The sequence below is a fragment of the Bradyrhizobium sp. BLXBL-01 genome, from assembly GCF_051853025.1.
Taxonomy (GTDB): domain Bacteria; phylum Pseudomonadota; class Alphaproteobacteria; order Rhizobiales; family Xanthobacteraceae; genus Bradyrhizobium.
In genome coordinates this window covers 6441199-6497096 of record NZ_CP182471.1, presented here as the reverse complement: position 1 = coordinate 6497096, position 55898 = coordinate 6441199, and the positions used below count along the sequence as shown (strand labels likewise).

At 65.3% G+C, this 55898-nt stretch carries 57 protein-coding genes (2 of these 57 only partly in view); 43 read left to right on the top strand and 14 right to left on the bottom strand.

Annotated elements, in window-relative coordinates; translation table 11 throughout:
• The 3 genes in view from ACNJYA_RS30225 to ACNJYA_RS30215 are tightly spaced (at most 37 nt apart) and all read right to left on the bottom strand, a layout consistent with a single transcriptional unit that may run on beyond the window.
• Positions 1 to 1184, bottom strand: partial view of a branched-chain amino acid ABC transporter ATP-binding protein/permease gene (locus tag ACNJYA_RS30225; RefSeq protein WP_212254392.1) — the 5' portion only. The gene continues 586 nt to the left of window position 1, outside the view; 1184 of the gene's 1770 nt are visible here — the first part of the coding sequence; it begins with the start codon at positions 1182 to 1184; its stop codon lies off the left edge, out of view.
• A complete protein-coding gene (locus tag ACNJYA_RS30220) occupies positions 1181 to 2224 on the bottom strand; it encodes a branched-chain amino acid ABC transporter permease (RefSeq protein WP_212254393.1) in 1044 nt (347 codons plus the stop codon). The genes ACNJYA_RS30225 and ACNJYA_RS30220 overlap by 4 nt, the downstream gene beginning before the upstream one ends.
• 37 nt (positions 2225 to 2261) lie before the next feature.
• Complete coding sequence (locus ACNJYA_RS30215) at positions 2262 to 3410, bottom strand: ABC transporter substrate-binding protein (RefSeq protein WP_212254394.1); 1149 nt, start codon at positions 3408 to 3410, stop codon at positions 2262 to 2264.
• A gap of 535 nt (positions 3411 to 3945) precedes the next feature.
• Here ACNJYA_RS30215 and ACNJYA_RS30210 point away from each other — a divergent pair.
• The 7 genes from ACNJYA_RS30210 to ACNJYA_RS30180 are packed head-to-tail and all read left to right on the top strand — an operon-like array spanning position 3946 to position 11325.
• On the top strand, positions 3946 to 4728 hold the full coding sequence (locus ACNJYA_RS30210) for an aspartate/glutamate racemase family protein (RefSeq protein ID WP_212254395.1): 783 nt from the start codon (positions 3946 to 3948) through the stop codon (positions 4726 to 4728).
• 30 nt (positions 4729 to 4758) lie between these two features.
• A complete protein-coding gene (locus ACNJYA_RS30205; RefSeq protein WP_349628375.1) occupies positions 4759 to 5187 on the top strand; it encodes an organic hydroperoxide resistance protein in 429 nt (142 codons plus the stop codon).
• A gap of 25 nt (positions 5188 to 5212) precedes the next feature.
• Positions 5213 to 6391 carry a thiolase family protein gene (locus ACNJYA_RS30200; protein ID WP_212254396.1) on the top strand — a complete coding sequence of 393 codons (1179 nt, stop codon included), beginning with the start codon at positions 5213 to 5215 and terminating at the stop codon, positions 6389 to 6391.
• Positions 6388 to 7629 (top strand): SDR family NAD(P)-dependent oxidoreductase, encoded by a 1242-nt coding sequence (locus ACNJYA_RS30195; RefSeq protein WP_212254397.1) that lies wholly within the window; start codon positions 6388 to 6390, stop codon positions 7627 to 7629. Before ACNJYA_RS30200 ends, ACNJYA_RS30195 begins: the two co-directional genes overlap by 4 nt.
• A 35-nt stretch (positions 7630 to 7664) precedes the next feature.
• Positions 7665 to 8447 carry a cyclase family protein gene (locus ACNJYA_RS30190; protein WP_212254398.1) on the top strand — a complete coding sequence of 261 codons (783 nt, stop codon included), beginning with the start codon at positions 7665 to 7667 and terminating at the stop codon, positions 8445 to 8447.
• A 55-nt stretch (positions 8448 to 8502) separates the two neighbouring features.
• The gene (locus ACNJYA_RS30185; protein ID WP_212254399.1) at positions 8503 to 9660 is read left to right on the top strand and encodes an ABC transporter substrate-binding protein; all 1158 of its coding nucleotides are present in this window, start codon (positions 8503 to 8505) and stop codon (positions 9658 to 9660) included.
• 39 nt (positions 9661 to 9699) lie between these two features.
• Positions 9700 to 11325, top strand: a complete 1626-nt coding sequence (locus tag ACNJYA_RS30180; protein WP_246570593.1) for an ATP-dependent acyl-CoA ligase — start codon at positions 9700 to 9702, stop codon at positions 11323 to 11325.
• Positions 11326 to 11328: 3 nt separating this feature from the next.
• On the opposite strand, the gene ACNJYA_RS30175 is transcribed toward ACNJYA_RS30180, so the two are convergent.
• Positions 11329 to 11844 (bottom strand): MarR family winged helix-turn-helix transcriptional regulator, encoded by a 516-nt coding sequence (locus ACNJYA_RS30175; protein WP_212254401.1) that lies wholly within the window; start codon positions 11842 to 11844, stop codon positions 11329 to 11331.
• 320 nt (positions 11845 to 12164) lie between these two features.
• Between ACNJYA_RS30175 and ACNJYA_RS30170 the strand changes: the two genes are divergently transcribed.
• The gene (locus tag ACNJYA_RS30170) at positions 12165 to 13343 is read left to right on the top strand and encodes an acyl-CoA dehydrogenase family protein (protein WP_212254402.1); all 1179 of its coding nucleotides are present in this window, start codon (positions 12165 to 12167) and stop codon (positions 13341 to 13343) included.
• 39 nt (positions 13344 to 13382) lie between these two features.
• On the opposite strand, the gene ACNJYA_RS30165 is transcribed toward ACNJYA_RS30170, so the two are convergent.
• From ACNJYA_RS30165 to ACNJYA_RS30155, 3 genes are all read right to left on the bottom strand, one after another.
• Entirely contained in the window at positions 13383 to 15053 is a 1671-nt protein-coding gene (locus ACNJYA_RS30165) for a CocE/NonD family hydrolase (RefSeq protein WP_439401178.1), read from the bottom strand.
• Between the two features lie 67 nt (positions 15054 to 15120).
• Positions 15121 to 15942 carry a creatininase family protein gene (locus tag ACNJYA_RS30160; protein WP_212254404.1) on the bottom strand — a complete coding sequence of 274 codons (822 nt, stop codon included), beginning with the start codon at positions 15940 to 15942 and terminating at the stop codon, positions 15121 to 15123.
• Between the two features lie 199 nt (positions 15943 to 16141).
• Positions 16142 to 17044 carry a LysR family transcriptional regulator gene (locus ACNJYA_RS30155; RefSeq protein WP_439401177.1) on the bottom strand — a complete coding sequence of 301 codons (903 nt, stop codon included), beginning with the start codon at positions 17042 to 17044 and terminating at the stop codon, positions 16142 to 16144.
• A gap of 148 nt (positions 17045 to 17192) precedes the next feature.
• On the opposite strand from ACNJYA_RS30155, the gene ACNJYA_RS30150 reads away from it, so the two are divergent.
• From ACNJYA_RS30150 to ACNJYA_RS30095, 12 genes are all read left to right on the top strand, one after another.
• Positions 17193 to 17612: a cupin domain-containing protein gene (locus ACNJYA_RS30150; protein WP_212254406.1), complete on the top strand. Its 420-nt coding sequence runs from the start codon at positions 17193 to 17195 to the stop codon at positions 17610 to 17612.
• A 12-nt stretch (positions 17613 to 17624) separates the two neighbouring features.
• On the top strand, positions 17625 to 18443 hold the full coding sequence (locus ACNJYA_RS30145) for a cysteine hydrolase family protein (RefSeq protein WP_246570594.1): 819 nt from the start codon (positions 17625 to 17627) through the stop codon (positions 18441 to 18443).
• Positions 18433 to 19791, top strand: a complete 1359-nt coding sequence (locus tag ACNJYA_RS30140) for an FAD-binding oxidoreductase (protein WP_212254408.1) — start codon at positions 18433 to 18435, stop codon at positions 19789 to 19791. The genes ACNJYA_RS30145 and ACNJYA_RS30140 overlap by 11 nt, the downstream gene beginning before the upstream one ends.
• A 9-nt stretch (positions 19792 to 19800) precedes the next feature.
• Positions 19801 to 20379, top strand: coding sequence for an NAD(P)H-dependent oxidoreductase (locus ACNJYA_RS30135; RefSeq protein ID WP_433996046.1), 579 nt, complete (start codon positions 19801 to 19803; stop codon positions 20377 to 20379).
• 378 nt (positions 20380 to 20757) lie between these two features.
• Entirely contained in the window at positions 20758 to 21753 is a 996-nt protein-coding gene (locus tag ACNJYA_RS30130) for an ABC transporter substrate-binding protein (RefSeq protein ID WP_212254410.1), read from the top strand.
• A gap of 9 nt (positions 21754 to 21762) precedes the next feature.
• Entirely contained in the window at positions 21763 to 22617 is an 855-nt protein-coding gene (locus ACNJYA_RS30125) for an ABC transporter ATP-binding protein (RefSeq protein ID WP_439364157.1), read from the top strand.
• Positions 22614 to 23414, top strand: coding sequence for an ABC transporter permease (locus tag ACNJYA_RS30120; RefSeq protein ID WP_212254411.1), 801 nt, complete (start codon positions 22614 to 22616; stop codon positions 23412 to 23414). Before ACNJYA_RS30125 ends, ACNJYA_RS30120 begins: the two co-directional genes overlap by 4 nt.
• Entirely contained in the window at positions 23411 to 24772 is a 1362-nt protein-coding gene (locus ACNJYA_RS30115) for an amidohydrolase family protein (protein ID WP_439364156.1), read from the top strand. The genes ACNJYA_RS30120 and ACNJYA_RS30115 overlap by 4 nt, the downstream gene beginning before the upstream one ends.
• A 16-nt stretch (positions 24773 to 24788) precedes the next feature.
• Positions 24789 to 25802 carry an aromatic ring-hydroxylating dioxygenase subunit alpha gene (locus tag ACNJYA_RS30110; protein WP_212254413.1) on the top strand — a complete coding sequence of 338 codons (1014 nt, stop codon included), beginning with the start codon at positions 24789 to 24791 and terminating at the stop codon, positions 25800 to 25802.
• Positions 25803 to 25996: 194 nt separating this feature from the next.
• Complete coding sequence (locus tag ACNJYA_RS30105; RefSeq protein ID WP_081493716.1) at positions 25997 to 26158, top strand: DUF2934 domain-containing protein; 162 nt, start codon at positions 25997 to 25999, stop codon at positions 26156 to 26158.
• Positions 26155 to 26340, top strand: coding sequence for a hypothetical protein (locus tag ACNJYA_RS30100; RefSeq protein WP_212254414.1), 186 nt, complete (start codon positions 26155 to 26157; stop codon positions 26338 to 26340). Before ACNJYA_RS30105 ends, ACNJYA_RS30100 begins: the two co-directional genes overlap by 4 nt.
• A 26-nt stretch (positions 26341 to 26366) precedes the next feature.
• Positions 26367 to 26762 (top strand): DUF2934 domain-containing protein, encoded by a 396-nt coding sequence (locus ACNJYA_RS30095; protein WP_439364155.1) that lies wholly within the window; start codon positions 26367 to 26369, stop codon positions 26760 to 26762.
• Positions 26763 to 27348: 586 nt separating this feature from the next.
• Here ACNJYA_RS30095 and ACNJYA_RS30090 read toward each other — a convergent pair.
• Positions 27349 to 29136, bottom strand: coding sequence for a peptide ABC transporter substrate-binding protein (locus tag ACNJYA_RS30090; RefSeq protein WP_439401176.1), 1788 nt, complete (start codon positions 29134 to 29136; stop codon positions 27349 to 27351).
• Positions 29137 to 29443: 307 nt separating this feature from the next.
• On the opposite strand from ACNJYA_RS30090, the gene ACNJYA_RS30085 reads away from it, so the two are divergent.
• The 8 genes from ACNJYA_RS30085 (at position 29444) to ACNJYA_RS30050 (ending at position 37368) form a co-directional block, all read left to right on the top strand.
• The gene (locus tag ACNJYA_RS30085) at positions 29444 to 30238 is read left to right on the top strand and encodes a MetQ/NlpA family ABC transporter substrate-binding protein (RefSeq protein ID WP_439401175.1); all 795 of its coding nucleotides are present in this window, start codon (positions 29444 to 29446) and stop codon (positions 30236 to 30238) included.
• Between the two features lie 174 nt (positions 30239 to 30412).
• Positions 30413 to 31450: a putative FMN-dependent luciferase-like monooxygenase gene (locus ACNJYA_RS30080; RefSeq protein WP_439401174.1), complete on the top strand. Its 1038-nt coding sequence runs from the start codon at positions 30413 to 30415 to the stop codon at positions 31448 to 31450.
• 37 nt (positions 31451 to 31487) lie between these two features.
• Positions 31488 to 32087 carry a CMD domain protein gene (locus ACNJYA_RS30075; RefSeq protein ID WP_439403488.1) on the top strand — a complete coding sequence of 200 codons (600 nt, stop codon included), beginning with the start codon at positions 31488 to 31490 and terminating at the stop codon, positions 32085 to 32087.
• Between the two features lie 12 nt (positions 32088 to 32099).
• Positions 32100 to 32675 (top strand): alkylhydroperoxidase domain protein, encoded by a 576-nt coding sequence (locus ACNJYA_RS30070; protein ID WP_439401173.1) that lies wholly within the window; start codon positions 32100 to 32102, stop codon positions 32673 to 32675.
• Between the two features lie 71 nt (positions 32676 to 32746).
• Positions 32747 to 33904 (top strand): ABC transporter substrate-binding protein, encoded by a 1158-nt coding sequence (locus ACNJYA_RS30065; RefSeq protein WP_439401172.1) that lies wholly within the window; start codon positions 32747 to 32749, stop codon positions 33902 to 33904.
• Positions 33905 to 33959: 55 nt separating this feature from the next.
• Positions 33960 to 35783, top strand: coding sequence for an ABC transporter permease (locus ACNJYA_RS30060; RefSeq protein ID WP_172786979.1), 1824 nt, complete (start codon positions 33960 to 33962; stop codon positions 35781 to 35783).
• Positions 35783 to 36631, top strand: coding sequence for an ABC transporter ATP-binding protein (locus ACNJYA_RS30055; RefSeq protein WP_439401171.1), 849 nt, complete (start codon positions 35783 to 35785; stop codon positions 36629 to 36631). The genes ACNJYA_RS30060 and ACNJYA_RS30055 overlap by 1 nt, the downstream gene beginning before the upstream one ends.
• The gene (locus ACNJYA_RS30050; protein ID WP_172786977.1) at positions 36628 to 37368 is read left to right on the top strand and encodes an ABC transporter ATP-binding protein; all 741 of its coding nucleotides are present in this window, start codon (positions 36628 to 36630) and stop codon (positions 37366 to 37368) included. Before ACNJYA_RS30055 ends, ACNJYA_RS30050 begins: the two co-directional genes overlap by 4 nt.
• A gap of 150 nt (positions 37369 to 37518) precedes the next feature.
• On the opposite strand, the gene ACNJYA_RS30045 is transcribed toward ACNJYA_RS30050, so the two are convergent.
• On the bottom strand, positions 37519 to 39033 hold the full coding sequence (locus ACNJYA_RS30045) for a helicase HerA domain-containing protein (protein WP_439401170.1): 1515 nt from the start codon (positions 39031 to 39033) through the stop codon (positions 37519 to 37521).
• A 244-nt stretch (positions 39034 to 39277) separates the two neighbouring features.
• Here ACNJYA_RS30045 and ACNJYA_RS30040 point away from each other — a divergent pair, with 244 nt between their 5' ends.
• On the top strand, positions 39278 to 39862 hold the full coding sequence (locus ACNJYA_RS30040) for a LysE family translocator (RefSeq protein WP_172786975.1): 585 nt from the start codon (positions 39278 to 39280) through the stop codon (positions 39860 to 39862).
• A gap of 24 nt (positions 39863 to 39886) precedes the next feature.
• Here the strand turns inward: ACNJYA_RS30040 and ACNJYA_RS30035 are convergent, their stop codons facing one another.
• The 5 genes from ACNJYA_RS30035 to ACNJYA_RS30015 form a co-directional block, all read right to left on the bottom strand.
• A complete protein-coding gene (locus ACNJYA_RS30035; RefSeq protein WP_439401169.1) occupies positions 39887 to 40951 on the bottom strand; it encodes a ketopantoate reductase family protein in 1065 nt (354 codons plus the stop codon).
• 1025 nt (positions 40952 to 41976) lie between these two features.
• Entirely contained in the window at positions 41977 to 42612 is a 636-nt protein-coding gene (locus ACNJYA_RS30030; RefSeq protein ID WP_172786973.1) for a MarR family winged helix-turn-helix transcriptional regulator, read from the bottom strand.
• Positions 42613 to 43426: 814 nt separating this feature from the next.
• Positions 43427 to 44752, bottom strand: a complete 1326-nt coding sequence (fliI, locus tag ACNJYA_RS30025) for a flagellar protein export ATPase FliI (RefSeq protein WP_439401168.1) — start codon at positions 44750 to 44752, stop codon at positions 43427 to 43429.
• Between the two features lie 36 nt (positions 44753 to 44788).
• The gene (gene flgF, locus ACNJYA_RS30020) at positions 44789 to 45517 is read right to left on the bottom strand and encodes a flagellar basal-body rod protein FlgF (RefSeq protein WP_172786971.1); all 729 of its coding nucleotides are present in this window, start codon (positions 45515 to 45517) and stop codon (positions 44789 to 44791) included.
• Positions 45518 to 45520: 3 nt separating this feature from the next.
• Positions 45521 to 46309: a DUF1217 domain-containing protein gene (locus ACNJYA_RS30015; RefSeq protein WP_260382458.1), complete on the bottom strand. Its 789-nt coding sequence runs from the start codon at positions 46307 to 46309 to the stop codon at positions 45521 to 45523.
• Positions 46310 to 46451: 142 nt separating this feature from the next.
• On the opposite strand from ACNJYA_RS30015, the gene motA reads away from it, so the two are divergent.
• From motA to flgH, 14 genes are all read left to right on the top strand, one after another.
• The gene (gene motA, locus ACNJYA_RS30010) at positions 46452 to 47348 is read left to right on the top strand and encodes a flagellar motor stator protein MotA (protein WP_172786969.1); all 897 of its coding nucleotides are present in this window, start codon (positions 46452 to 46454) and stop codon (positions 47346 to 47348) included.
• A complete protein-coding gene (locus ACNJYA_RS30005; RefSeq protein ID WP_172786968.1) occupies positions 47345 to 48286 on the top strand; it encodes a flagellar motor switch protein FliM in 942 nt (313 codons plus the stop codon). The genes motA and ACNJYA_RS30005 overlap by 4 nt, the downstream gene beginning before the upstream one ends.
• Positions 48267 to 48581, top strand: a complete 315-nt coding sequence (locus ACNJYA_RS30000; RefSeq protein WP_172786967.1) for a hypothetical protein — start codon at positions 48267 to 48269, stop codon at positions 48579 to 48581. The genes ACNJYA_RS30005 and ACNJYA_RS30000 overlap by 20 nt, the downstream gene beginning before the upstream one ends.
• 76 nt (positions 48582 to 48657) lie before the next feature.
• On the top strand, positions 48658 to 49032 hold the full coding sequence (gene fliN / locus ACNJYA_RS29995) for a flagellar motor switch protein FliN (protein WP_172786966.1): 375 nt from the start codon (positions 48658 to 48660) through the stop codon (positions 49030 to 49032).
• A 2-nt stretch (positions 49033 to 49034) separates the two neighbouring features.
• A complete protein-coding gene (locus ACNJYA_RS29990; RefSeq protein ID WP_172786965.1) occupies positions 49035 to 50075 on the top strand; it encodes a flagellar motor switch protein FliG in 1041 nt (346 codons plus the stop codon).
• 13 nt (positions 50076 to 50088) lie between these two features.
• Positions 50089 to 51174: a flagellar biosynthesis protein FlhB gene (gene flhB, locus ACNJYA_RS29985; protein ID WP_439364148.1), complete on the top strand. Its 1086-nt coding sequence runs from the start codon at positions 50089 to 50091 to the stop codon at positions 51172 to 51174.
• A gap of 64 nt (positions 51175 to 51238) precedes the next feature.
• Entirely contained in the window at positions 51239 to 51640 is a 402-nt protein-coding gene (gene flgB / locus ACNJYA_RS29980; RefSeq protein WP_172786963.1) for a flagellar basal body rod protein FlgB, read from the top strand.
• Positions 51641 to 51651: 11 nt separating this feature from the next.
• Positions 51652 to 52068, top strand: coding sequence for a flagellar basal body rod protein FlgC (gene flgC, locus ACNJYA_RS29975; RefSeq protein WP_172786962.1), 417 nt, complete (start codon positions 51652 to 51654; stop codon positions 52066 to 52068).
• Between the two features lie 2 nt (positions 52069 to 52070).
• A complete protein-coding gene (locus ACNJYA_RS29970; protein ID WP_212254429.1) occupies positions 52071 to 52400 on the top strand; it encodes a flagellar hook-basal body complex protein FliE in 330 nt (109 codons plus the stop codon).
• Between the two features lie 16 nt (positions 52401 to 52416).
• Entirely contained in the window at positions 52417 to 53205 is a 789-nt protein-coding gene (gene flgG, locus ACNJYA_RS29965; protein WP_172786960.1) for a flagellar basal-body rod protein FlgG, read from the top strand.
• Between the two features lie 13 nt (positions 53206 to 53218).
• Positions 53219 to 53695: a flagellar basal body P-ring formation chaperone FlgA gene (flgA, locus tag ACNJYA_RS29960; RefSeq protein ID WP_439401167.1), complete on the top strand. Its 477-nt coding sequence runs from the start codon at positions 53219 to 53221 to the stop codon at positions 53693 to 53695.
• Positions 53692 to 54822, top strand: coding sequence for a flagellar basal body P-ring protein FlgI (gene flgI, locus ACNJYA_RS29955; protein WP_128263899.1), 1131 nt, complete (start codon positions 53692 to 53694; stop codon positions 54820 to 54822). The genes flgA and flgI overlap by 4 nt, the downstream gene beginning before the upstream one ends.
• Before the next feature lie 67 nt (positions 54823 to 54889).
• Complete coding sequence (locus ACNJYA_RS29950; RefSeq protein ID WP_439401166.1) at positions 54890 to 55654, top strand: MotE family protein; 765 nt, start codon at positions 54890 to 54892, stop codon at positions 55652 to 55654.
• Positions 55655 to 55898, top strand: partial view of a flagellar basal body L-ring protein FlgH gene (gene flgH / locus ACNJYA_RS29945; RefSeq protein ID WP_439401165.1) — the 5' end (the start) only. The gene runs 458 nt beyond the window's last position; the window shows 244 of its 702 coding nt (coding positions 1-244); the start codon lies at positions 55655 to 55657; its stop codon lies beyond the right edge, outside the window.

The window sequence follows — 55898 nt, the reverse complement described above, 5'->3', positions numbered from 1 at the left end:
TTGTTGACCCTGAGCGCACCGGTGAGGCAGTTGAACATCGTGCTCTTGCCGGCACCGTTCGGGCCGATCACGGCGAGGATCTCACCCGCGCGGACCTCGAAGCTGACGTTGTTGACGGCGACCAGGCCTCCGAACCGGCGCTCGGCTCCGTCGACCTTCAGGAGAAGCTCGCCCGGCTTGGGTTGGGAACGGCGGGGCAGGGGCGGTGCCGGCGCCGGCCGCTCGCGCTTCAATTTCGGCAGGTAGCGTGCAAGATAGGGCACGATACCTTGGCGCGCCCATTGCAGGAACAGGATGAACAGCGCCGAGAACGCGACGATCTCGAGCTGCCCGGACGCACCCTTGGCGATCAAGGGCAGATAGTCCTGCACGCTGTTCTTCAGCAGGGTGACGATGGCGGCGCCGACGACGCCGCCGAGAAGGCTGCCGGCACCTCCGACCATCGACATCATCAGATATTCGATGCCCATGCCGGCATCGAATGGTCCCGGGCTGATGAACCGGCTCATATGGGCGTACAGCCATCCCGAGAGCGAGGCCAGGAACGCTGCGGTCACGAACGTCACCAGCTTGATGCGAAAGGCGTTGATGCCGAGGCTTTCGACCAGCGTATTGCCGCCGCGCAACGCGCGCATGGCGCGGCCGAGCCGCGAGTCCAGGAGATTGTAGCCGAGGAAGAGCACAACGGCGACGATCCCCCAGATCAGGAAGTAGATCTGCGCGCTGGAAACCAGGGCGAGCGATCCGAAGCTGATCGGCGGGATCGACGAGATGCCGTTGAAGCGGCCGAGCCCGTCCAAATTGCCGAACAGGAAGCCGATCGCCAGACCCCAGGCAACGGTGCTGAGCGAGAGGAAGTGCCCTTGCAGGCGGAGGGTGACGAGGCCGAGAACGGTCGCGACGCCGCATGTGAGCGCCACGCCGAACAACAGGCCGAGCCAGGGCGAATGGCCGTTCAACGCGGAGACCCAGGCGGTCGCGTAGGCCGCGACGCCGACGAAAGCGGCCTGTCCGAACGAGACGATGCCGCCAACCCCGGTCAGCAGCGCGAGCCCGATGGCGACCAGCGAATAGATCCCGATGTAGTTCATCAAGGTGATGCTGAACGGGCTGAGGACGAAGGGAGCCGCAGCGAGGCCCAACACGGCCGCGATGGCGGCGATCCGAACGTGAAGGCGCGTCATTCCTCGATCTCCTCCTCGGAATGCAGCGATGCGAGCGATCGCCAGATCAGGATCGGGATCAGCAGCGAGAACACGATGACATCCTTCAGCGCGCTGCTCTCGAAGGATGCGAAGCTTTCCAGGATGCCGACGCCGACGGCGCCGATCGCGGCCCCTGGATAGCTGGTCATGCCGCCGACGATCGCGCCGACGAACGCCTTGAGACCGATCAGGAAGCCGGAATCGTAGAAGACCGTGTTGACGGGTGCGATCAGGATGCCCGATACGCCGGCCATCAGCGAGCCGAGCAGGTAGGCGATCGTGCCCGCGCGCGCCGGGCGGATTCCCATCAGCCGCGAGCCGGTCCGGTTCACGGCGGTGGCGCGAAGCGATTTGCCGACCAGCGTGAAGTCGAAGAAGAGATAGAGCAGGCCGCTGAAGACCAGTGCCGCAATCACGATCAGCATGGTCTGGCCCGAGATCAGGACGCCGGCGAATTCCATCGAGAGCGAGGTCAGCGGCTCGGTTCGGACGCCTTCGGGACCGAAGAACAGCAGACCCAGCCCGACGAGCGCAAAATGCAGCGCCACCGACACCGTCAGCAGCAGCAGCACCGTGCCGTCCGCGATCGGGCGGAAAACGATGCGGTCGAGCAGCGGAGAGATCGGCGTGATCAGCATCAGTGCGAGCACGAGCCTGACGGCGAGGGGCGGGTCCATGCGCGTGGCCAGCCAGGCACAACCGACCACCGCAAGGGGGAGCACCAGATAGAAGAGAAGCGCGCGCGGGAGGAGGCGGAGTTCGCCCGAGCGCGCCAGCGAAGCTATCTCGATCAGGGTCGCAAGGCAGGCCAGCACCACCACCAGCGCGCCCGTTCCGGGGAAGCGCTTTGCGTCGAGGGCCGCGAGCGTCAGCGCAGTGAAGGCCGCAATGTCGCCGAAGGGGATGAACACGACCCGCGTCACCGTGAATATGAGGACGGTGCCGATCGCCACCAGCGCATAGATGGCGCCGGTGGCGATGCCGTCGATCGCAAGTATGGCTGCGATATCGCTCGTCATTGAGCCGCTGTTCCCCCGTTGATGGCCGATCGCTTTGTTACGGCACGTACTTCCAGGCGCCGCCGGTCAGCCGGACGACGACGAGGGAGCGCTCGTCGACGCCCGTCGCAGCGCCTTGCTTGAAATTGTAGACGGCATGCACCCCCGGCAGCTCCTTGGTGCTGAGGATGGCATCCCGGAGTGCGGCGCGGAATTCTATCGTCCCCGGCTTTGCCGACTTGAGCGCGCGCTCGGCCGCGTTGGCGAAGATCAGCCAGGCGTCGAAGGAGTAGGCCGAGAAGCCGTCGGTGGTCGGAATGTTGTGGGTCTTCTGGTACACGCTGCGGAAATCTAGCGCGATCTTCTTGGCAAAATGCTCGTCGGGTAGCTGTTCGGCGACGATCACGGGCCCCGCCGAGACTTGAATCCCCTCGGCCGCCTTGCCGCCCACGTTGACGAAATCCGGATTGACCAGCGCCACCGTGCCGTAGGTGTTTCCTTTGAAGCCGCGCTCGGCAAGGCTGAGCAGAGGAAGTGCGCCCTGCGTGCCGGAGCCGCCGTCGAGCACGGCGTCGGGCCGAGCGGCCATGACCTTGAGGATCTGCGCGGTGACGGAGGTGTCGGTGCGGGCATAGCGTTCGTTGGTCTGGATCTTGATGCCGTCGGCCGATTCCGCCGCCTTGGCGCCGTTGTAGACGAGGTCGCCCCACGCATCCGAGAAGCCGATATAGCCGATGTTCTTCATGCCATCGCGCTTCATGCGATCGGCGATGATCTTGACGAGCAGTGAAGCTGGCTGCGGCACCGAGACCACCCATTGCTCCGGCGTGTCGGGCAGCTTGACGATCGGTGAGACCGCGATCATCGGCACCTTCAGTTCGCTCGCGACGGCCGCCATCGCGATCGTCGAGGGCGCCGTTGCGGTGCCGATCAGCAGGTCGACCTTCTCCTCCTCCACGAGCTTGCGCGCGTTGCGCGTCGCCGCCGAGGGATCGGACCCGTCGTCGAGCTGGATCAGGCGGACGGTCTCGCCATTGACCGATTTCTTGTACTCGTAGGCGGCGTTGATGCCGCGCCCATAGGGGATGCCGATCGAGGAGCCGTTGCCGCTCAACGAGGTGACGAAGCCGATGGTGATGTCGGCCCGCGCCGCCGACGCGACGGTGATTCCAACTGCAACTGCCACTAAGGCCAGGGTCTTGCGCATTGCCTTCTCCTGCTTTGATACGCGTGCGAATGACGGGAAGCCGCCGGACCTCAATCGGGACTGACGGCAATCGGAAGCGCTATTGCGGCGCCGGAGGTCGGCGCGAATATGAAGACTTCGCCTGGTTGGCGGCGGCCTCATGCCACTGCCTGTGGACGGAGGAGCACGCCGCTGCGCAGCCCTGCACAGGACATCGCTGCCCATCGTTCAGCTCGGAAGACTGCCCACACGATCGAGTCGCTCAAGAGCGGTGTCCTGCAACATCATCGTTACGCCGCCAGAGCGGCAGGAATTAGTTAAAGCCTAAAGTATATCCGGCGAGCCCGTCAACAGCGCCTGGCGGCTCTCTGCAAAAAAATGCTGATGCATACAATTCCGGCAGTTGGCGGCGGATTCTTGGGCGCCGCGAGTGACAAAACCGGCAGCGACGGCCGCGGCGTGCCAGCTCGCCTCCTTGGGTGCGCCGCACACATTTGACGTGCAAATTAGTTTGTGATTGAAATATTGGGACCGGCGGCCCGGTGAGGAAGAGACGATGCGCATCTTCTGGCAAAGCTTCGTTGATGCGAGCGTGAACGCGCCTTACATGGCGCGGCTGTCGGAGTACCTCAACAGCATCGCGGCATCGGGTACGACGGTGCATGTCGAAGGCATATCCCCGCCCGATCGCGAATTTGGCCGGCTCGCCGAATTGCGCTGCGCCGTTCAGGCCATCGACAACGGCATCGCAGCGGAAGAGCAGGGCTTCGATGCATTCGTCATGGGCCACTTCCAGGATCCCGGTCTGTACGAGCTGCGTGCAACGCTCGATATTCCCGTGATCGGGGCCGGCGAGGCGACGCTGCTTGCTGCCTCGCAGCTTGGTCGGCGGCTCGGCCTCGTCACGCTCGATCCCGTTTTCGAGGTCTGGCACTATGAGCAGGCCGAACGCTACGGCCTCGACGGTCGCGTCGTTCACGTCACGGGCCTCGGCTGCAAGCCCGAGGATTTCGCGGATGCCTTCGCCGGCGATCAAGCCGCGCACGCCCGCATGGTCGACGATTTCGTCGCCTGTGCGTTGCCGCTCGTCGAGCGCGGTGCCGACGTCGTGATACCTGCTGGCGTGCTGCCGGGTCTGTTGATCGGGCGGGAGCACGGTCTCAAGGTCGGGCACGCCCCGGTGGTCAACTGCGCGGCGGTGGCGCTGAAGAGCGCCGAAATGTGGGTGCAGCTCAGGCGTCTCAACGGAACCGAGCCGAGCCGGGGTCCGAGCTTCAGGCGCGCCAGCGCGCTTGCCCGCGACGATTTCCGCGCGCTGCTCTCGCGTAACCGACGTTAGAGCCAGCTAGCGCGTTTGGAGAAGACCAACATGATGACGCCCGAGAAGATCCTGTACGACACCGAAGTCACCGCGACCGGCGGCCGCGACGGCAAGGCCGCGAGCGCGGATGGCCTGCTGTCGGTGTCGCTGTCGGTGCCGAAATCGCTCGGCGGCCCCGGCGGCGAGGGTACCAATCCGGAGCAGCTTTTTGCGGCGGGTTATGCCGCCTGTTTCCTCGGTGCGGTCAAACTTGTGGCGCGCACCAGGAAGGTGGTGCCGTCTGCGGAGCCCTCGGTCACGGCAAAGGTGGCGATGGGACCGGTGCCCGTCGGATACGCGCTGGCCGTCGAATTGAAGGTCGATCTGCCCGGCGTGGAGCGATCGGTGGCGGAGGCCGTCGTTGCCGGCGCGCACGAACGCTGCCCCTATTCGAACGCAACACGCGGCAATATCGACGTGAAGCTGACGGTGATCTGAGGCGAATGGACAAGGCGGACGATCGTTGACGCTCTCGCTTCGCACACCCTACGACGGCATCGTGATGGCGGCCCCCGTCACGATACCCTATGTGCGCTATTCGATCGACAGCGCTCAATGGTGGATCGGCCGTGCCTTGAGCGCACTCGTTGCGCAAGCGGGCATCAGGGCTTCGGAGATCGACGGATTGTGCGTCTCCAGCTTCACCTTGGGGACGGACAGCGGGGTCGGCCTGACGCAGCATTTCGGACTGTGCGTGCGATGGCTCGATACGATTCCGCTCGGCGGCGCCAGCGCCATCGCGGCGGTGCGAAAGGCGGCCCGCGCAGTTCAGGCGCGCGATGCCGACATCGTGGCGTGCGTCGCCGGCGACACCAACCACGTCGATTCCTTCCGCTTGACGCTCGAGAATTTCTCTCGCTTCAATCAGGATGCGGTCTATCCCTACGGCGCGGGCGGCGCAAATTCGAGCTTCGCTCTCATCGCCCGCAACTACATGCGGACCTTCGGCGTGAGCCGTGAGGACGTCGGCAGGATCGCGGTTGCCCAGCGCACGAACGCCTTGCGCAATCCGCACGCGCTGATGAAGTCGGCGCTGTCGATCGAGCAATATCTCGCCGCGCGCCCCATCTCCGATCCGATTCATCTGTTCGATTGCGTGATGCCTTGCGCCGGCGCCGAGGCATTCCTCGTGATGCGGGAGGACACCGCCGCTTCGCTGCGGCTGCCCGCGGCACGGCTGCTGTCGACAATCGAGCGGCACAATGCCTTTGCCGATGATCCGATGCAGGTTCGTGGCGGTTGGGCGATGGACGTCGGTGAGCTCTATGCGATGGCCGGCGTCAAGCCCGACGATCTCGACATCGTCCAGACCTACGACGACTATCCCGTCATCTCGATGATGCAGTTCGAGGATCTCGGCTTTTGCGAGAAGGGCGAGGGGGCCGAGTTCGTCCGCCAGCACGATCTCACCATCGACGGTGACTTTCCGCACAACACCTCCGGCGGGCAACTCTCGGTCGGGCAGGCCGGCGCAGCCGGCGCCTATCTCGGTCTCGTCGAAGGGCTGCGGCAGGTCCTGGGAATTGCAGGTCCGACTCAGGTCAGGGATGCGAGTCTCGGCCTGGCGTCCGGCTTCGGTATGATCAATTATGACCGCGGACTTGCCTCCGGTGCCGCGATCTTTGCCGGGCCTTCGCGATGATCGATCCGATTGAACCGCCTCGACGCAAGAACCCGCTGCTGCGGACGCGCCTGCCGACCGCGCCGCCGCGCGCCCGCAGCTGGACCTCGCACGGCTTTACGCGCGCTGCCGCCGAAGGGCGCTTTATGCTCCAGCGCTGCGAGGGCTGCGGCGCCTTCACCTATCCGGCGCGCGAGGCGTGCCCGTCGTGCCTGTCCGCCGCGCTTGCGTTCGTCGACGCGCCGGCCCGCGGCGTGCTGCTGGCGCACACCACGGCGCACGTGCCGAGTGACGTCTATTTCCGGGAGCGGGCGCCCTGGCGCGTCGGCCTCGTCAAGATGGATTGTGGTCCGACCGTCGTGGCGCATCTTCATTCCGATTGTATCGAGGGTGCTCCAGTCTGCGTGTCGTTCCAGCTCGACAAGAGCGGTCAGGCGGTGGCCTTTGCCCGACCCGAAGGGGAGACGCCCAATATGGCTGACGACAGGCAGTGGCGCGAAATGACTGCCGATCCCAAATTTCGGCGCGTGCTCGTGACCAGCGGCCGCAGTGCCGTCGGGCGGGAGGTCGCCTTGGCGTTGAAGGCCGCGGGGACCAAGACCGTGTTCGTGGGCATCGCCGAGCCGTGGCGGCCGTTTGCCGGCGAAGAGCTGCTGCGCGGGCAGGATGGCATCGAGCTCTTACCCCTCGACGCCGCCGATGAAAAATCAACCGCTGATCTCGCTGCCGACATCGGCGGCAAGGTCGACATCCTGGTGAATACGATCGATTATGTGAGGCCCGGCGGCTTGTTGGACCGCAAGGGCACGAGCATCGCGCGCGACGAGATCGATCAGGCTTATCTCGGCTTCATCAATCTCGCACAGGCCTTCGGACCCGCGATGCGGATGCGGGGAGCGGACGGCATCAACAACAGCGTTGCCTGGGTCAACATCCTGTCCGTCCACGCGTTGGCGAACTGGCCCGCCTTCGGCGCTTACTCCGCCTCGCAAGCCGCCTGCCTGTCGCTCTCGCATTGTCTTCGCGCCGAGCTTCGGCCCGGCGGCATCAAGTTGATGAACGTCTTCACGGGGCCCGTCGACACGGAGTGGTTTCAGACCGTGCCGCCGCCGAAGGTGGCGCCGCGGGCCATCGCGCAGGCGGTCGTGGCCGGGCTCAGGGGCGGACTCGAGGAAATGTATGTCGGAGACGTTGCCCAGGAGATTCGGCAACGTCTGGCGGCGAATCCGAAAGCGCTCGAGCGCGAGCTCGACCGGTAAGTGAGACCTTTTCGACCAAGGTGGAGGACGCGACAATGCACGGCAAGGCTCTCCTGGATCTCGCGGGCGCGATCGCTTCGGATGCGGTGCGCGTCATCGACCTGAGCTTCACGCTCAGCCCCGACTTTCCCGTGATCGTGCTGCCGCCCGAATTCGGCCAGGCGGCGCCGGTGCGCATCCAGGAGATCTCGCGCTATGACGCGCGCGGCCCGGCCTGGTATTGGAATAACGTGACTTTCGGCGAGCATACCGGCACGCATTTCGACGCGCCGATACACTGGTTCACCGGCAAGGACCTCGCCAACAATGCGGTCGATACCATGCCGGCCAAGGACATGATCGCGCCCGCCTGCGTCATCGATTGCTCCGCGCAGGCGGCTCTGGATCCGGACTTCGTGCTCACGGTGCCGATCGTCGAGGCCTGGGAAGCCGAGCACGGCCGAATTCCGGCCCGGCACTGGGTGCTGCTGCGGACGGACTGGTCGAAGAAGGGCTGGCGCGATTATTCGAACCTCCGGGACGACGGGGCGCACACGCCGGGTCCGAATGCAGCCGTGATGAAATGGCTGGTGGAGGAGCGCGGCATCATCGGTTTCGGCACCGAGACGATCGGCACCGATGCAGGACAGGCCGGGCATTTCGAGCCGCCTTATCCGGCGCATCATTTCCTCCACGGCGCGGGCCGCTATGGGCTCCAATGCCTGTGCAACCTGGATCAGCTTCCTGCGACTGGCGCGATCATCGTCGCCTCCCCGCTGAAGATCCAGAACGGCTCGGGCAGTCCGCTGCGCGTGATCGCGCTGGTTTCGTCCACGTGAGATGCGCGTACGGCTTGCCGGAATTGACGCATCCAAACCACCAATGACAGGTGCCATGACTTCGATGAAATCACTGCTGGGTTCAGCGCTGCTCCTTCTGGCGGTTCCGTGCTGCGCGCAAGCCGACATTCTCGTCGGCTTCGTCACCGGCCTCAGCGGGCCGGTATCCTCGATCGGCATTCCCAACGCAAAGGGGATCGCTGCGGGAGAGGCCTATGTCGGCGAGATTGGCGGCGAGAAGGTGCGCCTCATCCAGCTCGACGATGCCTCCGATGCAACCGCTTCGGCGCGCAACGCGCGCAAGCTCGTCGAGCAGGAGAAGGTCGACGTCCTGATCGGGACGTCGGGCGCGCCGCAGACGCTGGCGATGGCCACCGCCGCGATCGAGATGCAGGTGCCGATGATCGCGGTCTCTCCGATCGCATCCGTTCCGGCCGGCGAAGGCGGCCCTTGGGTCGTCCAGACACCCCAACCGATGCCGCTGCTGGTCCAGGGCATCGTCGACCACATGAAGGCGCGCGGGCTGAAGACGGTCGCCTTCATCGGATTCTCGGATGCGCTCGGCGATCTCCTGTACGATTCGTTGTCGCAGAGCGCCAAGGCGGCGGAGATCAAGGTCATCGCCAACGAACGCTATGCCCGATCCGATTCGTCGGTGACGGCGCAGGTGCTGCGCGCGCTTGCGGCCCGCCCCGACGCCATCATGCTCGGCGGCACCGGAACGCCGGGCGCGCTGCCCGCCATTGCCTTGTCCGAGCGTGGCTACAAGGGGCCGCTCTACGGCAACAACGGAATGATCAGCGCCGACTTCCTTCGTCTCGCCGGCAAGGCCGCCGATGGCATCATCTGCCCCACCGGGCCGGTGATCGCGGCCGAGCAGCTGCCGCCGAGCAATCCCATCCAGAAGGTCGCCCTGGCCTACCGGGCCGCCTACGAGAAGGCGAACGGCGAGCAGCCGACGGACGGGTTCTCCTCCTACTCGTTCGATGGCTGGGTCGTCTTCGTCGATGCTGCCAAGCGCGCGCTGGCGACCGGGGCCAAGCCAGGCTCGCCGGAATTCCGTAGCGCGCTGCGCCAGGCCCTGTTCGCCACCAAGGAAGTCGTAGGCACGCAAGCCGTCTACAATTTCACGCCGGCGGACCGTCATGGTGTCGACGCACGTTCGCGCGTCCTCGTCCAGATCGAGGACGGTAAGTACAAGCTCCTGCCTTGATCTCGGGCAGGCCATTCGGGCCGGATGACGGAGCATTGCATGCGGGATGACGCCGGGCAGGAGCAGGATACGCCGGCCTGGGCACGTGCGGTCGAGTTGTTTCCCCCGTCCGATCGCGTGCTTTCGACCATCCTGGCCAGGCAGGCGCGCCGCTACGGCGACCGCATCCTGCTGGTTGCAGGAGGGGCGCGCTGGACCTACGCGCAGACTGCGGCGATTGCGGCTGCATCGGCGCAGACGCTGATCGAGGCCGGCATCAAGCCGGGAGACCGGGTCGCCTTGATGTGCTCGAACCGGCCCGAGTTTCTTCAAGTCTATCTCGGCTGCGCCTGGCTCGGCGCCATCACGGTGCCGATCAACACGGCGCTGCGCGGCCTCCAGCTCGCACACATCTTCCGCAACTCGCGCCCTGCGCTCCTCGTCGTCGAGGCCGGATTTCTGGACGCAATCGAGACGATCGGCATCGAGGCCGGCCTGCCGCCGCTGGTGTGGACCATCGATCAGGTCGCGGAGGGGACGGCGAAGGGATCCATGCCGCTGCCCGCGCTCGCATCCATGGCGCCGCCCGGTGCCGTGCGGCCGGGAGATATTGTTGCCATCCTCTACACATCCGGCACCACGGGGCCGGCCAAGGGCGTGTGCTGTCCGCAAGCGCAGCTGTTCTGGTGGGGCATCTGCTCGGCGCGGGCGCTCGGCATCCGCGAGGGCGACGTGCTGTTCACGACCTTGCCGCTGTTCCACACCAACGCGCTCAATGCATTCTATCAAGCGGTGCTGAACGGTTGCACTTACGTGCTCGAGCAAAAATTCTCCGCGTCGGGCTTCTGGGCCGCCGCGCGCCTCCACAATGCAAGCGTAGGTTACCTGCTCGGCGCCATGGCATCCATGCTCATGGCTCAGCCTCGCAAGGAGGAGGATCATGCTCACGGCCTTCGCGTCGCCTTGGGTGGAGGCGTGCCACCGCAGATCCATCGGCCGTTCCTCGAGCGGTTCGGCGTGACGCTGGTCGACGGCTATGGATCGACCGAGACCAATTTCGTGTTTGCCGGCGCAATTCCCTCCGACCGTCCGGGAACGATGGGCTATCTGGCCGATGGCTTCGAGGCGCGGATCGTCGACGACAACGATTCGGAGCTGCCCGACGGCCAGGCGGGCGAACTCGTCCTGCGCGCCAGGGAGCCGTTCGCCTTCGCCACCGGATATTTTGGCATGGCGGAGAAGACGGTCGAAGCCTGGCGGAATCTCTGGTTTCATTCCGGAGATCGCGTCGTCAGGGATGCCGACGGACATTACCGCTTCATCGATCGCATGAAGGACTCGATCCGCCGGCGCGGCGAGAACGTGTCATCCTGGGAGGTCGAGCAGATCATCCTTTCCCATCCGGCGGTTGCGGCGTGCGCGGTCTATCCGCTGCCCTCCGAACTGGGCGAAGACGAGGTTGCGGCGGCGATCTTGCTGGAGCCGGGGCAGTCGCTGGAGCCTGTCGATATCATCAGGCATTGCGAAGGGCAGATCGCCTATTTCGCAGTACCGCGCTATGTGCGCATCGTGAAAGAGATGCCGCTGACGGAGAACGGCAAGATCAAGAAGGGCGCGCTGCAACAGGCCGGCGTAACGACGGAGACCTGGGATCGCGAAGCTGCCGGGATTCGAATTCGGCGTTGAGGCTCATGACCGCTCGCGCCGTTGCAGGGCGTCCCTCACGGCACTCTTCACGTCGTCGAGTTCGCCGACGAGGCCGTCGAGACGGTCGATTGGAAGATCGGCGAGCAATTCGGCGAGCCAGGCGCCGTGACTCTTCGCCATCCGCCTGAAGGTCTTTCGGCCCTCGACCGTCATGCAGACGATCTGGACGCGCCGGTCCAGATGCGAGGGCGTGCGGGTGATGTATCCATCCTCGACGAGGCGGTCGACGATCGGTGTCAGGTTGCCGGCCGACACCATCAGGCGCTTGGGCAGTTCCCCCAGGACCAATCCACTCGGCTCACGGTCGAGCTGGGCGAGGACGTCGAAGCGGGGCATCGTGAAGTCGTATTCCTCGCGAAACCGGCGCCGCAACTCTCCCTCGATCATGGACGTGCAGGCCAGCAGCCGAAGCCAGAGCCTTGTCTGAGCCCTGTACTCGGCCTCCGCGTCGGTCGCCTTCCTGCTGGAGGCCGGAGAGGACTCCTTTGCGAGTGCCAAATCGATCTCCTAAGCCTCGTTCGGGCTGCAAGCGAGTGGAATTCCGTTCAGCTCGTAGAATAGTTCGTGCCAAAACTAAATTCAAGGCGTGACAGGATCAGGACTGGTCCTGATGTGGCGGAACCGTCAGCTTTTCTTCGCTAGTCCTGACGCAACGAAGAGGTGTTCGAATATGGTCCGCGCCTGACGACTTGACAACGGCCCCGGCCAGGGAAATAGTTTATACTTGAAATAATTGATGGTGCGGACGGCTTGGGCGGTCGCTGGTGCGGCAGAGAGCATGCCGGGTCCGGCGGGCCCCCGACCTTGCGGAGCGACCGATGAACTCACCGGCACAGACAATCTCCCGCGACTGGCTGGACTGGCCGTTCTTCGAGCCGCATCATCGTGTGACCTGCGACGCGCTCGATCGTTTCGTCGCACAGGGTGGTGTTCAGGCCGTCGATCACCGCGACATCGACGGCGCCTGCCGCAAGCTCGTGCGGGCGCTCGGTGCCGCGGGGCTGCTCGATTGCGCGGTCGCGGCGCCGGACGGCGACGTGACCAGCATCGATTCCCGCTCGATCTGCCTGTCGCGTGAGACGCTGGCCTATGCCGATGGCCTTGCCGACTTCGCCTTTGCGATGCAGGGCCTGGGATCCGGCGCCATTGCGCTTGCGGGCTCGTCGGAGCTGCGACACGCCGTGCTGCCGAAAGTCCGTTCGGGCGAATGGCTGGCCGCGTTCGCGCTTTCGGAGCAGGGGGCTGGCTCCGACGTGGCGGCCATGACCTGCGCGGCGCGCGAAGACGGCGACAGCTATGTTCTGAACGGCGAGAAGACCTGGATCTCCAACGGCGGCATCGCCGACGTCTACACGCTGTTTGCCCGAACCGGCGAGGCGCCCGGCGCGCGCGGCATCTCGGCGTTCGTCGTGTTTCCGGACGACCCCGGCTTCAGCGTGGCCGAGCGCATCGACATCGTCGCGCCGCATCCGCTGGCGACGCTGCGCCTGGACAATTGCCGCATTCCGAACAGCCGGCGATTGGGAGCGCCCGGTGGCGGCTTCAAGATCGCGATGCAGACCCTCGACATCTTCCGGGCTTCGGTTGCTGCAGCCGCCTTGGGCTTTGCCCGACGTGCGCTGGAGGAGGCGCGACTGCACGCACAAACGCGCCGCATGTTCGGGGCGACGCTGGCGGATCTGCAGCTCACCCAGGCCGCGCTCGGAGACATGGCGACCGAAACCGACGCCGCGGCGCTGCTGACCTACCGCGCCGCCTGGCGTCGCGACGTCCAGAAGCTTCCCACAACGCGTGAAGCTGCGATGGCGAAGCTGGCGGCCACCGAGACCGCCCAGCAGGTTGTCGATCGCGCCGTGCAGATGTTCGGCGGTCGCGGCGTGCGCAAGGGCGAAATCGTGGAGAGCCTGTATCGCGAGGTCCGCGCCCTTCGAATCTATGAAGGTGCGACCGAGGTGCAGAAGCTGATCGTCGCGCGCGAACTGCTCAAGCCGCGCTAAGCCGGCCCCGGGTATCTGTCACTCGCTCCGCCGGCGGAGCTAGCCTGGCCTGATCTCAGGCCCGGGCCCGACAGGCAGCCGGAGCTGTGACGGCCGGGACGGGCCGTGCCAGACCGCAATCGTGGTCACGACGGCATGGGTCCTTGGGGTGCTCACCGGATCTTCGCCCGTTCCTGGGTTGACGGGATAGGCCGGATAGTCGGCCCCCGCGATGGAGAGGCGCAGCCGCTCGCCCTTCCTCAGCGTCACGCACGTGGTGGCCAGCTTCAGCTTGTATCGGCCTGTCATCGCGGTGCGGTAATGCGCATATCCGCTCGAGATCTGAAGAACCCTTTCGTCGGACGTGATGAGCGAAAGAATGCAGCAAAGATCGAAGCTCGGGCGGTCGCAACTCAGCTCGAGCTCGACTTCGGGCTCGCCGACCACCTCGATGGCGTCTTCCAGAGCTCGGGTCGTGAAGGTCACGACGTCGCCGCGTTCATCGGCCGCCCGGCGGTCGACGGGTCCGGTCGGAGCGCCGTAATAGCCGCCGACCGTCGGCGCAGGACGCCAGGGATCATGCACGATGTGCTCGACATCCTCCTCTTGGCTCGGCCGAACACCGAGCGTGCCGTCCTGCACGTCCAGCGATGCCCGTCCCGTGCCGCCAAGGAACAGTGCCTGCGTGCTCTCAGGCAGATCCTGATGCTGCCGCCATGTCTTCAAACCCATGTCGAACAGCTCGATCGGTCGGTCTTCCGCCGGCCCTGACGCCCGCTTGAGGATGCGGTCGAAGAACCGGATGTGATCGATGTCGACGTTGCGCTCCGCCTCCCGGCCGAAGTCGACCGCGCCCACTTTCCGTGTCCACGGAAAATGGATCCAGGGGCCGACGATGAGCCTGGTGTGGTCGCAGCTGCCTGCGACGGCCCGAAAGGACTCGACCGTAGCCGGCAGGAAAGGATCGAACCAGCCACCGACGAACAGCATCGGCAGATGGCGGGCACGAATGGCATCCAGATGTGCCAAGGGTGAAATGCGGTCCCAGTACGGCGAATCCGGCGGCGTTTCGAGCCAGTCCATGACGTGCGAATAATGCCGGTATTTTTGCAGCAGCTGCGGCATTGCCGCGATCGGGCCGCTGAGCGGCAGGTTGGTCCCGGCGGCCTGCAGCGCGCTGAAGGCTTCGTCATCACCGGCACGACGTGCCGCCTCCGCGGTGATCTGGATGCCCCAGCCGATCATGTGCTTCATCTGCAGGGCGCCGTTCTCATAGGCCCAATGCGCGGGATGCCACGGTCCCATCGCCGGCGCGAGGGCCTTCAGCGACGGGCAGTCTCCCGCCGCGGCGAGCAGCTGGTTGTAGGCTTGATAGGAGAAGCCGTACATGCCGACCTCGCCGTTCGCGCCATCGAGACGCGCCGCCCATTCGACCGCTTCGGCGCCGTCCTCGATCTCGGTTTCACCTGGGCGGAATATCCCTTCCGAAGTGCCGCGTCCCCTGACGTCCTGCACCACGACGATATAGCCGTGTGAGGCGTACCAGGACGGATGCGCGTAGCAGATGCTGCAGGCGATGCGCCTGCTATAGGCCTGGCGCTGAAGCAGAACCGGATAGGGCCCCGGTACCGCCGGACGGTAGACGTCGGCATCGAGCCGCGTGCCGTCCTTCAGCGTCATGGTCTCGACTTCGGGCGGCAGCACGGGCAATCGCAAAGACTTCGCTGACATCTGCTGAAACTTCATCGCAGTGAATTCATGGGTCTGAACCTGTTCGAGCTTCTCACCGCTCCAGCGCTCATCTCGCGGCCGAGGAGACGGGGTCTGGCCGAATCCGCGATAGCGGATAGCGCTCGACCTCGGCGATCAGCTTGATCAAGCGGCCCGCCGCGCGTTCGACGGCGGCGCGGCCACGCTCGGCATCGGCGAGCGCGGCGTTGCCGCAGGCTCCCTTAGGATTGATGTCCTGCATCTGCCAGCCGAACCCGACCGGGCCTTCCGGCATCAGGATCTCGCACTCGGTCTCCAGAGCCTGGGACAACGACCTGAAGTCCTCCGCCGATGCCATGTCGACGAGACCTGGATGCAGATGGAGCATCACGCTGGTCTCGATCTCTCCGGCATGGATTCCATGCTTGCGTTCGGCCGCGCTGAAAAGGTCCGAGAGGTCCGTGAAGCGCGACCATTGCGAGGAGACGGCCAGCATGCCCAGCCTGACGCGGAGCTCGCGGCATACGATCTCCATGACCTGCGGCTGGCCGCCATGCGCGTTGACGAAGACGACCTTGCGGACCCCGGCCCGGTGCACGCTCTCGCAGACCTCGTACCAGACGCGGCCGAGGGTTTCCGCCGAGAGCGTCAGCGTGCCGGGAAAGGCGGAATGCTCGTTCGACTTGCCGATCGACATCGTCGGCAGGACGAGGGCCGGAAAATCGTCGGCCATCTGCGCAACCGCGTGGCGGATGATGCCCTCGACGATCGCCGTATCGACCCGAACCGGCAGATGCGGCCCGTGCTGCTCGACGGCGCCGACCGGCAGCACGGCGACGATCCTGCTCATGTCCAGCTGACGGAAATCCTCGGTCGACAGGTCCCACCACCAATGCGACTTCAGTTTCATCTCGCTTGCCTTGTCGATTGTCTTGTCGGTTGCATTGGCCCGGATTGGCGGACGAATCCGGCGAGGCTTGCTCGCCCGTCGGCCTGCCAATCATTGTTGGGCATCCGCACAAGCATGAAAAGTGCTTAATTTCGTCTGTTGTGTTGCCGTTTCGGCAACGCCCTGACGACCGAGGCGACGATCTCGTCTGCCGCTCGGTTCAGCTGGCGACCTCGCGGATCATTGCCTTCAGCATCTCCGCAAGCACGCTGGCGATCGCGCTGGTGCCCCGGACATGGCCGACCAGCATCAGCGCCTGCGCGTCCTGCGCGAGCTCGCGAACGGGAACGTAGCTCAGCCGCCCGGCACGCCGCTCGGATTCCACATCGAACGGGGTGAGGAAGGAGATGCCATCGTTCAGAATGACCGCGTGCCGCATGATCTCGATCGAATTGGTCTCGATCGCCGGCTGCAGGTCGATTGCGACCCGCGCGAACGCCGCCTCCAGATAAGGGCGGATCGCACTCGTGGCGTCGGCGATGACGAGCGGGTAGTCGATGCAGTCGCTGAGCCGGACGTTGCTTCGCTTCGCCAATGGATGGTTCGGCGTCATGACGGCACCGAGCCGGCCGACGGCGCGCGCGAGCACCTTCAGATTACTGTCCTTGCCGAAATCGAACCCGATGCCGAGATCGGCCTCGCCGCTGGCGACCGCAACCTGAATTTCCGCTCCCGTATTGAAGAGCGTCAGGTTGAGCTTGACGCGCGGATTGGCCGCGCGAAACTCCTTCACCTTGTTTGGGACGAGGTTGGAGGCGAGGCCGCTCATCATCGCCAAGGTGATTTCGCCGCGGCGCAGGCCCTTCAATTCCTCGATCTTGACCTGGGTGCGGGCCAGCTCCTTGAGCGTCTGGCGGACATGCCCGATCAAGACTTCCCCTGCGGCGGTCAGGATCAGCTTCTTCGGAAGGCGCTGGAAGATCGGCGTCCCCAGCTGGGTTTCGAGCGCGAGAATCTGGCGGCTGATCGCGGACGCCGCGACGTTGAGACGGTCCGCCGCCTTGCGGATCGAGCCCGTGCGGGCAACCTCGTCGATGTAGTTCAACAATCGGCTGTGAAGCATGTCCTGGGCCCCGATCAATGTCCGCAGGATGGTGGCTCGTTGCCGAAAAGGCAACGGGTCTGTCGAATCAAAGCGCTTTGAGGCGATGCCTCGGCGTGCGACATCGGTCACCGACGAGAGTTGCGCATCGTTCGAGGAAAATGATCCCATGTCGTTCAGCGTCGCCGATCTCAGCCATGCGAAGGTCTTCCGCATCGCGCCGAAGGACACCAATTATTTCGCGGTCCTGTTCGACCAGGTGACCGATCGGATCGGCAACATCTTCGTCATCGAAATCTTCCAGCCCGGCGGCGCGACACCGCCCAACGAGCACGCCGTGGCGCATGAATTCTTTCACGTGCTGCACGGCGTCGGTGTTGCCCGCTGTGACGGCAAGACCCTGCCGATCAAGAAGGGCGACTCGCTTCTGTTGCACCCGGGCTCCGAGCACGTCATCGAGAACACCGGGCCGGGCAAGCTCTACACGCTCACGGTGATGACGCCCAACGAAGGATTTTCCGAGCTGATCCGCAGCGGTGAGCCGGTCGCGCTCGACGCCGAGGACATGCGCGTCCTGCAAGGGCTCTAGGCGATGGGCGTCATGTCATCCGATCCTGCTGTGAACGAAGGCCTGCTGCCGCTCGGTTCGAGCCGCGCCAATCGCTGGATGGTCGCTGAGGGGAGGGCCGATCTGGTGCGCCAGCCGGTTCTGCCGCGGCCGGCGACGGTCCAGGCCATGGGCAAGCTCATCACGTTCGACCTCGCGCGCACCGCGCTCGTCGTCGTCGACATGCAGAACGACTTCTGCCATCCGAGCGGCTGGCTGGCGCATATCGGCGTGGACGTCGCGCCGGCGCGGCGACCGATCGCGCCGCTAAGGCGGTTGCTGCCGCTGCTGCGCAGCTGCGACGTGCCGATCGTCTGGCTGAACTGGGGCAACCGGCCCGACCGGCTCAATCTCAGCCCGTCGCTGCTGCATGTGTACAATCCGAACGGCGCCGGCGTCGGCCTCGGTGACGCGCTGCCGGGCTCGGGCGCGAAAGTGCTGGAGCGGGGCAGCTGGTCGGCGGCCATCGTCGATGAGCTTGCGACGGAGCCGACGGACATCCACGTCGCCAAGTACCGGATGTCGGGCTTCCAGGATAGCGAGCTCGACAGCATTCTTCGCAATCTCGGCGTGAACACCTTGATGTTCGCGGGGGTCAACGCCGATCAATGCGTGCTCTGCACGCTGCAGGACGCGAACTTCCGCGGTTATGACTGCCTGCTCCTGGAGGATTGCGCGGCCACGACCTCGCCCGATTACTGCATGGCCGCGACCATCTACAACGTCAACCAGTGCTTCGGCTTCGTCGTCGGATCCGAAGCGGTCGCGGCGGAGCTCGTGCATCGGGCATCGAAGGGGGCCAATGGTGACTGATCTCGCATCCGATGCGTTGGACCGGCTGATCGCCGATCTCGGCGACGTTCCGGTGGTGACCGAGGAGAAGGTCGTGCGCCGGCGCTCGCGCGACTTCTTCTGGTACAGCCCCATCCTCAACGCGCAGCTCGACGGCAAGTCGGCCGACCTGATCGCGTTGCCGCGCGACGAACGCGACGTGATCCGGATCGCATCCGTCTGCGCGCGACATCGGGTGCCGATCACCGTGCGTGGCGGCGGCACCGGCAACTACGGCCAGGCCGTGCCGCTGCAGGGCGGCGTGCTGCTGGACATCTCCGGGCTCGAGAACATCGAGTGGATCAGGCCGGGCGCGACGCGCGTCGGGGCCGGCGCCAAGATGCACATCATCGATGCGGCCGCGCAGGCGCAGGGATGGGAGCTACGGATGCATCCGTCCACGAAGCGCATGGCGACGATCGGCGGCTTCGTCGCGGGTGGATCGGGCGGTATCGGCTCCATCGCCTATGGCGGCCTGCGGGAGCCCGGGAACATCCTGGCTGCGCGCGTCGTCACGGTCGAGGAGGAGCCGCGCGTGATCGAGTTGCGCGGCGATGCGGCGCAGAAGGTCAACCGTGCCTATGGCACGACCGGCATCATCACGGCGCTCGAAATGCCGCTCGCGCCCGCCTGGAAATGGATCGACGTCGTGGTGGCCTTCGACGATTTCATGGAGGCGGCAAGGTTCGGCTACGAAGCAGCCCTCGCCGACGGCATCGTGAAGAAGGTGCTCTCGCCGATCACCTGGCCGCTGCCGTCCTATTTCGGGGCGCTGAAGCCGTCCTGCCCGGAGGGAAAGAGCGTGCTCATGGCGATGATCGCCGAGCCCTCTCTCGACAGCTTCAAGTCGCTGCTCGGCGGTCGCGGCACGATCACGCTGGAGACCCCGACGGACGAGAGCCCCAGCCGCGTCCCGCTCTACGAATATTGCTGGAACCACACCACGCTGCAGGTGCTGAAGAGCGATCGTTCCGTGACGTATCTGCAGTGTCTCTATCCGCATGACCGCGTGCTGGAGAAGGTTGCCGAGATGCGGGAGCTGTTTCCGGACGAGGTGCTGCAGCACCTCGAATTCATCCGCTTCGGTGGCCGCGTCACCTGCAGCAGCCTGCCCGTGATCCGTTACACCAATGCCGATCGACTGAACGAGATCATGCGGCTGCACGAGGAGCGCGGCGTCTTCATCGCCAACCCGCATGTCTACACGGTCGAGGACGGCAGCCGGTACAAGCGCGCCGATGCCGATCAGCTTGGCTTCAAGCATGAAGCCGATCCGCACGGTCTGCTCAATCCCGGCAAGATGCGCAGCTTCGTGAGCGCGAGGCGATGAGCAGTGCACGTGCTCTACGTGTATTGCCATCCGCTCGCCGATAGCTTCCACGCGGCCATTCGCAGCGAAGCGCTGGCAGGCCTCTCCGAGGCCGGCCATACGATCGATCTGCTCGATCTCTACGCCGAGGGATTCGACCCCGTCCTGAATGCCGAGCTCCGCCGCGACTACCACGATCCCGTGCTGAACCGGCGCAACAACGAGGCTTACGCTGCGCGCCTGCTGGCGGCAAACGCGCTCGTCGTACAGTTTCCCACCTGGTCATTCGGGCCGCCGGCGATGCTCAAAGGCTGGTTTGATCGCATGTTCGGTCCCGGCATCGCGCTCGATCTGTCCGATCCCGCCCATGCGAGGCCGATGTTGCAGCACATCGGACGCATCGTGGGCATCGCCACCTACGGTCGGCCGCGCTGGCAGGCGATCGGCATGGCCGATCCGCCGCGCAAGATCATCAAGCGATATTTGCCGTGGTTCACCGGCGGCAAGGCGCGCGTGCGCTATTACGCGCTCTATCACATGAACGTCGCCACCGCGGAGAAGCGCAGCCGCTTTCTTGCAAAGCTGCGGCGACAGATGGCCCGGCTCTAGCCGCGCGGTGTCACCGGCCCCCGGAGTGCATCATGCTTGCAGCGAGCCGAATGCCCAATTTTCCGTGGCGGATCGCCCACGAAAACGGCATGGCTGCGGGGCGTCAGCGCACGCGGAACCTTCGTTCCCTTTCTGCCAAGCCCTTGTTCGGTTGGCTCATCGGGCGGGGGCCGGACGAGGCGAAAGCGGTCATGACGCCTGCTCCATCTGCATCACACCAGCCCGCTTGCATAGCAAATCGGCGTTGCCGGAAAGGCAACGGATGGCTCGAATCTAAATGCTTTGAGGTGACAGCCGACCCATGCATCCTCACGCTCGGAAAGTCTCGCAGCGCAGTGCTCGCCGGCTGGTCCGGCGAGCTGCAGAAGGGCAACCAGCATGGCCATGAAGAATCTGTCCCGAACGATCGCAGCCGGCCTGTTGGCGAGCGCAGCCCTGGCCGCCTCCCTCGGCACGGCCCAGGCTGCCGACAAGGTGACATTCCTGACCAGCTGGTTCGCGCAGGCCGAGCACGGCGGCTTCTACCAGGCCAAAGCCACCGGGCTCTATGACAAGGCCGGAATCGACGTCACCATCAAGATGGGCGGTCCGCAGGTGAACGGCTCGCAGCTCCTGCTGGCCGGCGATACCGATTTCATGATGGGTTACGACATCCAGGTCCTCAAGGGCCGCGAGCAGAACCTGCCGCTGGTGACGGTCGCTTCGTCGTTTCAGTTCGACCTCCAGGGGATCATGACGCACGACGATGTGGCGGATCTCGCTGCGCTCAAGGGCCGGCCGATCCTGATCGGGGGATCGTCGCGCACGACCTTCTGGCCCTGGCTGCGCGCCAAGTACGGCTTCACCGACGACCAGATCCGTCCCTACACCTTCAACCTGCAGCCCTTCTTCGCCGACAACACGGTGGCGCAGCAGGCCTATCCGTCGTCGGAGCCCTATCAGGCCGAGCAGCAGAACGTGAAAGTCAAGTTCTTCCCGCTCGCCGACGGCGGCTATCCGCCCTACGGCTCGACCATCGTCACGACCGAGAAGATGATCGCGGACAAGCCAGATCTCGTCTCGCGGTTCGTCAAGGCTTCGCTCGAAGGGTGGCGCGACTATCTGAAGAACCCGGAGCCGGCCAATGCCTTGATCAAGGCAGCCAACCCCAAGATGACGGACGGGCAGCTCGCCTTCGCGATCGAGAGATTGAGGGCGATGAAGGCCATCGACGGTGGCGATGCAGCAAAGCTCGGCATCGGGATCATCACGGCTGAGCGTTACGAGAAGACCTACGATTTCCTGGTCACGAACGGGCTGCTCGGCCCAAAGGTCGACTGGCACAAGGCCTTCGACGATCGTTTCGTCAAGAATCTCAAAATCGGCGTCAATTGAGGAGCCGACATGAGGATGTTGTCGCCCGTTGAACCGCTCGCCCCGGTGGTGAAGCAAGCCACGGCCGCAGCCGATGGCGCGCCCGCCGTCGAGGTCCTCTCGGCCGAGAAGGTGTTTGCCAACGGCGCGCGCGGATTGGCGCCGATCGATCTGTCCATCGCCGACGGCGAATTCCTCACCCTGATTGGGCCGTCCGGATGCGGCAAGAGCACGCTGCTCAAGCTGATCGCCAATCTCATCGAGCCGTCCGACGGCCGGCTGCTGTGGTGGCGCGGCGATTTCGCGCAAGTGGGGCAGGAGGGGCGGCGTCTTGCCTTCGTCTTCCAGGAGCCGACCTTGATGCCCTGGGCTCGGGTCGAGGCCAACGTCCGCTTGCCGCTGGAGTTCGGCAACATGCCGCGGGCCACCGCGGATCCGAAGGTCGCCGACGCCATTGCGCGGGTCGGCCTCTCCAAGTTCAACCGGCACTTCCCGCGGCAGCTGTCCGGCGGCATGAAGATGCGTGTCTCAATCGCGCGCGCCCTGGTCACCGATCCCAATCTTCTGCTGATGGACGAGCCGTTCGGCGCCCTCGACGAGTTCACGCGCAACAAGCTGGACGACGACCTCGTCAATCTGTCGTGGGAGCGCAAGCTGACGACGGTCTTCGTGACGCATTCGATCTACGAGGCCGTGTTCCTCTCGACCAGGATCGTCGTGATGGCGGCGAATCCCGGCCGCATCTTTCGCGTCATGACCATCGACGAGCCGCAGCCGCGCGACCAGGGTTTCCGCGACAGCCCGAAATTCGCGGCTTATTGCCGCGAATTGTCGACCTGGCTTGCCGAGGCATCGCTGCAATCAGCCGGCGGAGGCGGATCATGAAGCCGTTGTTCGAATCCGAAGCCTTCGTGCGGATCGCCGCCCCGATCGCGGTGGGCATCATCCTGTTCGCGGTCTGGGAGATCGGCTTCCGGCTCGCCTCTGTTCCCGTCTATCTGTTTCCGAAGCCGACGGACATCTTCGCGAGCCTCCTGCAGAACGGGCCCTCGCTCCTGCGCGCACTCCTCGTGACCTTGCGCGTCACCTTGCAGGCCTTCGTCGCAGCCGTCATTCTGGGCACGCTGATCGCCTTCATGTTCGTGCAGAGCCGGGCGATCGAGATCAGCCTGTTTCCCTATGCTGTGCTGCTCCAGGTCACGCCCGTCGTCGCGATCGCGCCTCTCATCATCATCCTGGTGAAGAACACGCAGCTGTCGCTGACCATCTGCGCAACCCTGGTGGCGCTGTTTCCCATCATCTCCAACACGACGTTGGGCCTGCGCAGCGTCGACCCGGGGCTTGCGAATTTCTTCCGGATGAATCGTGCCAGCCGTTTCAAGACGCTGGTGAAGCTGCGCATCCCGGGAGCGCTGCCGTATTTCTTCGGCGGCCTGCGGATTTCGAGCGGTCTCGCCTTGATCGGCGCGGTGGTCGCGGAGTTCGTGGCGGGCACCGGCGGCCGCTCCTCGGGGCTCGCCTACGAGATTCTCGACGCCGGATTCTCGCTCGATATTCCCCGCATGTTCGCCGCGCTGTTCCTGATCACCTTGACCGGGGTGCTGCTGTTCGCAGCCATGGTCGCGTTGTCGCAATGGGCATTGTCGGATTGGCACGACAGCGAGACCAGGGCCGAAGCATGACCGCGATGCTGATCGACAATGCCGCCGGCATCTTCACCGGCCTGCCCGGAGCCGCGATGCGGAGCGCCGGGCAGATCCGTATCCGTGACGGAATCATCGTCGAGATCGGCGCACTGGAGCATGAGCCGGGCGAGCAGCGCCTCGATGCCCAAGGCGGGGTGATCTATCCCGGCCTGGTCTCGACCCATCACCACCTGTTCCAGAGTGTGCTGAAGGGCGTCCGGTCCGGCATCGACCTGCCGCTGGCCGGCTGGCTGCGCGCCGTGCCCTACAGGTTCTGGTCGAAATTCGACGAGGAGGCGCTTGCGGTCGCGGCCCGGATCGGGCTCGCCGAGCTGCTGCTGTCGGGAACGACCACGGTCGCCGACCATCATTACCTCTTCAGCGACACGTTCGGCTTCGACCCGGCGCAGGTGATCTTCGAGGTGGCGCGCAGCCTCGGCATCCGCCTGGTGTTCTGCCGCGGCGGCGGCACCACGGCGCGCCATGTCGAGACCGACAGGTTTGCGGCGATGCCGGTCGAAACGCTCGATCGCATGTTGCAGTCGGTCGAGGCCTGCGCGCAGCGCTTCCACGATGCCTCGCCGAGCGGTCTGTCGCGCGTTGCACTGGCGCCGACCACGCCGACCTGGTCGCTCGATCCCGGCGAGCTGCGCGAGGTCATTGCCGCGGCGCGCCGCATGGGCGTGCGGCTGCACAGTCATTTGTCCGAGACCGCCGACTATGTCGATTTCTGCCTGTCGGTGCACGGCAAGCGTCCGGTGCATTGGCTGGCCGATCACGGCTGGCTGGGCGAGGACGTCTGGTTCGCGCACCTCGTGCATCTCGACGACGACGAGGTGCGGATTCTCGCGAGCACCGGCACCGGCATGGCGCATTGCCCGCAATCCAATTGCCGCCTCGGCTCCGGTGTCGCGCCCGCCGACGCGATGGCGCGGCTCGGCGGCGCGGTTTCGCTCGGCGTGGACGGGGCAGCCTCCAACGAGGCCGCCGACATGCTCTGCGAAATGCACAGCGCCTGGCACACCCATCGCGCCGTGAAGGGGGCGGCCGCCGTGACCGCCGAGGATATCGTGCACTGGGCGACCGCGGGCGGCGCGCGCGTGCTCGGCATGCCTCACGTCGGCACGCTGGCGCCTGGGCAGCAGGCCGACATTGCCATCTTCAAGCTCGATGACGTCAGGCATTTCGGCATGCACGATCCCCTGATCGCACCCGTCACCTGCGGCGGCTCGGCGAAGCTCCGCTCTCTCCTGGTCGGCGGCCGCATCGTCGTCACAGATGGCGCCATTCCCGGCCTCGACCTGCAAAAGCTCAAATCGGATGCCGCGCGCGTGGTCACGCGCCTGGCCGCGTGATCGCGAAAGGATCATCATGCTGAGCACGAAACAGCCGGTGCTGCGCCGGTTCTGGTACGCGCTGATGCCGCTCGATCACCTCGAGGATGGACCAAAACCCTTCACGCTGCTGGGCGAGCCGATCGTGCTGTTCCTCGATGCCGAGGGCCAGCCCGCCGCGCTCGAGGACCGTTGCTGCCATCGGACCGCGAAGCTGTCGAAGGGCTGGTGCAACAACGGCAACATCGTCTGCGGCTATCACGGCTGGGAGTACGACCGCGACGGCAAGCTGGTGATGATTCCGCAGTTTCCGTTCGAGCAGCCGGTACCGGACGCCAAGGCGCGCTCGTTCCGTGCCGAGGCCCGCTACGGTTATGTCTGGGTCGCGCTCGAGGAGCCCCTGGCCGAGATCCCCGAAATTCCCGAGGACGGCACGCCCGGCTATCGCCGCATCAACCAGTTCTACGACAAGTGGAATACGGCGGCGCTTCGGCTGATGGAAAACTCGTTCGACAACGCCCACTTCGCCTTCGTTCACAAGGGCACCTTCGGCGACATCAATCAACCCAAGCCGGAGAAATACGAGATCGTCGAGACCGAAGCCGGCTTCGATGCGGAGACCATCATCACGGTCCGCAATCCGCCGGGCGCCTACAGGATCACCGGGACGAAAGAGCCGACGACGCGGCGGCATCAGCGCAACAAATGGTACATGCCGTTCTGCCGGCGTCTCGACATGGAATATCCGTCCGGGATCCGGCACATCATTTTCAATTGCGCGACGCCGATATCGGACGGCCAGATCCAGGTGGTTCAGCTGCTGTTCCGCAATGACCGCGAGGCTGATTGCTCGACGCAGGAGCTGATCGATTGGGACGCCGCGATCATCGCCGAAGATCGCGACATGCTGGAATCGACCGACCCCGATGCCATCGTCGACATGGGCCGCAAGATCGAGATGCACATGCCGTCCGATCGGCCGGGCATGATCATGCGCAGGCGCCTGCTCGACCTCCTGCGGCAGCACGGCGAGGAGGAGCGGCCGCGCTGATCGTCGGCCCCATGCCCAGCCGGCGGGGCGGAGCGGGTTCCGTCCGACGCGGTCAGACGCGGAGGAACCCTTGCACATGGTAGAAGCTTGACTCCGCGGGCCAGCCTCGCCGCCGATCGCTGGCCTGCACGGCCCCGCCTCTAAGCCCCCCATACCCCCCAGGGTGGGGCCGTGCTTCCAAGCAGGAGGTGCAATTGTCCGAGCCGACCGAGCAAGAGATCAGAGAACGCGCGCACCAATTGTGGGAGCAGGCGGGCAAGCCCGAAGGGCGCGAGGAGGAATTTTGGCACGCGGCGGAGCAGGAGCTGCGCAACGAGGACAAGTCGAACACGCTGCGGACGCCGGATACGCTGTGACCAACAAGACCTGCCCATTCTGCCAGGGTCTCGGATGGGTCTGCGAAAACCACCCGCTCCGGGTCTGGAGCGAGAAGCTCGGCGGCTGCCGCTGCGGCGAGGGCATGCCGTGCACCTGCAACACGACTGAGGACCCTGAAATCAGAGTGGTGATCGTCGAAGCCGACACGACGTGGCATTAGCGGCGCCGGCTGCGCCGGTTCAAGCGATGCTGCGCAGCTGGTCATTTCCGAAAGCGCAACACCTGAAGGAACGGACCATCCGGGAAGCGAATTTAGTGTCTGCACGGCTCCGACAACGTTCCTTACCCACGGCAGTTTCGGCGGTGGACGAGCAGAAGAAGCTAGAGCACCAGATCGAACTCGCAACGCGAGCGGCCTCGCTCGTCAAGGACGAAACCACCGGACAACGCTTCAGGAGCTTCGCCGAGGAATTGAAACGAAATCTGCTTCGCATGATGCGCCGTGGCAAGGTGCGCACACGCGCATATGAGCTCTGGGAGCAGGCCGGCCGTCCCAGCAATCGGGAGTTGGACTTCTGGCTCGAAGCCGAACGTCAGATCGAAGATGAACGCGAGGAGAAGAAGGGCGGGGGCGCTTCATAGCCAGTGCGTAAGGATGGGTAGAGCCCTTGCGAAACCCATCATGCACCCGCGCTCGAAACATATTGATGGGTTTCGCTTCGCTCTACCCATCCTTCCGAACCAGCAAAACGAAAAAGCCGCCGGGCTCTTCACCCTGACGGCTTTGCAAAGTCCGCAGCTGTTGATCGTCTTCCCAGCCTCGTGCGTACCGCCGTTACCTTGTTTGCGGCCATGCCCGATCCTTGTAGGCGATGGCGCACGATTCCGCTGTGATCTGGAGCACACAGTGGAAGGGATTCGGTGTCACGTTCTAAAAGCCCGCGCTGCGCTGCAACCACAATTGCGCTCGCGAGCCCCCTCGGATCTCGTAGGGTGGGCAAAGCGCAGCGTGCCCACGCTCCTGTGGCTGTTTCGGACAGGTGGTGGGCACGGCGCAAGTGCGCCTTTGCCCACCCTACGGCACCGCTGCTCGGATGTGTACGGTGCGCTGTGGAGCCGAGGCCATGTCGTAGCGGGCCGCGTCGCTCCTGGGTCCCGGCTCTGCGCTGCAACGCTGGCGCGTTGCAGCTTGTCCGGGACAAAAGAGCCTTAAATGCGTGGTGCCCCCTCAGACCCGATACCACGCCGCCAGGTTCCACGTGATGGTGTCCCAGCCGGAGATGTCGATCATCAAATTGTTGGCGCCGGCGTTGACGACGTGGCGCGAGAGCAGGGGCAGGAACACGTGGGCCTCGCAGAAGATCTCGTCGACCTTCATCAGCAGCGCGGCGCGCTTGACCGGATCGAGCTCGTTCTGCGCGGCCTTGTAGGCCTTGTCTGCCTCGGGATCGGAATAGCGCGAATTGTTGCGGCCGAGCCATTTGTTGTCCTTGGTGGCGATCTCCCAGGACACGCACTGGTTCAGCAAGCGCTCCGGATCGGGCTGCGGCTGCGTCGTGTTGTACATCTCCATGTCGGCATAGAATTTCGAGTACGTGTCGGGATTGCCGACGTCGGAGGAGAAGAACACGGAGGCGGTGACCGCCTTGATCTCGATGTCGATGCCGGCCTTCTGGCACGCCTGCTTGATGATGGCCTGCGTCTTCTGGCGCGGGGCATTGGTCGAGGTCTGGAACACGTATTTGAGCTTCTTGCCGTCCTTCTCGCGGATGCCGTCCGTGCCCCTGGTCCAGCCGGCCTCGTCGAGGATCTTGTTGGCCTTGTCGATGTCGAACTCGTATTTGAGCTTCGGCGACTTGAACTGCTTGGGCGCGTTGACGAAGCTCGCCGTCGCGATCGCGGCGCGTCCATAGATGAACTTCTGGATCGAATCGCGGTCGATCAGAAGATTGATCGCGCGGCGAACGGCGGGATCGGACAGCGTCGGGTGCTTGGTCTTGACGTTCGAACGCTCGCCGTCGACCTCGGTCCAGGGGTCCGTCGTGTTGAGGATGATGAACTCGACATTGCCGGACGGCACGATGTCGAGCTTGCCCTTGCCGCCCGCCTCCATGCGCTTGAGGACCTCCTCCTCCACCTGCATGTTCCAGGCAAAGTCGTATTCGCCGGTCTGCAGCACGGCGCGCGCCGCGGACACCGCGTCGCCGCCGCCCTTGATCTCGACCGTGTCGAAATGCGGCTGGTTCTTGATGTGGTAGTCGGGATTGCGTTCGGCGCGGATCATGTCGCCCGGCTTGAACTCGACGAATTTGTACGGGCCGGTGCCGACCGGCTTCAGATTGCCCGGCGCTTCGCGCGACTTGGCGCCGACATAGTCGCCGAAATGATGCTTTGGCAGGATCATCCCGACCGAGCCGACGAACGGATCGGCCCAGAACGGCGTCGGCGCCCGGAAGATCACCTTGACGGTGTGGTCGTCGATCTTCTCGACCTTGATGTCCTTGTAGGAGCCCGTGGTGTAGGCCGCGGTGGCGAGATCCGCGGCGTATTGCCAGGTGAAGACGACGTCGTCGGCGGTGAAGGGCTTGCCGTCATGCCAGGTCACGCCCCGCTTCAGCTTCCAGATCACGCTCATGCCGTCGGCTGCAAGGCCGCCGTTCGCCTTGGTCGGAGCCTCGGCGGCGAGGCAGGGGATGAGGTTGCCCTCCTTGTCCCAGCCGGCGAGCGGCTCGAAGAAGATGCGCGAGGCGATCTGGTCCTTGGTGCCGAGCGCGAAATGCGGATTGAGCAGGGTGGGCGCCTGCCACAGCAGCATCTTGAGCGTGCCGCCGCCGCCGGCCTTGGCCGGCTTGTACGGCAGCGTGGCGTCGGCCATCGCCACGTCGTGCCACACCAGGATCTGGCTCGCGATTGGCGCTGCGATTCCGACCGCGGCCATTGTCCTGATGAACGAGCGCCGCGACAGCGTGCCTTGTTTCACCTCCGCGACCAGATTGCGAATTTCGTTCTCGTTCATCGGGATCCCCACCTCGTCGCCACCGGCTCAGTGCGCGCTAACTCAGCACGTCGGGCGTGGTGGAGTCAAAGAGAAGGGCGCAGGCCCCAGTGCGCATGGAACGAAAGTGTAATCCGGGAATCTGCCACAAGCGGCAGTGGCCCGGATCGCGCTGGACGACGTGCGCGCACTTTGTCGCACTCTGCATTCGTTTCCCGTTTGCGGCCGAATGGAGAAAGGCTGGCCTCGACCCGCGGCCAATATGGATTTCCATTTCATTGATTTCGCACCGCAGAAAAGGGAATACGGTTCCGTTGCCGCAAGACCCATGGAGACCAAGATGTCGTTTCGCCTTCCCCTGATTCTCTCCGCCGTGCTGGCCGCATGGTCCGCCGCAGCTGCGGCCGAGACCATCAAGATCGGCGTGACGCCGGGGCCGCATGCGCAGATCCTCGAAGCCGTGAAGCCGATCGCCGCCAAGCAGGGCCTCGACATCCAGCTGCTCGAATTCTCCGATTACGTGGTGCCGAACGCCGCGCTCGATGCCGGCGAGATCCAGGCCAACTCGTTTCAGAACCAGCCTTACCTGGACAACCAGAAGGCCGATCGCGGCTACAAGATCGAAGCCGTCGGCCTGACCGTGAACTTCCCGATCGGCGTCTATTCGAAGAAGCACAAGGCTTTCGCCGATATCCCCGAGGGCGGCAAGGTCTCGATCCCGAACGACCCGACCAATGGCGGCCGCGTGCTGCTGTTGCTGCGCGACAAAGGCGTGATCAAGCTGAAGGACGGCACGGGCTTCAAGCCGACGGTGCTCGACATCACCGAGAACCCCAAGAAGCTGAAGTTCATCGAGGTCGATGCGGCGCAGGCCCCGCGCGCGCTCGACGACGTCGACGCCGCCGCGATCAACACCAATTATGCAACCCAGGCGGGCCTCGATCCGGTCAAGGATCCGATCCTGCGCGAGGACCCGAAGGGACCCTATGTCAACCTGATCGCGGTGCGCAGCGCCGACAAGGGCAAGCCCTGGGTCAAGATCCTCGTGGACAGCTACCACACGCCTGAGGTCAAGGAGTTCGTCCTGACCAAGTTCAAGGGCGCGGTGCTGCCGAGCTGGTAGGCAGACTGCCCGCCCAGAGTCCAGGCAAGGGCGATCCGGCGGGCAGCCTTGCGCAGGAGCCTTGCGTATGAGCCTTGCGCAGAAATCTTGCGTACGTGCCCTGCGCAATGCCCGCTTGTCTGGAGCTGCGGCAACCGACATCATCGGGGCCCATCCTCGCCCGACAGGGATCGTATGAAACGCTTTGCCAACCTGAAACGCCTGGGCTTCTTCACGCGGCTGCTCGACGAGGCGCCGGCGGCGGACCGCTATCGCTTCGCCGCCGAGCAGATCGTCCGCGCCGAGCAGGCCGGGCTCGATTCCGCATGGATCGCGCAGCATCATTTCCATGAGCGCGAGGGCGGCCTGCCGTCGCCCTTCACCTTCCTGGGTTACGTCGCCGCCCAGACCTCGCGCATCCGCCTCGGCACCGGCATCGTCACCCTGCCGCTGGAGAACGCGGTGCGGGTGGCGGAGGATGCCGCGGTGCTCGATCTCCTCTGCAACGGCCGCTTCGAGCTCGGCGTCGGCACCGGCGGCAACCCGTCCGCCTTCGCCGCCTTCGGCCTCGACAGCGCCCAGCGCAACGAGATCTTTGCCCGCAATCTGGAGATCGTCCGCAAGGCCCTGACCGGCAAGCCGCTCGACGGCGGCGACACGCTCTATCCGCAACGGCCGCAACTGGACAAGCGCATCTGGCAGGCGACGTTCTCCGTCGCCGGCGGTGCCCGGGCCGGCAAGGCGGGTGATGGCCTCTTGCTGTCGCGCACCCAGCCACGGGCCAAGGACGCGCCGAACGCGGCGCTCGCCGAGATCCAGAACCCGATCATCGACGCCTATCTCGCCGCGCTGCCGCCGGGCTGCGAGCCGCGCATCATGGCCTCGCGCAGCGTCTTCGTCGCCGACGACCATCGCGAGGCGCTGCGCCTCGCCGACATCGGGCTGCGCCGCGCGCTACCGCAATTCATGAAGGGCGGACATCTTCCGCCGGGCGAGACGCTGGAGGAGATGATCACCGCGTTCGACACCCATGTCGGCGATGCCGACCACGTCATCGCCTCGCTCCGTACCGACGCCACGCTGGAGCGGGTGACCGATCTCGTCTTCCAGGTGCATTCGGTCGATGCGCCGCATCCTTACGTCCTGCGCTCGATCGAGCTCGTCGCCGACAAGGTCGCGCCGTCGCTGGGCTGGACCCGGACGGCCGCCAAGGACGTTGCCCTCGCAGGCTAGCCGGAATGAATGGAATCGCGTTGCACGAGGCTGAATGATGGCACCGAAGGATATCATCGACACGCTCGCCGGGATCGAGCCCGGCTCCACTCTGGATGCCATCCGCGCGCGCCGCCTGCAGGCGCGCGAGAATGCGCAGAAGAGCTATCTCTCGCTGTTCGAGCCGATCGACGCGGGCGATTTCTCGCTCGCCGAACGCGCCGCGGTCGCCGCCTTCGTGACCGGGCTGCATGGCGAATCCCCCGTCGCCGCCTTCTATCGCGACAAGCTTGCCGCGACTGCGGATGGCGCGCCGCTGTCTGATGCGATCAAGGCCGAGATCGAGCGCGGCAAGACCTCGGGCCCATACGGCGCCTATCCGGCCGGCCCGCTGTCGATCGAGAACAAGGCCGGCTTGGTCTATCGCGTCGGCGCGGAGCGCAAGCCTGTTCTCGGCGCCCGGCTGGTCGCGGCGCTTGAGCACGCGCATCTCCTGGTGTTCCACCCGCGCGATTCCGCATCCGCCGACATGAAGGCGCTGCTGGCCGCCGGCTGGTCGAACACCGGCATCGTCACGTTCTCGCAGCTCGTTGCGTTCCTGTCGTTCCAGGTGCGCGTCGTCAGCGGCTTGCGCACGCTCGCCGCGGCAAGCGCGTAAGGAGGCCCAATCATGAGCACCGTCAATCCGCCCGTCGTCTTCACCCAGGACGAGCTCGGCTGGGTCTCGTGGATCGACTCGCTGCCCGAGGCCGAGCTGACCGAGCGGCACTATGCCGGCCTCGTCGACCGCGCCCGCGCCAAGTCGGAATACTTTCGTCTCTTGGTGCGCGATCCCGAAGTGCTGGAGGCCCGCACCAAGACCGACAAGGACATCTTCTACAACGTCGCCGACGGCCTGCCGCGCGCCGAGCGCGAGCTCGCAGCCGCCGCCACCTCGCGCTACAACGGCTGCATCTATTGCGCCTCCGTGCATGCGCGCTTCGCCAGCACCTATTCCAAGCGCCGCGACGACGTGCAGAGCCTGCTCGACGAAGGCGTCAACGCCGATCTCGGCGAGCGCTGGAATGCGGTGGTCAAGGCCTCGGTGGCGCTGGCGGCCACGCCGATCGCATTCGGGCCCGACAATATCGCGGAGCTGCGCCGCGCCGGTCTCGACGATGCCGAGATCGTCGACGTCATCAACGGCGCCTCGTTCTTCAACTGGGCAAACCGGCTGATGCTGTCGCTCGGCGAGCCCTCGAAATAGGCAATCTCACCGGCACGAGAATTGCTGCCGTATCAACTAAAAACTATCAACTGAAATGGATGGAGCCGTGCATGAGCAACATCGATCGTCGTACCCTGGTCAAAGGCTCTCTCGCCGCCATGATGGCGGGCGCGGCCTTCTCGCGCAGCGCCTTTGCGCAATCCGCCGAGCCGATCCTGCTCGGCGTCAGCGGCCTCCTCACGGGACCGAACGCGCAATATGGCGCGCAGTGGAAGCAGGGCTTTGATCTCGCGCTCGACGAGATTCACGCCGCCGGCGGTATCAACGGCCGCAAGCTCGCCTACCAGTTCGAGGACAGCCAGAGCGATCCGCGCCAGTCGGTGGCGATCGCCCAGAAGTTCGTCTCCGATCCCCGCATCGTCATGGAGCTCGGCGATTTCTCCAGCCCCGCCTCGATGGCGGCCTCGCCGATCTATCAGCGCGGCGGCCTCGTGCAGTTCGGCTTCACCAATTCGCACCCCGACTTCACCAAGGGCGGCGACTTCATGTGGAGCACGTCGGTGAGCCAGGCCGACGAGCAGCCGCTGCTGGCGTCCTACGCCGTCAGGCGGCTCGGCCTGAAGAAGCTTGCGGTGCTGCACCTCAACACCGATTGGGGCCGTACCAGCCGCGACCATTTCGTCAAGGCGGCCAAGGAATACGGCGCCGAGATCGCGGTCACCGAGGGCTACATCGCCGAGGAGCGCGACTTCCGCTCCACCCTGGTGCGCGTGCGCGACGCCAGCCCGGACGGGCTGATCCTGATCTCCTATTATTCCGACGGTGCGCTGATCGCGCGCCAGGCCCGCCAGGTCGGCCTGAAGCAGACGATCTGCGCCGCAAGCTCGGTGTACTCGCCGAAATTCCTGGAGCTCGGCGGCGAGGCGGTCGAGGACGTCCATCTCGGCACCCGCTATTTCCCGCAGGATCCGCGGCCCGAGGTGAGGAAGTTCATCGACGGCTTCAAGGCCAAGTACAACGGGCAGGAGCCCGACGCCTTCAACGCCTATTCCTACGACGCGATGAACATGGCCGCTGCCGTGGTGAAGATCGGCGGCACCGACCGCCGCGCCATCCGCGATGCCTTCGCCAAGGTGAAGGACGTCTCCAGCGTCATCTTCGGAAAGGCGACGTTCGACGTCGAGAGCCGCCGCGTCAAAGGCGCCATGAACGCCGAGCTCGTCGTGCGCAAGGGCCAGTTCTTGCTGTGGGACGGCAAGCCGACCTGACCTGATGGCCGGAGCGCACCGCTCCGGCCGCTTCATCCCTCATTAGGAACGCTGCGTGTCCTCCTGGTTTGACTACACGATCAACGGGCTGATCATCGGCAATGTCTACGCCCTGGTCGCGGTCGGGCTGGCGCTCATCTTCGGCGTCAGCCGTCTCATCAACTTCGCGCAAGGCTCGATCTATCTGGTCGGCGCCTATATCGGCTGGGTCGCGGTGGTGCAGCTGCATACGCCGCTGCCGCTCACCATCATCGTGGTGGCGGCGGCCGCCGCGCTGGTCGGGCTGATCATCGAGCGGTTCGGCCTGCGGCCGCTGCAGAACTCGGTGCGCATCGCGCCGCTGCTCGCGACCATCGGCATCAGCTTCGTGCTCGATCAATTGGTGATGCTGACCTTCTCGCCCAATCCGCGCGCGCTGCCGAGCCAGCTGCCCGATGTGCGCTTCCAGCTCGGCGGCGGCACGATCGGGCCGCTCGATCTGCTCATCGCCGGCGTCGGCATCACCAGCGCGCTCTTGCTGTTCGTGTTCCTGCGCTACAGCAAGCTCGGCTGGGCCGTGCGCGCGGCGTCGCAGGACCGCGACGCCGCGATGCAGATGGGCGTCGACGTCAACCGCGTCAATCAGGCCGTCTTCGGCATCGCGGCGGCGCTGGGCGGCGTCTCCGGCATGCTGGTCGGGATGTACTATAACCAGATCGACACCGCGATGAGCCTGCAGGCGACGCTGAAGGGCGTCGTTGCCGAAGTGGTCGGCGGCGCCGGTAACGTGCCCGGCGCGGTGATCGGCAGCTTGCTGCTGGGCCTCGTCGAGAGCTACGGCGTTGCCGTGTTCGGCACCAGCTACCGCAACCTGTTCGCCTTCCTGCTGCTGGTCGTCGTCCTGGTGCTGCGGCCGAACGGCCTGTTCGTCAGCCCCCGGCAGGCGCCGCCCGAGCCGCTCACCGGCACCTTCATCGCGCCGAGCCGCCCGTTGCGCATTCCGCGCTGGGCGTTGGCCGTTGCAGCGGCGATCTTCGCGGTGCTGCCGCTGTTCCCGGTGTCCTTCTACGTGCTCCAGACCCTGATCAATGCCTGGCTGCTCGGCATGCTCGCGCTCAGCCTCACGCTGGTTGCGGGCACCATGGGCCAGGTCTCGCTCGGGCATGCCGCGCTGCTCGCGATCGGCGCCTACACGTCGGCGTTGCTGTCGCTGACCCTCAACGTCCCGGCCGGCCTCGCCATCATCGGCGGCGGCCTGATGAGCGCTGCGCTCGGCACGCTCTTGATCTCGCCGTCCTTTCGCCTGCGCGGGCATTATGTGTCGATCGCGACGCTCGCGATCGGCGAGATCGTGTCGCTGGTGATCCTGAACTGGGAGAGCGTCACGCGCGGCCCGATCGGCATCTCCGGCATCCCGCCGCTGACGCTGTTCGGCTATGACCTGATCAGCCCATCGTCCATCTACTGGTTCAGTTTTGCCGTGATGGTCGTGCTGGCGCTGCTGCAAGGACGCCTGCTCACCTCGCATCTCGGCCGCAGCTTTCGCGCCATCCGCGACGACGATATCGCCGCGCGCGCCTACGGCCTCAGCCTGAACCGCTACAAGTCGCTCGCCTTCATCTTCGGCGGCTTCGCCGCCGGCGTCAGCGGCGGCATCGCCGCGCATCTTTATTCCTACATCAACCACGAGACCTTCAACACGCAGCAATCGATCCTGGCGCTGACGGTCGTCATCCTCGGCGGCCTCGGCAACGTCGTCGGCGCCATCGTCGGGTCGGTCGCGCTGGTCGGCCTGCCCGAGGTGTTCCGGATCGCGGCGGAGTATCGCATCCTGATCTACGGCATCGTGCTGCTGCTGCTCGTGCGGTTCAGGCCGCAGGGCCTGCTGGGGACGATCTGATGGCGGAGCAGCTTCACCCCATGCTGTCCCTGCGCGGGCTGACGCGCCGCTTCGGCGGCCTCACTGCGGTCGACGCCATCGACCTCGATCTCGCCAGCGGCGAGCTGATCAGCATCATCGGCCCGAACGGCGCCGGCAAGACGACGCTGTTCAATCTCGTGACCGGGCTGGACCGGCCCGACGACGGCACCGTGAGCTTCGAAGGCCAGGACATCACCGGCCTGTCGCCGGAGCGGCTCGCGGCCGAGGGCATCGCGCGCACCTTCCAGCTCGGCCGCGTGTTCGGCAATCTCAGCGTCATGGACAACGTCCTGATCGGCGCACACACGCGGCTGCGCGCGGTCAAGCCTGCCGTGCCGGTGATCGGTCCGCTGCTGGAGTTGGGTCTGGCCTTGCTGCGTCCTTCCAGCGTCAAGGCGGAGGAAGAGCGGCTGCGCGAAGAGGTGAAAGCCATTCTCGCCCGTTTCGGCGAGCGGCTGCTGCCGCGCATCGACCAGCCCGCCTATAGCCTCTCCTACGCCAACCGCCGCCGGATCGAGATCGCCCGCGCACTCGCGCTGAAGCCGCGGCTCCTTCTGCTCGACGAGCCCACTGCCGGCATGAACCCGACCGAGACCGCGGAGATGCAGTCGCTCGTCGCCGAATTGAAAGCCGAAGGGCTGACCATCCTCCTGATCGAGCACAAGCTGGAGATGGTGATGCGCCTGTCCGACCGCGTCATCGTCATGGACGAGGGCAAGAAGATCGCGGAAGGACCGGGCGAACAGGTGCGAACCGATCCCAAGGTGATCGAGGCCTATCTCGGCCACGGGCTATCTGGGACGACCGAGCAGGAGAGCGCGGCATGACGAACTCTGCTCCCGAAGCACTGCTGGCTTTGTCGAACGTCAACACCTTCTACGGCCAGGCCCAGGTGCATTTCGACCTGTCGATCACGGTCGCGCGCGGCCACATCGTCTGCCTGCTCGGCGGCAACGCGAGCGGCAAGTCGACCACGATGAAGATCATCCTGGGCCTGGTAAAGCCGCGCTCGGGCGAGGTGACGTTCGATGGCGCCTCGCTGATCGGGCTTTCCACGCCGCAGATCGTCCGCCGCGGCATTGCCTCGGTGCCGGAGGCGCGGCGGCTGTTCGCCGACATGAGCGTGCGCGAGAACATCCTGATGGGCGCCTTCGTGCGCAACGATCGCGACGCCATTGCGCAGGATCTCGACAGGATGCTGACGCTGTTCCCGAAGCTCGGCCAGCGGCTGTCGCAGCGCGCCGGCTCGCTCTCCGGCGGCGAGCAGCAGATGGTGGCGATGGCGCGCGCGCTGATGAGCCGTCCCCGCATGATCGTGATGGACGAGCCGACCATGGGCCTGTCGCCGCTCTACGTCGACCGCGTGCTGGAGCTGATCCGCACCATCAACCAGGAGGGCGTCTCTGTCTTCATGGTCGAGCAGAACGCCAGCCTCGCGCTCGAGATCGCGCACGAGGCCTATGTGCTGCAGACGGGCAAGATCGTGCTGTCAGGCCCCGCGCGCGCGTTGAAGGACGATCCCCGCATCCGCGACGCCTATCTCGGCGGCTCCGAGGCGGCCTGACGGTCCCAACCTCTCCCGCTTGCGGGAGAGGTCGCGCCGAAGGCGCGGATGAGGGCTCTGTCCTCTTGGGGGCTGTCCCATTGCGGAGATACCCTCTCCCCAACCCTCTCCCGCAAGCGGGAGAGGGAGCGCATCTCAGTCGTGGTAACATCAAGCCGACGCCGCGCTCGCGACCTGCTCCACCGGCTGATCATCTCCGTTGGGATCGCCCGGCGCGGTTGCCCAGGCGAGCTCCACCAGCGTCACGATCCGGCGTCCGCCGCCGTCGAGCTGGACGACGATCAGGCCCTGCTCCTCCATGTAACCGAGCAGGCGCTGCGCGCGGCGCAGCGAGTGCGAGCCGTAGGCGCGGGCGATCGCGGCATCGCCGGGGCAGGGCCAGCCTTCCTTCGCCGCGCGCGCGATCATCATGAACACACCCTGCATGTCGTCAGGCAGGATCGAGGCGCGCAGCGACACCTCCTGCCAGGCGTCGTCTTCGGTGAGATCCGCCCCCAGCCCGGCGCGCGCATGCGTCAGCATGCGTCGGAATTCGTTGAGATCAGGGACTGCCGCCCCTAAGCCCTCGATGCGGCAGCGGACCACGAACTCCTGATAGAGCACGCCGATCGCGCGGAAGCCGGCATCGGGCTCGGCCAGCACGGCACGCAGCGTACGATCCACGCGCTCGCGCCGCTCGGCGAGCTCTTCGGCGCTGATGGGAGCCTCGACCGCCTCTGGCCGAATCTCCGGCAAGGCGGCGGCCTTCGCCGCGCGAAGCTGCTCGAGCAGATCCGGCGCCGGCCGTCGCTGCGGCCGGCTGGCATCGGGCGGTGGTGCGGCGAGGATCACCGCGCGGGCGTCTTCAAGCGTGGCCTCCGGCAGCGGCATCAGCCGTGGCGTCGAATTGCGCGGGCTCGTCTCGGTCGGGCCGATGTTGAGACGCAGCGGCCGGCGCGACAGCGCAGGTCCGAGCGCCATGAACTGGCCGCGCTCGAGATCGCGGAAGGCTTCGGCCTGCCGCCGCTCCATGCCGAGCAGGTCGGCGGCGCGCGCCATGTCGATGTCGAGGAAGGTGCGGCCCATCAGGAAGTTCGAGGCTTCCGCCGCGACGTTCTTGGCGAGCTTGGCGAGGCGCTGGGTCGCGATGATGCCGGCAAGCCCGCGCTTGCGGCCGCGGCACATCAGATTGGTCATGGCGCCGAGCGAGAGTTTTCGGGCTTCGTCCGAGACTTCGCCCGCCACCGCCGGCGCAAACAGCTGGGCCTCGTCGACAACGACCAGCATCGGGTACCAATGATCGCGGTCGACGTCGAACATTCCGCCGAGGAAGGCAGCTGCGCGCCGCATCTGGTTCTCGGCATCGAGGCCTTCGAGATTGAGCACGGTGGAGACACGATGTAGCCGTGCGCGTTCGCCCGCGATCTGAAGGCCGCGCTCGGTGTGGTCCTCGGCCTCGATCACCAGATGGCCGAAGCGCTCGGCCAGCGTGACGAAATCGCCCTCGGGATCGATGATGGCCTGCTGTACCCAGGGCGCGCTCTGTTCCAGCAGCCGCCGCAAGAGATGCGACTTGCCGGAGCCCGAATTGCCCTGCACCAGGAGACGGGTCGCCAGCAGTTCCTCGAGGTCCATGGCGGCCGCGGCGCCCGCCGTGGTCTGCCCCATCTCGATCGCAACCGTCATGTCCCCGACTCAAGTCCCCGTCATTCGCGGACAGCGGCTTATCAATCCAGCGGTGGCGCGTCGAGCGCTCCAGCGCGAATCAGGCGGTGTTGCCCACGTCAAAACCGGAAAGCATTCACTGTGAGCGGCAGGAACCCGGTGCCGAACGGCGTCGGTTCGCCGACGATGGGGCCGCATCGGCGATCGCTGGGCCTGAAATGACGCAGATCAAGATCAGCGGGGCCGAGACCTGCTATCTGGCCGTATGACGTTTCTGACCTTCTTCACGGCGACCTATTTCCTGCTGGCGGTGCCGGGGCCGACCAACACCCTGCTCGCGACATCGGGGGCCGGAGCCGGCATCTCGCGCTCCCTTCATCTGCTCGCGGCGGAGCTGTGCGGTTATCTGCTGGCGATCGCGGTGCTGCGGCTGGCGCTTGGTCCGGTCATCAGCGACATCCCGATTGCAGCGCTGGTGCTCCGCGTTGCCGTGACGATCTACATCCTGTGCCTCGCGGCCATGCTTTGGCGCGTCAACACGCGCGAGCTGCGCGACGGTGCTGCGGTGACGTTCGGTCAGGTGCTGCTGACGACCCTGTTGAACCCGAAAGCATTGGTCTTCGCGTTCCTGCTCCTGCCGCTTGGGGCCGGCCCGCTCGAACTGGTGCCGTGGCTCGGCGTGATCGCGCTTCAGATTCTCACCGCCGGCGCCGCATGGATCATTCTGGGTGCAACGCTCGGACGCGGCGCGCGTCGCCTCGGGCGCCCCGATCTCGTCACACGCACCGGCGCGGTCACGTTGGTCGCGGTGACCGGCCTGATCTGGCTGCAATCGTTCCTGATCGCCTGAGCGCCGACGTCGCTGGAAGCGGCGCTAGTGCGCGCCGGAGCCGCCCTGCACGATCTTCTCGTTCAGCTTCTGGTCCACGGTGTCGACGGTGCGGTCGATCTCGGCGTTGGGCACGCCGAGCTGATGCGAGATCAGCTTCACCAGGAGGTCGACGCGCTCGATGAAGGGCGCGCCGCTCGCGACCGCGCGCGCGGCCGATGACGGCTTGAGCAGGCTCTCGGCGGCCTTGGCATATTTCGCGAACGGCACCTGGTCCTGCGGATCGGCGCCGAGGCGGCGGGCGATCGCGTCGACATGGTCGTAGATCGTCTGCGAACGCTTGAGATCGCCGTGCACGGCATCGCGGATCGACTGCGGCTCGTTCGGCGTGATGCAGCGGTAATTGCCGGTGAGCAGCATCGACCATTTCGCCAGCGGCACGAACAGGGAATCGAACACTTTCAGTTTCACCGGCACGTCGTGGCCGTCGAGCGTCACCGCGTCGATGTCGGCCTCCAGCTCGCGCAGCAGCTTGTTGTGCTTCTCGTCGGCGAAGACCGACGCCTTGAAATTGGTGGGCAGGCCGACATGCAACACGTTGGCGGCTTCTTCCGGCGGACGGAAGGCCTGCGGGTCGGGCGAGCACAGCGTCACCAGCCCGGGCTCGAACCGCTCCCACACCTGCGCATTGGTGTAGGCCTCCTCGAGATCCATGTCGGCGAGTGCCGGAATCCGCTTCAGATAGGGCAAGGGCGGCATGTTCATGATCGACAGGCACGGCAGCTTCGCCGCGGCGATCTTGACCATGAGGACGCGCACCGTGTGGTTGGTGTATTGCGGCTCCTGCATCGCGAGGCCGACCAGATCGTAACGGGAGAGGTCGACATTGGCCGGCGTCACCGCATCGAGCTTGCCGGGGAGGTTGCGGGAGAAGATCGCCCGGTGCACCGCCTCGTCACGCAACTTGATGCGGACCTCGGTACCGTCGCGGTTGATCAGCTCCGCCGTCTTGGCGCGGCAGACCAGGGTCACGTTGTGCCCGGCCATCAGCAGCTTCGTGCCCAGCAGGGAGCCGTAAGAAGCCCCGAGAATCAATATGTTGCGCGCCATGCTCCGTCCCTTTGGCAATGTGTGTGTTTTTTCGGCCCCGGCCGTCATCCGCGGGGCGCGTTGGGGGCATGTAAAGCGAACTGCGGAAGGATGGCAACTGGGATAATGCATACAAGGCGAGGCCGGGCTCCCGCCGCGCTCGCCGTCCCGCCCTTGTCCCGGACTGCGCTCCAACACGCCTGCGCGATCGCTCCTGTTTCGCCCGCCGTCAAGCTGGTAAGGCAAAAATATTCCTCTTTACCGAAATTCGGAAATATCGTATGTCTCACCCATCCCGGCTCACCTTGAGGGGCGATCGCGTCGTCGTCTTGTTCGCGAGCCGGGCTTGCGGTGGACGCGGCAGCGTCGGGCGCGAGAGGTGCGGGCAGGGAGGGTAGTCCCCGGTAAGCCCGCGGCCGCGTGCGGACGAACGGCGCTGCTAGGTTTCGTCTCGTCTGTAAGTTTCCGGCTCTGTCGACGGAGTTGGAAAAACTGCGGCGAAATGGCGGGCCGCGCGTACGGCAAAACCGTGTGGTCCTGGCCGTCGTTGCTACGGTCAAGCCTTGGCGAATGTGACATTGGCGTCAACCGGCGTCGTGTTAGCGACTTTCGCGAAGGTGAGGGAGGCCAGAAGGAATTCGGCTCCCGGGAGAGCGCGGCATAAGCCGTCCGACCATCGCGCAGGGAAGGCCGAGTGCTTGGCTACACCTGTATGCTGCTGTGCGGTTCTTTCTGCGTGTGCTTTTCGCGCAGCGGACCGCGGGTGCCAGTCGGCACCCGGTCTTCCCTGCGCCCTCTTGTCTATGAGGGCGGCGAGACCAGTAAAGCTCGGGCGAAATGCGCCGCGAGGCTGTGAAGGCGTGTCTGCGTTCAAAATGCCAGGTGGAAGAGCGAAGCTGCACCCACATACTCCGTCATTGCGAGGAGCCCTTGCGACGAAGCAATCCAGAATCTCTCCGCCGAAAGACTCTGGATTGCTTCGCTTCGCTCGCAATGACGATGTTGATGGAGCGCATGCCGCTCCTTGGCGGCCGATCCGCTGCGCCTCAGCCCTGGCTCGCCACGCGGTCGCGGTCGAGATGCTGCTCGATCTTGGGACGGTCACGCGTGCGCTCGAAGCTGGTGCAGAGCAGCTCGGTCTCCTCGAGCGAGATCGGAGCACGATAGAGCCGGCACATGAACTCGGCGTTTCCACGTCCCTTGCCGGTGCCCGGGCCGCGCTCTGCGAGAAACATGCAGTCCCGGCAGATGCTCGCTTCGAGCCGCTGATGGGCCGCATCGAGGTGATTGAGGATCTCGCGGAGAGAGTCGCGCAGCTTGATGCACTCGTCGGTCCCGAGCGCCGTCACCGCGTTCACCACGTGATTGATCGGATCGTGCTGGCTCAGGCATTTCTCGCCCTGGGACGTGACATTCAGGACGACGGAACGCTTGTCCTCGTGCGACGGCTTTCGTACCAGGAACGACTTGCTCTCCAGAGTCTTCACGATCTGCGATGCAGTCGCTCGTGTGGCGCCGATGAAGCCGGCCAGTGCGGACGGCGTGCGCGAAAACCTGTTGGCGCGCCCGAGAAAGCGCAGCGCCATCCACTCCCGATCGCGCAATCCATGCTGATTGCCCTCGAAATACCAAGCCCTCGCCGCCTGAACCAGCAGCTCGACGGCTTCCCGCGCCAATGGCATGAATCTACCTCGTCCCCGGAACTTCGTCTGCGGCGTCCCGAAGCCGCTTTGCGCCCTGAGTGTCAGACGAGCATGTCGGATCGAACTCTTGCACAAAGGCACGGATCGCAACGCGCTCGACCTGGGCGGATGAGCGTCGCATCGTCCGGAGCGAGAAGCCGTATCGCTGATGGCATGCCGACAGCGTCGTCGTCGCGCGGGAGCTCGGGTTGCCGTCGCCGGCGAACGGTGGACCGGAATAGCTCAACCGAAGCCCCCAAAAGTTCAAGTCACAAGCAGACGTTTCTTCTACTCAACCAAAACGATGGATGAGCTTCTCAACAAAATCAAGTAGAGACCCTCTCGCAGACTGGATGTCGTTGCAGGCGAATGTAACGTTCAAGACAATTTCACTTCCAGAGACACATGATAGTGAACGCAATACGCTGCCCCGCGCGCAACATGCACGCAACTATACGACGGTTTGATTGCACGGCACGTTGTTGTCTGGCGTTGATGCAAATTGATCGAAGCTTGTGCATCACGACCGTGTTTGGCGGCACGTCATCCACAACTTGTGCGTTCTGCCGAGGAATCGTCGAGGGAACTCGTTGGAATTACACGTGACGGTTGTTCCCGCACTGCTTGCAGATCGACCCTTCGATTGCTTGCATCGCGTTTGCGGGCTTGTGCTCACCTGAACGGGTGAATTCGCTCAAGAGAAAAATCGGCGACCGGTGTGCATGCGCATGCGCTGGAAGCGTAGCGACATGCGCAATCTCCTGTCGAAAACCACCGGCACGGCGCGCGGCAGGCGCCTCGCCCTCTCAATCCGTCAGTCGCCCTTGAGCATGTCCCGAAGCTCGCGGAACGGATCGGCGCTCGGCGGGGACGACGCGCCTTGCCGCATCGCGCTGTAGATTCGCGGGACCATCTCGACCGCCTGGTCGAGACTCGAATCACGTCCCGGCTGATAGCCGCCCATCAGGCGAAGGTCGCGCGTATCCTCGTATTTCGCGATCATGGCGCGCAGCTTGCTCACCAATTCGCGCTCCTCCGGGTCCCAGACGTTGTGGGCGAGGCGGGAGACCGACGCCAGAACGTCGACGGCCGGATAGCGCGCCTGGTCTGCGATGTGCCTGGAGAGCACGATGTGCCCATCGAGCGTGCTGCGGATGGTGTCGGCGATGGGTTCGTTGTGATCGTCGCCGTCGACCAGCACGGAGAAGATCCCGGTGATGGTGCCGGATCCCTCCTCGCCCGGGCCGGCGCGCTCGAGCAGGCGCGGCAGATCGGTGAAGACGGTCGGCGCGTAGCCGCGTGCTACCGCGGGCTCGCCGGCGGCGAGCGCGACCTCGCGAGCGGCGTGGGCGAAGCGGGTGATCGAATCCACCATCAGCAGGACCGATTCGCCGCGGTCGCGGAAATATTCGGCGACCGCCATCGCCGTCTTCGGCGCCAGCCGGCGCATCATCGGGCTTTCGTCGCCCGTCGACACGATTGTGACAGCGCGGTGACGGTCGTTGCCCAGCACGTCCTCGATGAACTCGCGCACTTCGCGGCCGCGCTCGCCGACCAGGGCGAGCACGACGGTGTCGAAGCCCTGGCTGCGGGCGAGCATCGCGAGCAGCGTCGATTTGCCGACACCCGAGCCGGCAAAGATGCCGACGCGCTGGCCGGCGCAGATCGGCGCGAACAGGTCGATGACGCGCACGCCGGTGCGCAGCGGCTTGTGCACGCGTGCGCGCTTCATGGCCGACGGCGCTTCGGTCTCGGCCGAGACCGCCTGCGCCCCTTGCGTGAGGGGCCCCAGTCCGTCCAGCGGCGCGCCGAGGGCGTTGATGACGCGGCCCTTCCAGCTCGGATCGGGCGCAAAGGACAGAGGCGGCATGCGGGAGGCGACCGAGCCGAGCCCGCCGCCGAATTGCCGGTCGAACGGCTTGGCAATGATGCCGTCGCTGTCGATTCGAACCACCTCGCCGATCTGGCGCTTGCCGCCGCAATCGACGCCGATGAGCTCGCCGAGCCTGACGAAGCGCGACAGGCCGGAGACGCGGAAATGCGTCGGCGCGATCTCGGAGATCGCGCCGCTGACGCTTGCCAGGGGAGTGCTCTGCTGAAGCTCCAGCAGCGCCCACTCGAGTTGCCGAAGAGCGTTCAAGGAAACCGTCCAACCTTATTGCGCACGCGGCACACTCTACTTGCCGGGTTCGCCGAGCGTCCGGATCGCGTTCTGCAGCGAGCTCTCGGTGCCCTCGATCATCGAGTTGGTGCCGTCGAAGGCGCGCGAGGCCGCGATCAGCTTGGTCAATTCCATCATCGGATTGGCGCCGGAGCCCTCGACATAACCCTGCTTGAAGCCGTCGCGGGAGAAGTCCGCGATGGCGGTCGCGGGCCGGTCGGGCGTCACGCCGGAATTGCCGTAGCGTTCGAGATTGGCGTCGGCCGGGATGCTGAACAGGCCGATGGTGCCGATCTCGTTGTTGTCCTGGATGATCGCGCCGCTGCGCGCGATCGAGATCGGTCCGCCGTTCGGGTCGAGCGTGATCTGCGCGCCGCCGGAATCGACGACCGGAAAGCCGCTCACGGTCTGAAGATCGCCGTTGGGGGCGATCTGGAGCCTTCCGTCGCGCGTGTAGACCGTGCCGTTCGGACCGGCGAAGGCGATCCAACCCTGGCCGACCACGGCGACGTCGAGCGGGTTGCCGCTCTCGGTGATGTTGCCCATCTCACGCGAGATGATGTTGTCGCCGGGCGAGGAGAACGCCACCGGCGTCGGGCCCGCCTTGGACAGCACGGTCTCGAACTTCACCACGTCGGTGCGGAACGCCGCCGTGTTGACGTTGGCGACGTTGTTGGCGATCGTCTGCAGGCGCTTTTCGAGGGCGACCTGCGCCGACAATCCCACATAGAGAGCCGATTGCATGACTTACCTGTTGAACTTGATGTTCTGAAGCGTCGCCAGCACGTTGGTATCCATGCTGACCGACGTCGCGGCGCCGGCGATCAGGACCAGCGCGGGATTGGTCGAGCTGTCGTTCTGGGCCTGGGTCGCATCCCACATCGCCGCAAAGCGCTGCACGAACTTGGTCACCTTGGCCGGGTCCTGGAAGTCGGCGAGATTGATCTTGTCCGCGATCATCTTGGCCTGGGCGTCGATGTCGGCCGAGCTGATCGTCGCCGGCAGGCCGAGCGCGGTCTGCACCACCTGCGTCAGCGCCTTGTCGGCCAGGACCTGGTAGGCGGTCGTGATGGTGGAAGCCTTGCGGGTGAAATACAGCGCCAGCCGCAGGCCCTCGTTCTGGTCCCCGGCCTTCTCCTCCATCGTCTGCGTGACGAACTGGGTCGCCGTCCCGGTCGTGGCCGCGGCGGTCTGAGTCGCCTTGTCGCCGAGCGCGGCGAAATTGAAGGCGGTTGCGAATTGCCGATAGCGGACGTCGGTCAGCTTGTTGGCGAAGGCGTCCTTGCTCGCGACCCCCTCGGTCAGCACCTTGCGCATGAACGCTTTGGCGTAGGTCATGTCGCTGAGGCCATAGGCCTTCATCGCATAGGAGTAGAGACGATAGTCCTTCAGGAAGTCGTCGATGGTCTTAACCTTGCCGATATGGCTGAGGAAGTAGTCGGTCTCGCGGCTGACATCCGGCTGCTGCGCGACCTGCGTCAGCGACTTGCCCATGTCCTTGGTCAGCCTGGTGTAGTCCGCGATGGTGGATAGCATGACACGCGCCCCTCTGGCGCCGTTTGCGACGCCGCTTCAAGCTGCCGCCAATTGCTTGCGCGGGGCTGGCGACCTCGAAGCCAGCTTCGCGCAAGCGTCGCCGACTAGGTATTCCCGGTGGGATCGGCGATGGAGCGGCGCGTTGGGCAGTTTCGTGGGGATTTTCATCACGGTAGCGGCGCTGCTCGGCGGTTTTGCCGCCATGGGCGGGCACCTGGCCGTGCTCATGCAGCCGTGGGAATTCGTAATCATCATAGGCACGGCGGTCGGCACCTTCATCGTGGCCAATCCGTGGAAGACGGTCGTCGACAGCGGCGTCGCCTGCATGCAGGCCATCACCAACGCGGTGCCGGGACAGCGCTATTACCTCGACCTGCTCGGCGCGCTGCACGCCTTGATGCGAGAGCTGCGGGGCAAGGGCCGCAACGAGGTGGAGGCGCATATCGACGACCCCTCGAACTCCGAGATCTTCAAGGCATTCCCCAGCGTGCTCGGCGACCCCTCGCTGCTCCAGTTCATCTGCGATTACGTCCGTCTCATCATCATGGGCAATGCGCGCACGCACGAGATCGAGGCGCTGATGGACGAGGAGATCCACACCATCGTCAAGGGCAAGCTGGCTCCTTACCATGCACTGGTGACGGTGTCGGAGGCGATGCCGGCCCTCGGCATCGTCGCTGCGGTGCTCGGCGTCATCAAGGCGATGGGCGCGCTCGATCAGTCGCCGAAGCTGCTGGGCGGCTTCATCGGCGCCGCTCTCGTCGGCACCTTCGCCGGCATCTTCCTGTCCTACGGCATCATTTCGCCCTTCGCGATCAAGATCAAGATGATGCGCGAGAAGAAGTGCCGGCCCTACATCATCGTCAAGCAGACGCTGCTGGCGTTCATGAACGGCGCCATGCCCCAGATCGCGGTCGAGCACGGCCGCAAGATGATCTCGAGCAGCGAACGTCCCTCGATCGACGTCGTCGAGAACGAGACGATCGCAGGTCCCAAGGCCGTCGTTGCCGACGCTGAACCCAAGGCGGCGCGCGCATGATGATGGAAGACGCCGAGGTCGATCAGCGCAAGCAGCTGCCGAACTACCTGCTGGACGCTGCCGGCATATCGATCGACCGTATGCCGATGCTCAATGTGATCTTCGATCGCATGGCGGCATCGTGCACCGACAGCCTGCAGCCGATGGCCGGAACGCCCTGCTATTTCTCGGTCAACGGCATCACCAACGATCCGCTCGGCGACATCATCAAGGACTACGAGGGCAACGCGGTCGCGGCCGTCCTCTATGCCGAGCAGTGGGACTCGCGCGTCATCATCATGCTCGACCGCGACTTCGTGTTCACGATGGTCGAGGCGATGTTCGGCTCCGACGGAGCGGAACCGCCGCTTGACGTCGAACGCACGTTCTCGAACATTGAGATCCGGCTGGTCCAGGCGCTGTTCGAGCGGTTCGCCAAGGCGCTGCAGGGCGCCTTCGCCGGAACGTCCAACGTCACTTTCCGCGTCGAGCGTGTCGAGACCGCGATGGCGTCGCTGGCGATCGGACGCGCCAGCAACATGTCGATCTGCGCGAACATGATGGTGCAGGCGCTCTACCGCGGCGGTCAGATGTTCCTGATCATTCCGCACTCCGCGCTCAACCCGCTCAGGCAGAAGCTTGCAACCGTCACCGCCAGCGACGGCCGCACGACCGATCCGCGTTGGCGCGAGCAGATGGAGAGCGAGGTCCAGCGTACCGAGGTGACGCTGAGCGCGGTGCTCGACGAGAAGATGATCTCGCTCGAGGACGTCGTGAAGTTCAAGGTGGGGCAGGTGCTGGAGCTGGAGGCCACGCCGCGCACGCTGGCTCGCCTCGAGAGCAACAATCAGGTGCTGTTCTGGTGTCAGATCGGCCAGCTTGATGGCTATTACGCCATGCAGGTGTCCGATCCCGTCGATCAGAAGCGGGAGTTCGTCGATGATATCCTATCTCGTTGATGCCGTGCTGCTGATCGCGCTCGCCTTCACCAGCATGCGGGTGACCCGGATGCACCGCGAGCTGGCGCGGTTGCGCAGCTATCAGGGCGAATTCTCGACCATCGTGCACGAGACCGCGGGCGCCTTCGACACCGTGATTACCGCGGCGCACGATTCCACCGCAAATCTCGGACGCCTTGCCAACGTGCTGAGCACGAAGATCGATCAGGCCCACGAGGCGATCGCGGCGCTCGACGCGCGGAGCGGGCTCGCACCAATCGCGACGGCGGCGACCGCCGATCTGAACAAGCACTGAAGCCCTCACCCGGCAGAAGAATACGACCGGAACGCCGCGGCGCTCCGGCAGCGGAAATACCAAGAGGCAATACCAAATGGCGCAATCCTTCGACTATGAGTCTGCATCTGCATCGACTGAGGCCGAGACGTCACCGCTCGAACGCCTGGCCGAGATCGCCCAGCGCACGGCCGAGGAGACCGGCAAGTTCGCCAATGTCGACGCTATCCTGCGCATTCCCGTCACCATGCAGGTGGTGCTGGGATCGGCGACCATTCCGGTGGCGAACCTGATGAAGCTCGGACGCGGCGCGGTGGTCCCGCTCGATCACCGGGTCGGTGAGCCCGTCGATGTCGTCGTCAACGGCCGCATCGTCGCCCGCGGCGAGGTGGTCGTCGTCGAAGAGGACAATTCCCGCTTCGGCGTCTCGCTCACGGAGATCGTCGGGCCGCTGGGGCAGGGTGATACCTGACCATGGCGGCACCGGTCGGCATCGCTCCCGTCAAGCAGCGAGGCGTTACCACGCTGGGCGGCACGGAAAAGGTCGCCGCGCTCCTGCTGGCCATGGGCCGGCAGGCGGCCGCGAGCGTGCTGCAGCAGTTCGAGCCGCAGGAGATCCGCATCGTCACCAAGGCGGCGGCGGAGCTGCGGCCGATCACCGCGCAGGAGCTCGAGGGAATCGTCGAGGAGTTCGCCCAGCAATTCTCGATGGGCGCGAACATTCTCGGCACCCTCGGCGGTCTGGAGGCCGTGCTCGGCGACGTGCTTCCGGCTGATCAGGTTTCGGCGATCATGACGGACCTGCTCGGCAATTCGAGCCGCTCTGTGTGGGACCGCGTCTCGTCGGTGTCGGAAAATTCGCTGGCCACCTATCTGTCCAAGGAGCATCCGCAGACCGCGGCGCTCATCCTGTCCAAAGTCAAGCCGTCCTGCGCCGCCAAAGTGATGAGCCAGCTGCCGTCGAGCCTGCGCAACGAGTTGATGCGGCGCGTGCTCAGCCTCAAGCCGATCGTTGATGACGCGATGAAGGTCCTCGAGAAGACCCTGCACGAAGATCTGACGTTGAATTTCGCCCGCAACCTCGGCGCCGACACCTACGCTCGCGTCGCCGACATCATCAACAAGATGGAGCGCGGCCACATCGAGGACATCCTGAAGAGCCTGTCGGAGAAGCGTCCGAAGTCGGCCGAGGTGCTGAAGGAGCTGCTGTTCACCTTCGACGACGTCATCAACCTGGCGCCGAAGGCGCGCACCATGATCTTCGACCAGGTTCCGACCGACCGCATCGTGGTCGCGCTGAAGGGCACCGACAAGCATTTCCGCGAGGTGATCCTGTCCGCGGTCGCCTCGCGCGTCCGCCGCGTCGTCGAGGCCGAGCTCGCGATCGGCGAACCGTCGAACCAGCGCGACGTGCTCGAGGCGCGCCGTGTGATCACCGACCTCGCACTTGACCTCGCGGAGAAGGGCGAAATCGAGCTCAACCCCGACCAGGAGGATGAGCTGGTCTTCCGCTGACCGCTAAACGGGCATGGCAGAAACATCCGATCAGGAGAGCAAGACAGAAGAGCCGACCGAGAAGAAAGTCCGCGATGCGCTCGAACAGGGCAAGATTCCGGTCTCTCGGGAGGCCTCCATTTTCGCCTCGATGGCCGCGCTGATGGTGATCCAGGCGTTCCTGATCGGCCAGGGCGTGCAGCAATTGACGCCGACCCTGAAGAGCCTCCTCGACGATCCCGAGGGCTTCCCGCTCTCCAGCGGCGCGGACGCGCAGAACCTGCTCACCGTGGTCGGCCTGCAGGCCCTGCGGTTCCTGGTGCCGCTGGTCGTCATCCTCGTTGTGTTCGGGCTCGCCGCCTCGCTGCTGCAGAACGCGCCGCGCTTCGTGCTCGAGCGCATCAAGCCTGACTTGTCGCGAATCTCTCCCGTCAGCGGCTGGAGCCGGTTGTTCGGAACGCAGGGCCTGATCGAGTTCGCCAAGTCGCTGTTCAAGCTTGGTGCGGTGACCGCCGTCGTCGCCTTCGTGCTGCGCGCGTCCGAAGCGAAGGCATTCGAGGCGATGTACACCGATCCGGTCGCGCTGCCGGAGATGATCCTCAACATCGCGATGCGCATCGTCTCGGCGATCTGCATCGCCACCATCGTCCTGGTGGCGATCGATCTCGCTTGGGCGCGCTTCCATTGGCGGCGCGAGCTGCGCATGACCAAGCAGGAGATCAAGGACGAGCACAAGCAGGCGGAAGGCGATCCCTTGATCAAGGCGCGCCTGCGCTCGCTGGCGCGCGACCGTTCGCGCCAGCGCATGATCGCCTCGGCCTCGCGCGCGACGCTGGTGATTGCCAACCCGACGCACTTCGCGATCGCGCTGCGCTACAAGCGCGAGGAAAGCGCCGCGCCGCTCGTCGTGGCCAAGGGCATGGACGTGATCGCGCTGAAGATCCGCGAGGTCGCCGAGCAGAACCGAATCCCCGTCATCGAAAACAAGGCGCTGGCGCGCGCGCTCTACGAGGCGGTCCAGGTCGACCAGGTGATTCCGGCGGAATTCTTCCGGCCCGTCGCGGAGATCATCTACTTCCTCCAATCCAAGCAGACGCCGCGGCCCGAGAACGTCCGATAGATTTCCGCGGATGGTGCTTCGCGCAACAGCTTGACGAAAGCTTAACGCCCTAGGCTCGTCCCGAATGGATCAGAATGGGGCCGTCGTGGGACCGCTTTATCTCTTCGAACTCGCATCGTCGCAGGCGCGCTATCTCGAGCTGCGTCAGTCGACCATCGCCACCAACGTCGCCAACGCCAACACGCCGGGCTTTCGGGCCCGCGACGTCGAGCCGTTCAACAAGGTGCTCGACGGCATGCCGGTCAGGCTTGCGACGACGTCGCCCTCGCACATGCAGTTGTCCGCAGCCGAGACCGATACGCGGGCGACCGCGAAGAAGGACAGTTGGGAAGTGGTTCACTCCGGCAACTCCGTCAGCCTCGAGCAGGAAATGATCAAGGGCAACGACGTCAATCGCGACTATTCGATGAACGCGGCGATCGTGCGGTCGTTTCACCGCATGGTCCTGTCGAGTGCAAAAGCCTGAGGTGAACTGAGATGCTGGACTCACTGAGCGCCTCTCTGACGGTCGCAAGCTCCGGGCTCGAAGCGCAGTCGACGCGCATGCGCATCGTCTCGGAAAATCTCGCGAACGCCACCTCGACGGGACGCGCCGCCGGCGCCGATCCGTATCAGCGCAAGACCATCACCTTCGACGCCGCGATGGACCGCGCCTCGGGCGCGCAGCTCGCGAAGGTCAAGGAGATCGGGGTCGACACCACGCCCTATCGCGTCGAGTACGATCCGGGGCATCCCGCCGCCGACAAGGCCGGCTACGTCAAGCTGCCGAACGTGAACATGATGATCGAGATGGCCGACATGCGGGAAGTCAACCGCTCCTATGAAGCCAATCTCCAGGTCGTAAAGCAGGTGAGGTCCATGCTCGGCATGAGCATCGACCTCCTGAGGAGCTGACCATGCTTGAAGCGATTTCATCCACCGCGATTTCCGCAGGGCAAGCGGCGAGCCGCGCGACCGAGACGCAGGCCGTCTCGCCTGCCGCGACAACCTCGGTACAGGCCACTGACGATGTCGGCTTCGAATCGGTGATGAAGCAGGTGACGTCCGACGCGATCGGGACGCTGAAGGCGGGCGAAGCCGCATCGATCTCGGCAATGCAGGGCAAGGAATCGACGCGCCGCGTCGTGGAGGCGCTGATGTCGGCCGAGCAGGCCCTGCAGACGGCGGTCGCGGTTCGCGACAAGGTCGTGCAGGCCTACCAGGAAGTCGTTCGGATGTCGATTTGATCTGAAGGAGTGACAAGTGAAATCGCTCGCCATTGCGGCCACGGGCATGAACGCCCAGCAGACCAACATCGAAGTCATCGCGAACAACATCGCCAACATCAACTCGACGTCGTACAAGCGGGCGCGCGCCGAGTTCACCGATCTGTTCTACCAGATGGACCGCATGCAGGGCGTCGCGAACACCAACGGCTCCTCGCCGATTCCGGAAGGCGCCAATCTCGGCCTCGGCGTCAAGTCCGCGGCGATCCGCAAGCTGCACATCCAGGGAGCGCTGACGCAGACCGGAAACCCCTACGATCTCGCGATCAACGGCCGCGGCTGGTTTCAGGTGCTCGGCCCCAACAACGAGGTGCAATACACCCGTGCGGGCTCGTTCAACACCAATGCCAACGGCCAGCTCGTCACCATTGACGGTTACCTGCTGGACCCCGCGATCACGGTGCCGCAGGGAACGGTGGAGGTCACCGTCAATGCCACCGGCCAGGTGTTTGCCAAGCTCGATACGGAAGTGAATCCGCGGCAGATTGGCCAGCTCAACCTCGCCAATTTCGCCAACGAAGCGGGCCTCGAGCCGCTGGGCGGCAATCTCTACAAGGAGACCACGGCGTCCGGCACGCCGGTCGTCGGGCTGCCGGGCGATGCCGGCTACGGCAAGATCAACCAGAAATATCTCGAGGCCTCGAACGTCGACCCGGTCAAGGAAATCACCGAACTGATCTCGGCGCAGCGTGCCTACGAAATGAATGCCAAGGTCATCCAGGCCTCGGACGAAATGGCCCAGACGGTCTCGAAGGGCATGCGCTAGTTCCGGTGTCTCGATGTTGAACAGGGTGAGCCTGATCGTGCGCGGGTTGGCCGCCGTACTGCTGGTACTCGTCGCGGCGCGGGGCGCCGCGGCCGAGGAGAAGCGGCTTCCCGTGCCGGCCGTCTCGATCCGCGCCGGCGAGCTGATCCGCGAAGAGATGATCACCGAGCGCGCCTTCGCGCCGAGCCTGCTCGGCGTTGCCATGTTCATCGAGGGACGTCAGGTCCTGGTCGGCCGCATGGCGCGGCGCGCGCTGTTGCCGGGCCAGCCCATTCCAACCAATGCGGTGGAGGATCCCTGGACCGTCGCGCGCGGCGCCATGGTCAAGGTCGTGGTCGAGGACAGCGGCCTGTCCATCGTCACTTACGGCTCGGCGATGCAGTCGGGTGCGGCCGGTGCGCTGATCCCGGTGCGCAACACGGACACCGGCGTGATCATCAGGGGCGTCGTCCAGCCGGACGGCACCGTCAAGGTCGTGGACGGGTCATGACCAGACTCCTGCTTGCGCTCATCCTGCTGGTGTCTGCCGCCAGCGCCCAAGCCGCCGTCCGCATCAAGGACATCGCGGACATCAAGGGTCTGCGCGAAAACCAGATCGTCGGCTACGGCCTTGTCATCGGCCTCAATGGCACCGGCGACACGCTGCGTAACGCGCCGTTCACCGAACAGTCCCTGCAGTCGATGCTCGAGAACATGGGCATCAACGTCAGGAACGAGACCACGAGCACGAACAATCCCCCGCGGCCGACCACGCTGCGCACCCGCAACGTCGCAGCGGTGATGGTGACGGCGGACCTTCCGCCTTCGATCGGGCCCGGCGAGCGCATGGACGTCACCGTCTCGTCGCTCGGCGATGCGACGTCGCTGCTCGGCGGCACGCTGGTGATGACGTCGCTGCGCGCGGCGGACGGCGCGGTCTATGCAGTGGCACAGGGCGCGATCACGGTTGCCGGTTACAGCGTCGGAGGCCAGGCGCAGAACGTCAGCCAGGGCACGCCGACGGCCGGACGCATCCCGAACGGTGCGCTGGTCGAACGCGAGGTGCAGGGAAGCCTCCACGAGATGGAGTTTCTGGTGCTCCAGCTGAAGAACCCCGACTTCGTCACCGCAACGCGCATCCTCGACGCGGTCAACCGCTACGCCGGCGGTCGCTACCGCGCGCAGATCGCGTTCGAGCGCGACTACCGCACCATCGTGCTGTCGAAGCCGCGTCATGTCGGCCCTGTCCGCTTCCTCGCCGAGATCGGCGAATTGGTGGTCGAGCCGGACACGCCGGCGCGGGTCGTGATCAACGAGCGCACCGGCACGGTCGTGATCGGGCGCGACGTGCGGATATCGACCGTTGCCGTGACCCACGGCAATCTGACGGTTCGCGTCACGGAGATGCCGGTTGTGTCGCAGCCGGCGCCGTTCTCGCGAGGACAGACGGTGGTCGTCCCGCAGACCGTGGTCGAAGCCAACGAGGCCGGATCGCAGGTGGCGATCCTGAGCGGGGTCGACCTCCAGCGCCTGGTGCGCGGGCTGAACCAGATCGGCCTCAAGCCGTCAGGGATCATCGCGATCCTCCAGGCGATCAAGACGGCAGGCGCGCTGCAGGCCGACGTCATCGTGCAATGATGCGCAAGCGTCATGCAAGCTTGGTCGCTCAATGCTCAGGTCTGAAGCGAGAATCGCACGCGGCCCGATGCTGAAGCTGGATCACAAAGCCAAACTCCTCCTGCTGGCCGCGGCAACAATGCTCGCGAGCGTCTCGCCGGTGCTCGCCCTGGACGAGGCCAAGCCCTCGAAACCGCTCAACCTGCTCTCCTTCGCCCGTGCTCGTGCGGGCGGACCGCAGAAGCCGCAGCCGCCGGCCACCGCGACACCTGGCGAGAATGCGTCGGTCCGGGCCACGGCATGGGCGGCTGAAGATTCGGGCCCCGTCGTCACCGGCGCGGTGCCGGCTCCGGAAACGCCGACACCTGCGCCCGCGCCGGTCCGTCCGGCCAAGCCCGGCAGCGTCACGGCGCCGCCGAAGCCAGCGCTGCCGCAGGCCGCGCCGGCTCCCGACAACGAAATCGCCCTGTTCTGCAGCAACGTCGCCGATCCCGCCGTCGACGCAAGGCTGGCTTGGCAGCTCAAGGAGCTCGAGAAGGCCGAGAGCCTGCTGCGCGAGCGCATCGCGGAAGTCGAGGCCAAGCGCGTCGAATACGAGAAGTGGATGGCGCTGCGCGACGACTTCCTGAAAAAGGCCGAAGCCAGCGTCGTCGAGATCTATTCGCGCATGAAGCCCGAAGCTGCGGCGACCCAGATCGCCGGCATGGCCGACGAGACCGCCGCCGCCGTGCTCGCCAAGCTCAGCCCGCGCAGCTCGAGCGCGATCTTCAACGAGATGGACACGGCACGCGCGGCGCACCTCGCCGACCTGCTCGGCGGCATGCGTCGCGTGGACGACGGAAAGACCAAATAGATGAACAAGCCGATCCTCTCCCTCCTCGCGGCGTCCGTGCTCCTGGCCGGGTGCTATCATGATCCGGCCGAAGTCCTGATCGGTCCGCAGATGTCGCCCGTCGGCAGCGGCCTGCGGATGCAGGCCGATCCGATCCCGGTGACGCCGCGCATGCGCACGCCCGTCAGCTACCGCTCCACCTGGGACGACGGCACCGATCTCTACCGCGATCCCCGCGCCCGCCGCACCGGCGACGTCGTGACGG

Bases quoted from the DNA above. Each gene is read 5' to 3' on its own strand.
- ACNJYA_RS30220 (WP_212254393.1), bottom strand. From the start codon at position 2,224: ATGACGAGCGATATCGCAGCCATACTTGCGATCGACGGCATCGCCACC.
- ACNJYA_RS30215 (WP_212254394.1), bottom strand. From the start codon at position 3,410: ATGCGCAAGACCCTGGCCTTAGTGGCAGTTGCAGTTGGAATCACCGTC.
- ACNJYA_RS30210 (WP_212254395.1), top strand. From the start codon at position 3,946: ATGCGCATCTTCTGGCAAAGCTTCGTTGATGCGAGCGTGAACGCGCCT.
- ACNJYA_RS30205 (WP_349628375.1), top strand. From the start codon at position 4,759: ATGATGACGCCCGAGAAGATCCTGTACGACACCGAAGTCACCGCGACC.
- ACNJYA_RS30195 (WP_212254397.1), top strand. From the start codon at position 6,388: ATGATCGATCCGATTGAACCGCCTCGACGCAAGAACCCGCTGCTGCGG.
- ACNJYA_RS30190 (WP_212254398.1), top strand. From the start codon at position 7,665: ATGCACGGCAAGGCTCTCCTGGATCTCGCGGGCGCGATCGCTTCGGAT.
- ACNJYA_RS30185 (WP_212254399.1), top strand. From the start codon at position 8,503: ATGACTTCGATGAAATCACTGCTGGGTTCAGCGCTGCTCCTTCTGGCG.
- ACNJYA_RS30180 (WP_246570593.1), top strand. From the start codon at position 9,700: ATGCGGGATGACGCCGGGCAGGAGCAGGATACGCCGGCCTGGGCACGT.
- ACNJYA_RS30170 (WP_212254402.1), top strand. From the start codon at position 12,165: ATGAACTCACCGGCACAGACAATCTCCCGCGACTGGCTGGACTGGCCG.
- ACNJYA_RS30165 (WP_439401178.1), bottom strand. From the start codon at position 15,053: ATGTCAGCGAAGTCTTTGCGATTGCCCGTGCTGCCGCCCGAAGTCGAG.
- ACNJYA_RS30160 (WP_212254404.1), bottom strand. From the start codon at position 15,942: ATGAAACTGAAGTCGCATTGGTGGTGGGACCTGTCGACCGAGGATTTC.
- ACNJYA_RS30155 (WP_439401177.1), bottom strand. From the start codon at position 17,044: ATGCTTCACAGCCGATTGTTGAACTACATCGACGAGGTTGCCCGCACG.
- ACNJYA_RS30150 (WP_212254406.1), top strand. From the start codon at position 17,193: ATGTCGTTCAGCGTCGCCGATCTCAGCCATGCGAAGGTCTTCCGCATC.
- ACNJYA_RS30145 (WP_246570594.1), top strand. From the start codon at position 17,625: ATGTCATCCGATCCTGCTGTGAACGAAGGCCTGCTGCCGCTCGGTTCG.
- ACNJYA_RS30140 (WP_212254408.1), top strand. From the start codon at position 18,433: ATGGTGACTGATCTCGCATCCGATGCGTTGGACCGGCTGATCGCCGAT.
- ACNJYA_RS30130 (WP_212254410.1), top strand. From the start codon at position 20,758: ATGGCCATGAAGAATCTGTCCCGAACGATCGCAGCCGGCCTGTTGGCG.
- ACNJYA_RS30125 (WP_439364157.1), top strand. From the start codon at position 21,763: ATGAGGATGTTGTCGCCCGTTGAACCGCTCGCCCCGGTGGTGAAGCAA.
- ACNJYA_RS30120 (WP_212254411.1), top strand. From the start codon at position 22,614: ATGAAGCCGTTGTTCGAATCCGAAGCCTTCGTGCGGATCGCCGCCCCG.
- ACNJYA_RS30115 (WP_439364156.1), top strand. From the start codon at position 23,411: ATGACCGCGATGCTGATCGACAATGCCGCCGGCATCTTCACCGGCCTG.
- ACNJYA_RS30110 (WP_212254413.1), top strand. From the start codon at position 24,789: ATGCTGAGCACGAAACAGCCGGTGCTGCGCCGGTTCTGGTACGCGCTG.
- ACNJYA_RS30095 (WP_439364155.1), top strand. From the start codon at position 26,367: ATGCTGCGCAGCTGGTCATTTCCGAAAGCGCAACACCTGAAGGAACGG.
- ACNJYA_RS30090 (WP_439401176.1), bottom strand. From the start codon at position 29,136: ATGAACGAGAACGAAATTCGCAATCTGGTCGCGGAGGTGAAACAAGGC.
- ACNJYA_RS30085 (WP_439401175.1), top strand. From the start codon at position 29,444: ATGGAGACCAAGATGTCGTTTCGCCTTCCCCTGATTCTCTCCGCCGTG.
- ACNJYA_RS30080 (WP_439401174.1), top strand. From the start codon at position 30,413: ATGAAACGCTTTGCCAACCTGAAACGCCTGGGCTTCTTCACGCGGCTG.
- ACNJYA_RS30075 (WP_439403488.1), top strand. From the start codon at position 31,488: ATGGCACCGAAGGATATCATCGACACGCTCGCCGGGATCGAGCCCGGC.
- ACNJYA_RS30070 (WP_439401173.1), top strand. From the start codon at position 32,100: ATGAGCACCGTCAATCCGCCCGTCGTCTTCACCCAGGACGAGCTCGGC.
- ACNJYA_RS30065 (WP_439401172.1), top strand. From the start codon at position 32,747: ATGAGCAACATCGATCGTCGTACCCTGGTCAAAGGCTCTCTCGCCGCC.
- ACNJYA_RS30055 (WP_439401171.1), top strand. From the start codon at position 35,783: ATGGCGGAGCAGCTTCACCCCATGCTGTCCCTGCGCGGGCTGACGCGC.
- ACNJYA_RS30050 (WP_172786977.1), top strand. From the start codon at position 36,628: ATGACGAACTCTGCTCCCGAAGCACTGCTGGCTTTGTCGAACGTCAAC.
- ACNJYA_RS30045 (WP_439401170.1), bottom strand. From the start codon at position 39,033: ATGACGGTTGCGATCGAGATGGGGCAGACCACGGCGGGCGCCGCGGCC.
- ACNJYA_RS30040 (WP_172786975.1), top strand. From the start codon at position 39,278: ATGACGTTTCTGACCTTCTTCACGGCGACCTATTTCCTGCTGGCGGTG.
- ACNJYA_RS30035 (WP_439401169.1), bottom strand. From the start codon at position 40,951: ATGGCGCGCAACATATTGATTCTCGGGGCTTCTTACGGCTCCCTGCTG.
- ACNJYA_RS30030 (WP_172786973.1), bottom strand. From the start codon at position 42,612: ATGCCATTGGCGCGGGAAGCCGTCGAGCTGCTGGTTCAGGCGGCGAGG.
- flgF (WP_172786971.1), bottom strand. From the start codon at position 45,517: ATGCAATCGGCTCTCTATGTGGGATTGTCGGCGCAGGTCGCCCTCGAA.
- ACNJYA_RS30015 (WP_260382458.1), bottom strand. From the start codon at position 46,309: ATGCTATCCACCATCGCGGACTACACCAGGCTGACCAAGGACATGGGC.
- ACNJYA_RS30005 (WP_172786968.1), top strand. From the start codon at position 47,345: ATGATGATGGAAGACGCCGAGGTCGATCAGCGCAAGCAGCTGCCGAAC.
- ACNJYA_RS30000 (WP_172786967.1), top strand. From the start codon at position 48,267: ATGATATCCTATCTCGTTGATGCCGTGCTGCTGATCGCGCTCGCCTTC.
- fliN (WP_172786966.1), top strand. From the start codon at position 48,658: ATGGCGCAATCCTTCGACTATGAGTCTGCATCTGCATCGACTGAGGCC.
- ACNJYA_RS29990 (WP_172786965.1), top strand. From the start codon at position 49,035: ATGGCGGCACCGGTCGGCATCGCTCCCGTCAAGCAGCGAGGCGTTACC.
- flhB (WP_439364148.1), top strand. From the start codon at position 50,089: ATGGCAGAAACATCCGATCAGGAGAGCAAGACAGAAGAGCCGACCGAG.
- flgB (WP_172786963.1), top strand. From the start codon at position 51,239: ATGGATCAGAATGGGGCCGTCGTGGGACCGCTTTATCTCTTCGAACTC.
- flgC (WP_172786962.1), top strand. From the start codon at position 51,652: ATGCTGGACTCACTGAGCGCCTCTCTGACGGTCGCAAGCTCCGGGCTC.
- ACNJYA_RS29970 (WP_212254429.1), top strand. From the start codon at position 52,071: ATGCTTGAAGCGATTTCATCCACCGCGATTTCCGCAGGGCAAGCGGCG.
- flgA (WP_439401167.1), top strand. From the start codon at position 53,219: ATGTTGAACAGGGTGAGCCTGATCGTGCGCGGGTTGGCCGCCGTACTG.
- flgI (WP_128263899.1), top strand. From the start codon at position 53,692: ATGACCAGACTCCTGCTTGCGCTCATCCTGCTGGTGTCTGCCGCCAGC.
- ACNJYA_RS29950 (WP_439401166.1), top strand. From the start codon at position 54,890: ATGCTGAAGCTGGATCACAAAGCCAAACTCCTCCTGCTGGCCGCGGCA.